Source organism: Acidovorax sp. (genome assembly GCF_027492855.1).
Lineage (GTDB): Bacteria > Pseudomonadota > Gammaproteobacteria > Burkholderiales > Burkholderiaceae_C > Acidovorax.
In genome coordinates, this window is sequence record NZ_JAPUDY010000099.1 from 279,627 (window position 1) to 334,961 (window position 55,335).

At 64.7% G+C, this 55,335-nt stretch carries 52 protein-coding genes and 1 other RNA gene (2 of these 53 running past the window's edge); 22 read left to right on the plus strand and 31 right to left on the minus strand.

What is annotated here, in order from left to right:
• Window positions 1-240, plus strand: partial view of an Eco29kI family restriction endonuclease gene (locus Q0105_RS19615; RefSeq protein WP_298214220.1) — the 3' end only. Its footprint begins 411 nt before the window's first position; 240 of the gene's 651 nt are visible here — the last part of the coding sequence; its start codon lies off the left edge, out of view; the stop codon is at window positions 238-240.
• Between the two features lie 29 nt (window positions 241-269).
• Here the strand turns inward: Q0105_RS19615 and Q0105_RS19620 are convergent, their stop codons facing one another.
• From Q0105_RS19620 to Q0105_RS19660, 9 genes are all read right to left on the minus strand, one after another.
• Complete coding sequence (locus Q0105_RS19620) at window positions 270-2,441, minus strand: 3-hydroxyacyl-CoA dehydrogenase NAD-binding domain-containing protein (protein ID WP_298214222.1); 2,172 nt, start codon at window positions 2,439-2,441, stop codon at window positions 270-272.
• A 22-nt stretch (window positions 2,442-2,463) separates the two neighbouring features.
• On the minus strand, window positions 2,464-3,669 hold the full coding sequence (locus Q0105_RS19625; RefSeq protein WP_298214224.1) for an acetyl-CoA C-acetyltransferase: 1,206 nt from the start codon (window positions 3,667-3,669) through the stop codon (window positions 2,464-2,466).
• A gap of 82 nt (window positions 3,670-3,751) precedes the next feature.
• On the minus strand, window positions 3,752-4,918 hold the full coding sequence (locus tag Q0105_RS19630) for an acyl-CoA dehydrogenase family protein (RefSeq protein ID WP_298214226.1): 1,167 nt from the start codon (window positions 4,916-4,918) through the stop codon (window positions 3,752-3,754).
• 206 nt (window positions 4,919-5,124) lie between these two features.
• On the minus strand, window positions 5,125-6,291 hold the full coding sequence (locus tag Q0105_RS19635; RefSeq protein ID WP_298214228.1) for an ABC transporter substrate-binding protein: 1,167 nt from the start codon (window positions 6,289-6,291) through the stop codon (window positions 5,125-5,127).
• A gap of 212 nt (window positions 6,292-6,503) precedes the next feature.
• Window positions 6,504-8,360 carry a long-chain fatty acid--CoA ligase gene (locus Q0105_RS19640; protein WP_298214230.1) on the minus strand — a complete coding sequence of 619 codons (1,857 nt, stop codon included), beginning with the start codon at window positions 8,358-8,360 and terminating at the stop codon, window positions 6,504-6,506.
• Between the two features lie 6 nt (window positions 8,361-8,366).
• A complete protein-coding gene (locus Q0105_RS19645; RefSeq protein WP_298214232.1) occupies window positions 8,367-9,167 on the minus strand; it encodes an ABC transporter ATP-binding protein in 801 nt (266 codons plus the stop codon).
• Complete coding sequence (locus tag Q0105_RS19650) at window positions 9,164-10,006, minus strand: ABC transporter ATP-binding protein (protein WP_298214235.1); 843 nt, start codon at window positions 10,004-10,006, stop codon at window positions 9,164-9,166. Before Q0105_RS19650 ends, Q0105_RS19645 begins: the two co-directional genes overlap by 4 nt.
• A gap of 5 nt (window positions 10,007-10,011) precedes the next feature.
• Window positions 10,012-11,088 (minus strand): branched-chain amino acid ABC transporter permease, encoded by a 1,077-nt coding sequence (locus Q0105_RS19655; RefSeq protein ID WP_298214237.1) that lies wholly within the window; start codon window positions 11,086-11,088, stop codon window positions 10,012-10,014.
• A 9-nt stretch (window positions 11,089-11,097) separates the two neighbouring features.
• On the minus strand, window positions 11,098-11,973 hold the full coding sequence (locus Q0105_RS19660; protein ID WP_298214239.1) for a branched-chain amino acid ABC transporter permease: 876 nt from the start codon (window positions 11,971-11,973) through the stop codon (window positions 11,098-11,100).
• Window positions 11,974-12,155: 182 nt separating this feature from the next.
• On the opposite strand from Q0105_RS19660, the gene Q0105_RS19665 reads away from it, so the two are divergent.
• Both Q0105_RS19665 and Q0105_RS19670 read left to right on the plus strand, forming a co-directional pair.
• Complete coding sequence (locus tag Q0105_RS19665; RefSeq protein ID WP_298214241.1) at window positions 12,156-12,953, plus strand: crotonase/enoyl-CoA hydratase family protein; 798 nt, start codon at window positions 12,156-12,158, stop codon at window positions 12,951-12,953.
• 104 nt (window positions 12,954-13,057) lie between these two features.
• Entirely contained in the window at window positions 13,058-13,543 is a 486-nt protein-coding gene (locus Q0105_RS19670; RefSeq protein ID WP_298214243.1) for a thioesterase family protein, read from the plus strand.
• Between the two features lie 12 nt (window positions 13,544-13,555).
• On the opposite strand, the gene Q0105_RS19675 is transcribed toward Q0105_RS19670, so the two are convergent.
• A complete protein-coding gene (locus tag Q0105_RS19675; protein ID WP_298214245.1) occupies window positions 13,556-14,011 on the minus strand; it encodes a PaaI family thioesterase in 456 nt (151 codons plus the stop codon).
• Window positions 14,008-14,463: a MerR family DNA-binding transcriptional regulator gene (locus Q0105_RS19680; RefSeq protein WP_298214247.1), complete on the minus strand. Its 456-nt coding sequence runs from the start codon at window positions 14,461-14,463 to the stop codon at window positions 14,008-14,010. Before Q0105_RS19680 ends, Q0105_RS19675 begins: the two co-directional genes overlap by 4 nt.
• 188 nt (window positions 14,464-14,651) lie before the next feature.
• Between Q0105_RS19680 and Q0105_RS19685 the strand changes: the two genes are divergently transcribed.
• Window positions 14,652-15,218, plus strand: coding sequence for a polymer-forming cytoskeletal protein (locus Q0105_RS19685; RefSeq protein ID WP_298214249.1), 567 nt, complete (start codon window positions 14,652-14,654; stop codon window positions 15,216-15,218).
• A gap of 8 nt (window positions 15,219-15,226) precedes the next feature.
• Here Q0105_RS19685 and Q0105_RS19690 read toward each other — a convergent pair whose 3' ends face one another.
• Complete coding sequence (locus Q0105_RS19690) at window positions 15,227-15,649, minus strand: acyl-CoA thioesterase (RefSeq protein ID WP_298214251.1); 423 nt, start codon at window positions 15,647-15,649, stop codon at window positions 15,227-15,229.
• 44 nt (window positions 15,650-15,693) lie between these two features.
• On the opposite strand from Q0105_RS19690, the gene Q0105_RS19695 reads away from it, so the two are divergent.
• The 3 genes from Q0105_RS19695 (at window position 15,694) to Q0105_RS19705 (ending at window position 19,039) form a co-directional block, all read left to right on the plus strand.
• Entirely contained in the window at window positions 15,694-17,550 is a 1,857-nt protein-coding gene (locus Q0105_RS19695) for an ABC transporter ATP-binding protein/permease (RefSeq protein WP_298214253.1), read from the plus strand.
• A gap of 145 nt (window positions 17,551-17,695) precedes the next feature.
• Window positions 17,696-18,628 (plus strand): 2-hydroxyacid dehydrogenase, encoded by a 933-nt coding sequence (locus Q0105_RS19700; protein ID WP_298214255.1) that lies wholly within the window; start codon window positions 17,696-17,698, stop codon window positions 18,626-18,628.
• An 81-nt stretch (window positions 18,629-18,709) separates the two neighbouring features.
• Window positions 18,710-19,039 (plus strand): nucleotide pyrophosphohydrolase, encoded by a 330-nt coding sequence (locus Q0105_RS19705; RefSeq protein WP_298214459.1) that lies wholly within the window; start codon window positions 18,710-18,712, stop codon window positions 19,037-19,039.
• Window positions 19,040-19,098: 59 nt separating this feature from the next.
• Here the strand turns inward: Q0105_RS19705 and Q0105_RS19710 are convergent, their stop codons facing one another.
• Genes Q0105_RS19710 through Q0105_RS19720 form a run of 3 tightly spaced genes read right to left on the minus strand, consistent with a single transcriptional unit; the run spans window position 19,099 to window position 22,039 of the window.
• Window positions 19,099-20,133 (minus strand): DctP family TRAP transporter solute-binding subunit, encoded by a 1,035-nt coding sequence (locus tag Q0105_RS19710; protein WP_298214257.1) that lies wholly within the window; start codon window positions 20,131-20,133, stop codon window positions 19,099-19,101.
• 56 nt (window positions 20,134-20,189) lie between these two features.
• Window positions 20,190-21,488 (minus strand): TRAP transporter large permease, encoded by a 1,299-nt coding sequence (locus tag Q0105_RS19715; protein WP_298214259.1) that lies wholly within the window; start codon window positions 21,486-21,488, stop codon window positions 20,190-20,192.
• Entirely contained in the window at window positions 21,485-22,039 is a 555-nt protein-coding gene (locus tag Q0105_RS19720; protein WP_298214261.1) for a TRAP transporter small permease, read from the minus strand. Before Q0105_RS19720 ends, Q0105_RS19715 begins: the two co-directional genes overlap by 4 nt.
• A 252-nt stretch (window positions 22,040-22,291) precedes the next feature.
• Here Q0105_RS19720 and Q0105_RS19725 point away from each other — a divergent pair, with 252 nt between their 5' ends.
• From Q0105_RS19725 to htpX, 9 genes are all read left to right on the plus strand, one after another.
• Complete coding sequence (locus tag Q0105_RS19725) at window positions 22,292-23,224, plus strand: LysR family transcriptional regulator (RefSeq protein ID WP_298214263.1); 933 nt, start codon at window positions 22,292-22,294, stop codon at window positions 23,222-23,224.
• A gap of 186 nt (window positions 23,225-23,410) precedes the next feature.
• Window positions 23,411-24,310 carry an amino acid ABC transporter substrate-binding protein gene (locus Q0105_RS19730; RefSeq protein WP_298214265.1) on the plus strand — a complete coding sequence of 300 codons (900 nt, stop codon included), beginning with the start codon at window positions 23,411-23,413 and terminating at the stop codon, window positions 24,308-24,310.
• Between the two features lie 118 nt (window positions 24,311-24,428).
• On the plus strand, window positions 24,429-25,328 hold the full coding sequence (locus Q0105_RS19735; RefSeq protein ID WP_298214267.1) for a transporter substrate-binding domain-containing protein: 900 nt from the start codon (window positions 24,429-24,431) through the stop codon (window positions 25,326-25,328).
• A gap of 107 nt (window positions 25,329-25,435) precedes the next feature.
• Window positions 25,436-26,194 (plus strand): amino acid ABC transporter permease, encoded by a 759-nt coding sequence (locus Q0105_RS19740; RefSeq protein ID WP_298214269.1) that lies wholly within the window; start codon window positions 25,436-25,438, stop codon window positions 26,192-26,194.
• Between the two features lies 1 nt (window position 26,195).
• Window positions 26,196-26,861, plus strand: a complete 666-nt coding sequence (locus tag Q0105_RS19745) for an amino acid ABC transporter permease (RefSeq protein WP_137746977.1) — start codon at window positions 26,196-26,198, stop codon at window positions 26,859-26,861.
• A 23-nt stretch (window positions 26,862-26,884) separates the two neighbouring features.
• Window positions 26,885-27,622, plus strand: a complete 738-nt coding sequence (locus tag Q0105_RS19750) for an amino acid ABC transporter ATP-binding protein (RefSeq protein ID WP_298214272.1) — start codon at window positions 26,885-26,887, stop codon at window positions 27,620-27,622.
• 172 nt (window positions 27,623-27,794) lie between these two features.
• Window positions 27,795-28,847 (plus strand): dihydroorotase, encoded by a 1,053-nt coding sequence (gene pyrC, locus Q0105_RS19755; protein WP_298214274.1) that lies wholly within the window; start codon window positions 27,795-27,797, stop codon window positions 28,845-28,847.
• Window positions 28,832-29,599 carry a DUF3025 domain-containing protein gene (locus Q0105_RS19760; protein WP_298214277.1) on the plus strand — a complete coding sequence of 256 codons (768 nt, stop codon included), beginning with the start codon at window positions 28,832-28,834 and terminating at the stop codon, window positions 29,597-29,599. Before pyrC ends, Q0105_RS19760 begins: the two co-directional genes overlap by 16 nt.
• 187 nt (window positions 29,600-29,786) lie before the next feature.
• Window positions 29,787-30,668 carry a protease HtpX gene (gene htpX / locus Q0105_RS19765; protein ID WP_298214279.1) on the plus strand — a complete coding sequence of 294 codons (882 nt, stop codon included), beginning with the start codon at window positions 29,787-29,789 and terminating at the stop codon, window positions 30,666-30,668.
• A gap of 110 nt (window positions 30,669-30,778) precedes the next feature.
• On the opposite strand, the gene Q0105_RS19770 is transcribed toward htpX, so the two are convergent.
• Complete coding sequence (locus tag Q0105_RS19770) at window positions 30,779-31,888, minus strand: helix-turn-helix domain-containing protein (protein ID WP_298214282.1); 1,110 nt, start codon at window positions 31,886-31,888, stop codon at window positions 30,779-30,781.
• A 101-nt stretch (window positions 31,889-31,989) separates the two neighbouring features.
• Between Q0105_RS19770 and Q0105_RS19775 the strand changes: the two genes are divergently transcribed.
• On the plus strand, window positions 31,990-33,333 hold the full coding sequence (locus Q0105_RS19775; protein WP_298214284.1) for an amidohydrolase: 1,344 nt from the start codon (window positions 31,990-31,992) through the stop codon (window positions 33,331-33,333).
• 29 nt (window positions 33,334-33,362) lie between these two features.
• On the opposite strand, the gene Q0105_RS19780 is transcribed toward Q0105_RS19775, so the two are convergent.
• From Q0105_RS19780 to Q0105_RS19815, 8 genes are all read right to left on the minus strand, one after another.
• Window positions 33,363-33,899 carry a VUT family protein gene (locus tag Q0105_RS19780; protein ID WP_298214286.1) on the minus strand — a complete coding sequence of 179 codons (537 nt, stop codon included), beginning with the start codon at window positions 33,897-33,899 and terminating at the stop codon, window positions 33,363-33,365.
• Window positions 33,896-35,614, minus strand: coding sequence for an NAD(P)/FAD-dependent oxidoreductase (locus Q0105_RS19785; protein ID WP_298214288.1), 1,719 nt, complete (start codon window positions 35,612-35,614; stop codon window positions 33,896-33,898). Before Q0105_RS19785 ends, Q0105_RS19780 begins: the two co-directional genes overlap by 4 nt.
• Before the next feature lie 198 nt (window positions 35,615-35,812).
• Complete coding sequence (gene cysK / locus Q0105_RS19790; RefSeq protein WP_298214290.1) at window positions 35,813-36,730, minus strand: cysteine synthase A; 918 nt, start codon at window positions 36,728-36,730, stop codon at window positions 35,813-35,815.
• A 216-nt stretch (window positions 36,731-36,946) separates the two neighbouring features.
• Window positions 36,947-38,002 carry an RNA 3'-terminal phosphate cyclase gene (rtcA, locus tag Q0105_RS19795; RefSeq protein ID WP_298214292.1) on the minus strand — a complete coding sequence of 352 codons (1,056 nt, stop codon included), beginning with the start codon at window positions 38,000-38,002 and terminating at the stop codon, window positions 36,947-36,949.
• Window positions 37,999-38,844 (minus strand): nucleotidyltransferase domain-containing protein, encoded by an 846-nt coding sequence (locus Q0105_RS19800; RefSeq protein WP_298214294.1) that lies wholly within the window; start codon window positions 38,842-38,844, stop codon window positions 37,999-38,001. The genes rtcA and Q0105_RS19800 overlap by 4 nt, the downstream gene beginning before the upstream one ends.
• A 170-nt stretch (window positions 38,845-39,014) precedes the next feature.
• On the minus strand, window positions 39,015-40,235 hold the full coding sequence (locus tag Q0105_RS19805) for an RtcB family protein (protein ID WP_298214296.1): 1,221 nt from the start codon (window positions 40,233-40,235) through the stop codon (window positions 39,015-39,017).
• Window positions 40,236-40,257: 22 nt separating this feature from the next.
• Complete coding sequence (locus Q0105_RS19810) at window positions 40,258-41,001, minus strand: hypothetical protein (protein ID WP_298214298.1); 744 nt, start codon at window positions 40,999-41,001, stop codon at window positions 40,258-40,260.
• A gap of 292 nt (window positions 41,002-41,293) precedes the next feature.
• Complete coding sequence (locus tag Q0105_RS19815; protein WP_298214300.1) at window positions 41,294-42,433, minus strand: slipin family protein; 1,140 nt, start codon at window positions 42,431-42,433, stop codon at window positions 41,294-41,296.
• Window positions 42,434-43,127: 694 nt separating this feature from the next.
• Here Q0105_RS19815 and rtcR point away from each other — a divergent pair.
• Entirely contained in the window at window positions 43,128-44,762 is a 1,635-nt protein-coding gene (gene rtcR, locus Q0105_RS19820) for an RNA repair transcriptional activator RtcR (protein ID WP_298214303.1), read from the plus strand.
• A gap of 10 nt (window positions 44,763-44,772) precedes the next feature.
• Window positions 44,773-45,225, plus strand: an RNA gene (gene rnpB / locus Q0105_RS19825) — RNase P RNA component class A.
• Window positions 45,226-45,276: 51 nt separating this feature from the next.
• Here rnpB and Q0105_RS19830 read toward each other — a convergent pair.
• The 6 genes from Q0105_RS19830 to Q0105_RS19855 form a co-directional block, all read right to left on the minus strand.
• Window positions 45,277-46,521 carry a M48 family metallopeptidase gene (locus Q0105_RS19830; protein ID WP_298214305.1) on the minus strand — a complete coding sequence of 415 codons (1,245 nt, stop codon included), beginning with the start codon at window positions 46,519-46,521 and terminating at the stop codon, window positions 45,277-45,279.
• Window positions 46,518-47,780 carry a YjgN family protein gene (locus tag Q0105_RS19835; RefSeq protein WP_298214307.1) on the minus strand — a complete coding sequence of 421 codons (1,263 nt, stop codon included), beginning with the start codon at window positions 47,778-47,780 and terminating at the stop codon, window positions 46,518-46,520. Before Q0105_RS19835 ends, Q0105_RS19830 begins: the two co-directional genes overlap by 4 nt.
• Before the next feature lie 149 nt (window positions 47,781-47,929).
• Entirely contained in the window at window positions 47,930-48,718 is a 789-nt protein-coding gene (locus Q0105_RS19840; protein WP_298214308.1) for an rRNA pseudouridine synthase, read from the minus strand.
• Window positions 48,719-48,889: 171 nt separating this feature from the next.
• Window positions 48,890-50,587: an MBL fold metallo-hydrolase gene (locus Q0105_RS19845; protein WP_298214310.1), complete on the minus strand. Its 1,698-nt coding sequence runs from the start codon at window positions 50,585-50,587 to the stop codon at window positions 48,890-48,892.
• 76 nt (window positions 50,588-50,663) lie between these two features.
• Window positions 50,664-51,416 carry an Asp/Glu racemase gene (locus tag Q0105_RS19850; protein WP_298214312.1) on the minus strand — a complete coding sequence of 251 codons (753 nt, stop codon included), beginning with the start codon at window positions 51,414-51,416 and terminating at the stop codon, window positions 50,664-50,666.
• A 90-nt stretch (window positions 51,417-51,506) separates the two neighbouring features.
• Window positions 51,507-52,469, minus strand: a complete 963-nt coding sequence (locus Q0105_RS19855) for a tripartite tricarboxylate transporter substrate binding protein (RefSeq protein ID WP_298214314.1) — start codon at window positions 52,467-52,469, stop codon at window positions 51,507-51,509.
• A gap of 121 nt (window positions 52,470-52,590) precedes the next feature.
• On the opposite strand from Q0105_RS19855, the gene Q0105_RS19860 reads away from it, so the two are divergent.
• On the plus strand, window positions 52,591-53,463 hold the full coding sequence (locus tag Q0105_RS19860) for a LysR substrate-binding domain-containing protein (RefSeq protein ID WP_298214316.1): 873 nt from the start codon (window positions 52,591-52,593) through the stop codon (window positions 53,461-53,463).
• Window positions 53,464-53,486: 23 nt separating this feature from the next.
• Here the strand turns inward: Q0105_RS19860 and Q0105_RS19865 are convergent, their stop codons facing one another.
• Window positions 53,487-54,191, minus strand: a complete 705-nt coding sequence (locus Q0105_RS19865; RefSeq protein WP_298214318.1) for a glutathione S-transferase N-terminal domain-containing protein — start codon at window positions 54,189-54,191, stop codon at window positions 53,487-53,489.
• A 118-nt stretch (window positions 54,192-54,309) separates the two neighbouring features.
• On the opposite strand from Q0105_RS19865, the gene dapF reads away from it, so the two are divergent.
• Both dapF and Q0105_RS19875 read left to right on the plus strand, forming a co-directional pair.
• Window positions 54,310-55,203: a diaminopimelate epimerase gene (gene dapF / locus Q0105_RS19870; RefSeq protein WP_298214320.1), complete on the plus strand. Its 894-nt coding sequence runs from the start codon at window positions 54,310-54,312 to the stop codon at window positions 55,201-55,203.
• Window positions 55,200-55,335 carry the 5' portion of a DUF484 family protein gene (locus Q0105_RS19875; RefSeq protein WP_298214322.1) on the plus strand. 554 nt of this gene lie beyond the right edge of the window, so 136 of the gene's 690 nt are visible here — the first part of the coding sequence; it begins with the start codon at window positions 55,200-55,202; its stop codon lies off the right edge, out of view. The genes dapF and Q0105_RS19875 overlap by 4 nt, the downstream gene beginning before the upstream one ends.

Consider the following 55,335-nt stretch of genomic DNA (forward strand, 5'->3'; position numbering starts at 1 on the left):
GCGAGGTTTACTCCGATTTGGAACTCCCTGATCGATGGTTTTGGAAACCACAACCCTGGCAAAGGGCGACACGCAGGCATGCGCCCGCGCTGGGACGTATTGCACCCTGGTCGTGGCTGGGCGGCCAATCTTGCAGAGCGCGCCGAAACTGCGCAACAGATCGCCCAGGATGCAGAAACGTATTTGAAAGTTCTGCCTGCGTGCCTATCGGGTCAGTTTATTGATGCAGAGGGTGAATAGGGTGTGAGGCGCTGCAGGCTGTTTCTCCGTCAGTACGCAGGTTGAAAATTCTCAACCGTTGCCCGGGCCCTCGCAGCCAGCGCAAACCCCGCTCCATACTTCGTCGCCAGTTCATCCGCCCGCTGCAAGAACGCCTCAACACCCATCCCATAAATAAACTGCATCGCCCCCCCCGTCCACGCCGGAAACCCAATCCCAAAGATCGACCCGATGTTCGCGTCATGCACGCTGGTCAGCACGCCCTCGGCCAGGCAACGCGCGGTTTCAATCGCCTGGCGGTAGAGCAAACGGTCCTGAATCTCCAGCACGCTCCATTCCACGCCGGGCTTTTCGAACAGGCCTTTCAGCTCCGGCCACAGGTGCTTCTTGGCGCCTGCGGGGTAGTCGTAAAAGCCACCCCCACCGGCGCGGCCGGGGCGCTTCAATTCTTTGACCATGCGCTCCACCAGCAGCTCGCCGGGCGTGGCGCCATAGGTCTTGCCTTCTGCGGCATAGTCCGCACGCGTTTGCTCCAGCACGTGCACGCTCAGGGTCAGCGCGGTTTCGTCCAGCACGGCCAGCGGGCCCACGGGCAGGCCGGCCTGCATGGCGGCGTTTTCAATCGCGGCGGCGGGGATGCCTTCGCCCAGCATGGCGGCGCCTTCCATGACGAAGGTGCCGAAGGTGCGACTGGTGTAGAAGCCGCGTGAGTCATTGACCACGATGGGCACCTTGCCCAGGGCCTGCACGTAGTCGAAAGCGCGGGCCACGGTTTCGTCATCGGTCTGTTTGCCGCGAATGATCTCCACCAGCTTCATCTTGTCCACGGGGCTGAAGAAGTGGATGCCGACAAACTTCTCGGGCTTGCTGCTGGCAGTAGCCAAACCGCTGATGGGCAGGGTGGATGTGTTGCTGGCAAAGAAGCCGCTGGGCGCGAGCTGCGGCTCGGCCTCTTGTGTGACTTTGGCTTTCAGCTCGCGGCTTTCGAACACGGCTTCGATGATGAGGTCGCAGCCCGCCAGGTCGGCCGCGCTGGCGGTGGGGGTGATGCGCGCGAGCAGCGCTTGCTGCGCCTCGGCCGTCATGCGGCCCTTGTCCACGCGGGCTTGTGTGAGCTTGGCGCTGTAGGCTTTGCCGACCTCGGCCTTTTCGGCGCTCACGTCTTTGAGCACAGTGGCGATGCCTCGGTTGGCCTGGGCCCAGGCGATGCCCGCGCCCATCATGCCTGCGCCCAGGATGCCGACTTTTTGCGGCTTGTAGCGTGGAGCTGTGCCGGGGCGTGACTTGCCGCTCTTGATCGCGTTCATGTCGAAGAAGAACGTGTTGATCATGTTGTGCGCCACGGGGCCGGTCATCAGGCGGGCGAGGTAGCGGCTTTCGATGCGCAGGGCGGTGTCGTAGTCCACCAGCGCGCCTTCGGCCATGGCGGCCAGCGCGGCCTCGGGGGCGGGGTAGCGGCCGCGCGTGGTCTTCTTGAGCATGGCGGGTGCCACCGTGAGGGCGCCAGCAATCTTGGGGTTGGCGGGTGTGCCGCCGGGCATTTTGTAGTTCTTGTCGTCCCACGGCTGTACTGCGTGCGGGTGGGTGGCGATGCGGGCCAGGGCGGCGGGCAGCAACTGCTCGCGGGTAGCGACCAGCTCGTGCACCAGTTGCAGCTCCAGCGCCTCGGCAGGGTTGAAGAGTTTGCCTTCCAGAATGTAGGGCTGCGCGCCCATCAGGCCCAAGAGGCGGGTCATCTTGGTCACGCCGGTGGCGCCGGGCATGAGGCCCAGCGTCACCTCGGGCAGTCCGAACTGGATCTTGGCGTCGGCCACGGCGATGCGGTAGTGGGCGACCAGGGCTACCTCCCACCCGCCGCCGAGTGCCGCACCGTTGAGGCAGGCCACCACGGGGATGCCCAAGGTTTCCAGCGTGCGAAAGTTCTTTTTCAGCCGCTCGATCTCGCCAAACACGGCGGGTGCGTCGGCGGGCGTGAGGCGCATCGTGGCCTTGAGGTCGGCGCCCGCAAAGAAGCTGGTTTTGGCGGATGCGAGCACGATGCCTTTGAGCGCAGAGCCCAGGCGTTCGCGGTCGGTGACCACCTGGGCCGTGACCTCGCTCAGGTCCTGCTGCCACTGGCCGCACATGGTGTTGACGGGGGAGCCGGCTTCGTCAAACGTGATGACGGCGACCTGGCCTTCTGTGCCCTGGGCGGGGATGAGTTCGTAGCGGATGGTTTGCATGATGTTCTTGTCTCCTGCCCGTTCAGATACGTTCAACAATCGTTGCGATGCCCATGCCGCCGCCGACGCACAGCGTGGCCAGGCCGTAGCGCTGGCCCCGGCGGTGCAGTTCGTCAATCAGGGTGCCCAGAATCATGGCGCCCGTGGCGCCCAGCGGGTGGCCCATGGCGATGGCGCCGCCGTTCACGTTGACCTTGTCGTGTGGCACGCCCAGCTCGCGCATGAAGCGCATGGGCACGGCGGCAAAGGCTTCGTTCACTTCAAACAGGTCGATCTGGTCGATGGTCATGCCTGCGCGTGCCAGCGCCTTTTTGGCGGCAGGCACGGGGCCGGTGAGCATGATGGTGGGGTCGGCGCCGCTGAGCGCCGTGGCCACGATGCGCGCGCGCGGCGTGAGGCCGTGGGCCTTGGCGGCGGCCTCGTTGCCGATCAAAACGGCGGCGGCGCCATCGACGATGCCCGAGGAGTTGCCCGCATGGTGCACGTGGTGGATGCGCTCCACCTGCGGGTAGCGCTGCAGCGCCACGGCGTCAAAGCCCATGCCGCCCAGTTGCTCGAACGAGGCCTTGAGCGCGCCCAGGCCTTCAAGCGTTGTCTTGGGCTTGATGAACTCGTCTTCCGCCAGGATGGTCTGGCCGATGAAGTCGCGCACGGGAACGACGGAGTTCTTGAAGTAGCCCGCGGCGCGCGCGGCTGTGGCGCGGCGCTGCGATTCAAGCGCGAAGGCGTCCACGTCGGCGCGGGTGTAGCCGTCCAGCGTGGCGATGAGGTCGGCGCCGATGCCCTGGGGCACGAACAGGGTTTCTGAATTGGTGGCGGGGTCTTGTGCCCAGGCGCCGCCGTCCGCGCCGATGGGCACGCGGCTCATGCTTTCCACGCCACCGGCCACCACCAAATCCTCCCAGCCGCTGCGCACCTTTTGCGCGGCCAGGTTCACGGCCTCCAGGCCCGATGCGCAGAAGCGGTTGACCTGCACACCCGCGCAGCGAAAGTCCCACCCGGCCTTGAGCGCTGCCACCTTGGGCAGAACGGAGCCCTGCTCGCCCACGGGCGAGACGATGCCCATGACCACGTCGTCCACCGCCGCCGTGTCAAAGCGGTGCCGCGCCTGCAGTTCGGTGAGCAGGCCCACGAGCAGGTCGATGGGCTTGACCTCGTGCAGGGTGCCGTCCTTCTTGCCCTTGCCGCGCGGGGTGCGCAGCGCGTCGAATACGTAGGCTTCGGTCATGGTTGTCTCTCCATCATTTGAATGAAATTGGCCTCTGGCGCTTGTTCATCAAGCACGAGCAGCTATAAATAACGTAGCATTCTCAGCGTGCGGGCAGTCCCATCCCGCGTGAGATCACCTCTTTCATGATCTCGTTCGTGCCGCCATAGATGCGCTGCACCCGCGCATCGGCATAGGCGCGGGCGATGGGGTATTCCCACATGTAGCCGTAGCCGCCGAAGAGCTGCACACATTCGTCCATCACCTTGCATTGCAGGTCGGTCGTCCAGTACTTGGCCATGCTGGCGGTCTGGGTGTCGAGCTGGTCGCGCGTGACCAGCTCGCAGCATTTGTCCACGAACACCCGGGCCACCTGCACCTCGGTCTGCAGCTCGGCCAGGCGATAGCGTGTGTTCTGGAACGAGGCCACGGGCTGGCCGAAGACCTTGCGCTCCCTGACATAGTCCACCGTCCAGTCGATGGCGGCCTGGGCGGCGGCCACGGCGGTGATGGCGATCTGCAGGCGCTCCCACGGCAGCTGCTCCATCAGACAGATAAAGCCGCGCCCTTCCATGGCGGGGCCGCCCAGCAGGTTCTCGGCGGGCACCTTCACGTCGTTGAAGAACAGCTCGGAAGTGTCTTGTGCCTTCATGCCCACCTTCTTGAGGCGCTGGCCTTTTTCAAAGCCGGGCATGCCGCGCTCCACCAGCAACAGGCTGGTGCCCTTGGCGCCAGCGGCCGGGTCGGTCTTGGCGACCACGATCACCAGGTCGGCATGCCAGCCGTTGGTGATGAAGGTTTTGCTGCCGTTCAGCACATAGTGCGAGCCATCGGCACTCTTGATGGCCGTGGTCTTGATGCCCTGCAGGTCGCTGCCCGCGGCGGGCTCGCTCATGGCGATGGCGCCCACCATCGCGCCGCTGGCCATCTGCGGCAGGTAGTGGCGCTTTTGCTCTTCGGTGCCGTAGTGCAGGATGTATGGCGCCACGATCTCGCTGTGCAGACTGAACCCAATGCCCGTGGTGCCCGCGCGTGCCAGTTCTTCCATCTGCGCCACCGAATACAGCTTGTCGGCCCCCGCGCCGCCGTATTCCTCGGGCAGGCTCATGCACAGAAAGCCGTTGGCGCCCGCTTGGCTCCATACCTCGCGCGCCACGTAGCCCTGGTCTTCCCAGTCTGCGTGGTGGGGGGTGACTTCTTTCTCGATGAAGCGGCGGAAGCTGTCGGCAAACGCCTGGTGGTCGCTTTGAAAGAGGGTGCGTTCGATCATGGTGGTCAGCGGGTTATTTTTGCGAAGTTACTGCTTGGTTAAATTAATTTTGCCACTGACTGGAAGGAAACGCACGCCCTGAAATGCAACAAGCCGCCCGAAGGCGGCTTGAGGTGGTTGCGCTCAATGATTCAACCGCCGTTCGGGCCGCGCTCGCCGAAGCCGCGTGCTGCGCTTCGACAGGCTCAGCGTGAACGGACGGGGGCTCAGGGCTTCACATAGTCCGACACCACCTTCCACTTGCCATCGGTGATCTGCGACAGGCGCGACAGGTCGCTGCCCAGGCGCTTCTTGGGGCCGAAGGTGGCTTCTGCACTACCGAACATGTCGGGCGGGATCACCATGGTGTCCATGGCCTTGATGAAACTGTCGGTGCTGAGATTGGTGCCTGCCTTTTGTGCGGCCTTGATGAAGGCATCGACCGCGTTGTAGCCATAGACCGAGAACACCGTCGGGTCTTCGTTGAACTTGGTCTTGTACTTGTTGGCCCAGAAGCGGATCGGCTGGCTGGCTTCATCCAGGTAGGGGTGCTGCACCGTCATGGTGGCGTACAGGCCGTCCATGGGTTTTCCGCCCAGCTTGTGGATGAGGTCGGTGTAGGCGGCGCTGGAGCCCAGGAAGGTGGGGCTGAAGCCCGTCTTGCGCGACTCGCCAATCGTGCCGATGGTCTCGCGGATGATGGTGCCCAGGATCACGAAGTCGCAGCCTGAGGACTTCATCTTGGCGACCTGCGAGGAGAAGTCGGTGGCCCCGCGTTTGTACGAGGTCTTCTCGGCGAACTCCATGCCTATGGACTTGAGCGCCGCTTCGCCGCCGCGCATCACTTCGAGCCCGAACTCGTCATCCTGGTAAATGGTGCAGACCTTCTTGGCGTCCTTTTCCTTGATGAGCTTGGGTGCGGCCAGGCGGATCTGGTCGTAGTAGGTGGCGGCGAACGAATACTTGAGCTTGTGGAAGGGCTCATACATTTCGCGCGCGGCCGTCACAGGAAAGAAGTTGATCACGTTCTTGCTGAACTGCACGGGCATGGCGGCCAGGTTCTGCGCCGTGCCGATGTGCGCGACCATCATGAAAATTTTGTCCTGGTTCACGAGCTTCTGCGCGGCCAGCACGGCTTTCTTGGGGTCGTAGCCCGAGTCTTCCACCTTGAGGTCGAGCTTGCGGCCATTGACGCCGCCCTGCTCGTTGGCTTCGTCCACGCGCAGCATCATCCCCAGCCGCACCTGCTTGCCAAAGCCCGCCAGTGGGCCTGACAAGTCCTGGATGGAACCCAGGGTGATGGTGTCTTTGCTCACGCCCTGGCTGGGCTGCGCCTGCGCAGCACCGCTGGCCATGGCCACGATGGCCAGCGCGGCAATGTGATGAAGTTTCATGGGACGTCTCCTTTGGTTGGATAGAAACACGATGGCTCGTTATAGAACGATGCCCAGGGTGGGGCACCAGCACTTTCCCTATCTCGGTCGGGCGCTGGGCTGGCGGAGCGCCCAGGCTTCGACAAGCTCAGCCCGAACGGTTGTTGGGGTGCGTGGAACCAATCGGCGCCCATTCCCCGCCCGTTCAGCCTGAGCCTGTCGAAGGCCCATCCCTACCGGTACATCGCCTCAATCTGGCTCGCGTACTTTTGCTGCACCAGCTTGCGCTTCAGCTTCATGGTGGGAGTCAACTCTTCATCTTCGGCCGTGAGCTGGGTGTCGAGCAAAAAGAACTTCTTGATCTGCTCCACGCGCGCGAACTTGGCGTTCACGCGGTCGATCTCGGCCTGGATCAGGTCCTGCACTTCGCGGGCGCGCGTCAGGCTGGCGTAGTTGCTGAAGGGAACGTCGCTGTCCTGCGCAAACTTCTCCACGTTCTCCTGGTCGATCATGATGATCACCGTGAGGTAGGGCAGTTTGTCGCCGATCACCACGGCGTCCGTCACGTAGGGGCTGAACTTGAGTTCGTTCTCCAGCTCGCTGGGCGTGATGTTCTTGCCGCCCGCCGTGATGATGATGTCCTTCATGCGGTCCGTGATGCGCAGGTAACCGTCAGCGTCGATGCTGCCCACGTCGCCCGTGTGCAGCCAGCCGTCGGCGTCGATGGTCTCGGCCGTCTTCTCGGGCTGGTTGAGGTAGCCCTTGAACACGTTGGGGCCGCGCACCAGGATCTCGGCCGTGGTGGGGTCGATGCGCACCTCGTTGTAGCCGGCGGCCGGGCCGATGGAGCCTGGCTTGATGCGGCTGGCGGGCACGCCGGTGGAGACGCCGCAGGTCTCTGTCATGCCCCACACTTCCAGCATGGGCACGCCCAGGGCCAGGTACCACTTCACCAGTTCGGGCGAAATGGGTGCGGCACCGGTGACGAGAAAACGCGCGCGGTGAATGCCGATGAGTTTGCGCACGTTGTTGAGCGCCAGAAGGCGCGCCAGCATGAACTGCGCTTTCAGCACACCGCCTACGGGCTGACCCGCCAGCACCAAATCGGCAATGCGCGTGCCCACGCCGATGGACCAGGCATAGGCCGCTTGCTGCAGGCGCGTGGATTCTTTGAGTGCGATCATCACGCCGGAGTAGAACTTCTCCCACACCCGTGGCACGGCGGTGAACACCGTGGGCGCGATCTCGCGCACGTTCTCTGGCACGGTGTCGGGGTTTTCCACAAAGTTCAGGCGCGCGCCTGTGTAGAGCGAAAAGTATTCGCCGCCCATGCGCTCGGCAATGTGGCACAGCGGCAGAAAACACATGGTCTCGTCCGCCTCGCTGCGCGAGACCAGTGTGTTGTAGCCGCGCACGGAATAGGTGAGTGCGGCATGCGTTTGCATGGCGCCCTTGGGCTTGCCCGTGGTGCCAGATGTATAGACGAGGATGGCCACGTCTTCGGGCTTGCATGCCTGAACGCGGCGGTTGACTTCATCAGGATGTTGCGGGTTCCAGGCGCGGCCCAGCTCCCGCAGGGCCTGCAGGCTCAACACATCGGGGTCTTCGAGGCCGCGCAGGCCTTCCATGTCGAACACGACGATCTTGCGCAGCAACGGCAACTGCGCACGCACCTCCAGCGCCTTGTCGAGCTGCTCGTCGTCCTCCACAAACAGCACGGTGGTGTGTGAGTCCTCGCTCAGGTAGTGCACCTGGGCTGCGGCGTCTGTGGGGTAGATGCCGTTGGCGACCCCGCCGCAGCTCAGCACGGCCAGGTCGGCCAGCACCCATTCAATGTTGGTGTTCGACAGGATGGAGGCGCACTCGCCCGGCGCAAAGCCCATCGACATCAGGCCGCCCGCAATCTCGCGCACGGCCTCGGCGGTCTGGTCCCAGGTCCAGCTCTTCCAGATGCCCAGCTCCTTCTGGCGCATCCATACGCGTGGGCCGCGCTCGGCCACCGCATTCCAGAACATGGCGGCGATGGTGTCGCCCGCCAGCACGTCGGTGTTTACGGGCTGAATGTGTGAGAGATCCCAGAGGTTGGACATCGCGTGTTATCTCCAGGTCTTTTTCTTTTTCCAGCGCCGCTCGCCGCGCACGCCCTCATCCTTCATGCCGAGGTAGAACTCCTTGATGTCGTCCTTCTCGCGCAGGCGCTCGCAGCTGTCTTCCATCACGATGCGGCCGTTCTCCAGCACGTAGCCGTAGTCCGACGCATTGAGCGCCATGTTGGCGTTCTGCTCTACCAGCAAGATGGTGGTGCCGCGCTCGCGGTTGATGCGCACCACGATCTCGAAGATCTCCTTGGTGAGCTTGGGCGAGAGGCCCAGGCTGGGCTCGTCCAGCAGGATCAGCTCGGGGTTGGCCATGAGCGCGCGCGAGATGGCCAGCATCTGCTGTTGGCCGCCCGAAAGCAAACCGGCGTCTTGCGCGGCGCGCTCCTTCAGGATGGGGAAGTAGCCATACACGGTCTCGATGTCGCGCGCCACCGCGTCACCATCGTTGCGGGTGTAGGCGCCCATGAGCAAGTTGTCGCGCACCGACAGCAGCGCAAACACCTCGCGCCCCTCGGGCACATGCATCAGGCCTCGGCGCACGATCGCCGCCGGGTCGTTGGCGGTGATGTCGGTGCCCTGAAATTCGATGGAGCCCTTGCGTGGGTCGATGATGCCGCTGATGGTTTTGAGAATGGTCGTTTTGCCCGCGCCGTTGCTGCCCAGCACGGCGGCGATTTCGCCGCGCCGCACCTGCAGGCTCACGCCCCGGATGGCCTTGATGGGGCCGTAGGCGCTCTCCACGTTCTGCAGGCGCAGCAGGGGTTGGTCGTCGGTGGTGGGGGCCAATACCGCGCTCATGTTCGTATCCCCACGCTGCGGTTGCCTGCCGGGCGGCGCAGATTGCTCACGTCGTCGATGGTGCCCAGGTACGCCTCAATGACGCCAGGGTGCGTCTGCACCTCGCGCGGCGTGCCCATGGCCACCACCTCGCCCTGGTTCATGGCGAGCACGCGGTCGGACACCTTGGAGACCAGCGACATGTCGTGCTCCACCATCAGCACCGTGATGCCCAGCTCGTGCTGGATGTCCTGGATCCAGAAGGCCATGTCGTCGGTCTCCTCCACGTTCAGGCCCGACGAGGGCTCGTCGAGCAGCAGCAACTGGGGCTTGGTGCACAGCGCGCGCGCCAGCTCCACCACCTTGCGCACGCCATAGGGCAGGCCTGCCACCAGCGTGTCGCGGTAGTGCTGCAGGTCGAGAAACTCGATGATCTGCTCGGCCGTCTCGCGCGCACGGATCTCGGCGTCGCGCACCTTGCGGGTGAAGAACATCTCGGCCCACAGACCTGTTTCGCGCTGCGTGTGGTGGCCGATCAGCAGGTTGTGCAGCACGCTGGCATGTTCGAACAGCTCGATGTTTTGGAAGGTGCGCGCAATGCCCAGGCCCGCCACCTTGTGCGGCGGCTGGTCGGTCAGCGGCAGCATCGCACCGCCGGGGCCTGCGTAGGCAATCGTGCCGGTGGTGGGCGTGTAGATGCGGCTGATGAGGTTGAACACCGTGGTCTTGCCCGCACCGTTGGGGCCGATGAGGGTGAACACCTCGCCGCGCCGCACGTCGAAACTCACGTTGTTGACCGCCAGCACGCCGCCAAAGCGCACGCTGAGGTTCTGGGCCGAAAGCAGCACGTCATGGGTCATGGCGGTCATCTCAGTCGATCCGATTTCTGGAACGATTTCTGCCGCTTGAACATGCCCTTGCGGTAGAACGGGAACATCTGCAGCCAGGTGCGCACCTTGAGCCAGCGGCCGTACAACCCCATGGGTTCGAACAGCACGAAAGCGATCAGCACCGCGCCATACACCACGGCCTGCAGGCCCGGCGCCTGGCCAATGGCATCAGGCAGCCAGTCTTTGCTGAGTGAGATGAGCTGCGGCATCGAAATGAGGAAGATGGCGCCCAGAAAGGCGCCGTGCACCGAGCCCAGGCCGCCGATCACGATCATGAGCAAGAGGTCGATGGACTGCAGGATATTGAACTGGTCGGGCGAGATGAACTGCAGCTTGTGCGCATACAGCGCGCCGCCCACGCCCGCCAGAGCGGCCGAGAGCGAGAACGACAGCGTCTTGTAGCGCGCCAGGTGGATGCCCATGCTTTGCGCCGAAATTTCCGAGTCGCGGATGGCCACAAAGGCGCGGCCGGTGGGTGAGCGCAGCAGGTTCAGGATGGCCAGCGTGCAGACCAAGGCGATCACAAGGCACAAAAAGTAGAACGATTCGGTGGACTCGAACGAGTAGCCAAAGATTTGCGGCGGCACCAGGTGTTTGCCGGAGTTGCCGCCCGTCACCGATTCCCAGCGCGCGAACACCTCTTCGACGATGAAGCCGAACGACAGCGTGGCCATGCCCAGGTAGATGCCCTTCACGCGCAGCGCGGGCAGGCCCACCACCACGCCCACGGCGGCAGACAGCCCCGCCGCGCAGGCCAGCGACAGCGCAAACGGCCAGCCCATGCCCGTGAGCACGGCCTGTGTGTAGGCACCCACGCCCAAAAAGGCCGCATGCCCCAGCGAGAACTGCCCTGTGAAGCCCGCCAGCAGCATCAGCCCCAGGCCCACGATGGAGTAGATGAGCACAAAGGTGAGCTGGGCCAGCCAATATTCGGGCGCCACCCAGGGCGCGGCCAGCAGCGCCAGGCCGAGCAGGCTGTACCAGAACACCTGGCCGCCATGTTTGGCCAGGCGGATGTCCTGCGCATAGCTGGTCTTGAAGATGAAACGCATATTCGTCTTTCAGACCTTTTTACGGAGCTTCTCGCCGAAGAGGCCGTTGGGTTTCACCATGAGCATGACCAGCACCACGATGTAGGCTGCCGTGTCCTTGAACCCGTCGGGCAGGTAAAAGCCCGAGAGCGATTCGACGATGCCGATGATGAGGCCACCGACGATGGCGCCCGGCAGGCTGCCAAAGCCGCCCACCACGGCGGCCGGAAATGCCTTGAGCCCGATGAACCCCATATTGGCGTGCACGAAGGTAATGGGCGCGAGCAGCAGGCCTGCCACGGCGGCCACGGCGGCGGCCAGGCCCCAAGCCAGGCCATTGAGCCGCTGCACGGGGATGCCCATGTAGTAGGCCGCCAACTGGTTTTGCGACGAAGCCTGCATCGCGATGCCCAGCTTGCTGTAGCGGAACATGGCAAACAGCAGCAGGCACAACACGGCGGTGGCGCCGATCACCACCAGTTGCTCGGCGCTGAGCACCAGTGCGCCGAGGCGAAACGACAGGTCCTTGTAGGGCACGGGCAGCGTGTGTGTGTCGGTGCCGATGTTGGGGATCATGGTGACCAGGCCACGCAGCACGTAGCCGATGCCGATGGTGAGCATGACGATGGAGAACGCGGGCTGGCCGAGGATGGGACGGATGACGGTGCGCTCGAGCACCGTGCCGAAGACGCCCATGGCGGCAATGCTGGCGAGCACCGCAACCCAGAAGGGAAAGCCCAGCACCGTCATGAGCGCCAGGCCGCAGAACGCGCCCAGCATCATCAGCTCGCCCTGGGCAAAGCTCACGGTTTCGGTGGCCTTGTAGATGAGCACGAAGCCCAGCGCGATCAGGCCGTAGATGCACCCCTGGGAGATACCGCTGATCAACAGTTGCACGAATTGCACACTGGCTCTCCAGAATATTTTTACAAAGCGAATGCTTTGCATAAATAATGGTGCACGCGCCAGACGCATCCCGCACTCGGTGCTAACCCTGATCGTCACGGCGCATCTTGGCTTAGTGCGCAGCGGGGCGCAATAAGGGTTGCGTCCTATCCCCTTTGCTTTTGGCTCGCCCGGAGAACCCCATGCCCGTACAGGTACAGACCCAGGATCGTGTCACGCTGGTGACACTGCATCGCCCCGACGTGCGCAACGCGGTGGATGCCGCGACCGCGCAGGCATTGCATGCCGCGTTTGTGGCGTTCGAGCACGACGATGCGGCCGACGTGGCTGTGTTCCACGGTGCGGGCGGGCATTTTTGTGCGGGCTGGGACTTGCAGTCGGGCGCGCGCCTGCAGGCTGAGGGCGTGTCGCCCGAGGCACTGGCCGCGTCGCTCGACTTCACGGCCGATGCGGCCCACCCGCCGGGGCCCATGGGCCCGAGTCGGCTGCATTTGTCCAAGCCGGTGATCGCAGCCATCGAAGGCGTAGCCGTGGCCGGTGGCATGGAGCTTGCGCTGTGGTGCGACCTGCGCGTGATGGCGGAGGACGCCTACATGGGTGTGTTCTGCCGCCGCTTTGGCGTGCCGTTGATTGATGGTGGCACGGTGCGTTTGCCGCGGCTCATTGGCCTGTCGCACGCGCTGGACCTCATCCTCACGGGCCGCAAGGTCGATGCGGCCGAGGCCTTGCGCATGGGGCTGTGCAACCGCGTGGTACCTGCGGGGCAATCACTGCAAGCCGCCCTGGCACTGGCACAGCAACTGGCCGCTTTCCCCCAGGCCACGCTGCGCGCTGACCGCGCCAGCGCGCTCGCCGGGGACGGCATGCCGTTGCCGCAGGCGCTGCTGCAGGAGTGGACGGGTGGGCGCGCGTGCCTGGCCGATGCGCTGCGCGGCGCCACCCGTTTCAGTGGCGGGCAGGGGCGCCACGGAGAATTTTGATTCAAAATGGCTGCCAGCGCTTTTCTATCAAGCGCTGGCAGCTATTAAAAAAGGAGCTAATGGCGCGGTGGGCATCTCGCCCGCTGCGCTGCACCAGGAACACCATGAGCAAATCCATTACGCCACCGCCGCAAGCGTTCGAGCCCGCCTTCATCGCCGGGCTCAAGACCATCTTCGAAGAGAAAATTGTGTTCAACCAGGTGCTGGGCCTCAAGATCACGGCGTTGGCGCCCGATGGCGTGGTGGGCCGCATCGACATGAAGCCGGACCTGGTGGGCCACTATGCCTACAACCGCATCCACGGCGGCGTGATCAGCGCGGGGCTTGACGCCATGGGCGGCCTGGCCGTGATGGCCGCGATCGGCGCCAAACACATGGACGAGGCGCCCGAGCAGCGCCTGCACCGCTTTGCCAAGTTAGGCACCATCGACTTGCGCATCGACTACCTGCGCCCCGGCATCGGCAGCCACTTCGAGCTGCGCGCCCAGGTGCTGCGCCTGGGCTCGCGCGTGGCCACCACGCGCATGGAGTTTCTGGGGCCGGATGGGCAGATCATGTCGGCGGGGGCGGCGGCCTACATCGTTTCCTGACCCTGCTCGGGCTCAAGGGGCTGGCCGGGGCTCCAGGTTGCGTGCCGTGCCCAGCCAGGTGGCGCACAGGGTTTCGCTGCCTGATGCGTCCACGGCCCACACATCGGCGGCGCAGATGCTCAGCACCCGGCCTGCGTCCACCACACGGCCACGGGCACGCAGGCAGGCGCCGCGCGCAGGGGCAAACAGCTTGACCGTACCGTCCACCGTAGCGTTGATCCAGCCGGTTGGCAGCAGGCTGGCAGCGGCCGCCACGGCAGCGAAGTCGCCCAGCGCATACACAGCGGTGGCCTGCAACTGGCCAGGGCGAAAGCAGAAGGACTCCAGGATAGGCATCTCCAGGGTCATGGTGCCCGGCGCGGCGTGTACAAAACGCAGGCCCAGGGTGCGCGCCATGGGCATGGCCAGCACGGCGGTCTGCAGGCGCTGTACGGTGGTGGGGGAGTCGATGGGAAGGTCGGGGGTCATGGGCGGTCTCCTTGTGACGGGGTGGGCGGCGCGCGGCGCACACGGGGCCAGGGTGCACGCGACGGGGATCCGTTGGCCGCCGGGCGCTGGCGTTTGTCCTGCTCGGCCTGGCGGGCACGCAGCCATTGCACGTGGTCCAGTGCCTGCTGGTGCTGGGCCTGCAGCGCCGCGATCTGCGCCTGGATGTCGTCGGCACGTGCTTGCACCACATCGGCCAGGCCGCCGGGGCCAATGTGGCCACGCCGCCAGGCGAGCAAGAGGCTGCGGATCTGCGGCACGCCAAACCCCAGTGCACGCGACATGGCGATGAACACCACCTCGCGCCGCGCCGCAGGGGCATAGTTGCGGTAGCCATTGGGCAAGCGTTCAGGGTGCAGCAGCCCGGCGCGCTCGTAGTGCCGCAGTGCATGCACGGTGACACCGGTGAGGCGGGCGAGTTCGGATATCTGCATATGCGGCAGACTAGCAAGCTTCGCCCTGCGCGAGGCTTGCGCTGGTGACAGCGGGTGGCGCCCTGTATGGTCTTGCAAGCCCTGCAAGCGCATGCAACGACCGAACCGTTTCGTTACCGTTCTTGCGTAACGTAGGCATCTTTCGCAGGGGCTCAAACCTACGATGGTCTTCTTTTCAAGGAGATCTGATGGCCGTGCAAAACCCCTTCTTCGGCAAGCGTGAACCCGAGTCGTTCCAACCCCGCAGCAGTTCCCATGCGTCGTCTGTGCTGGGCGGCGCAACAGCCCCTGGCGCGGCCTCGGCGCAGCCTGCTGCCAGCCCTGCGGTGCCCAAGTCGGTGGCGGGGGACTCCAGCGGCAGCAAACTCACCGTGGGCCCCAACATCAAGCTCAAGGGTGTGGAGATTACCGATTGCGACACCCTGGTGGTCGAAGGTACGGTCGAGGCGACCATGGACTCGCGTGTGATCCAGATCTCGGAAAACGGCGCATTCAAGGGCTCGGCCGAGATCGACATCGCCGAGATCCATGGCGAGTTCAACGGCTCGCTCACCGTGCGCCAGAAGCTGGTGATCTACAGCACCGGCAAGGTCAACGGCAAGATCCGCTACGGCAAGCTGGTGGTGGAAGAGGGCGGGCAACTGGCGGGCGAGATCGAGGCGGGGTTCTCTGCGGCTTCGTCGTCTTCATCATCCAGCAGCCCGCAGCGCACGGCAGCGCCTCTGCGTGCCGAACCTGCTGCGCTGGCGGCATAGGCTTTTTTCTAGTTGGGCGCGGTGCGCTTGGGCACCGGGCGCGGCCTGCCCTGGTTGTCGATGGCCACGTAGGTCAGGCGCGCCTCGGTCACCTTCACGTAGCTCCCCTGGGATACAAAGCGCTCGGCATACACCTCCACCTCTACGGTGACCGAGGTGTTGCCCACGCGCGTGATTGAGGCAAAAAACGACAGGATGTCGCCCACGCGCACGGGCTGCTTGAAGATGAATTCATTGACGGCCACGGTGGCCATGCGCCCCTGTATGTAGCGCGCGGGCAGCACCGAGCCTGCCAAATCCACCTGTGCCATCACCCAGCCGCCAAAGATGTCGCCATTGCCGTTGGTGTCGGCGGGCATGGGGATGACCTTGAGCACCAGCTCCTTGTCTGTGGGCAATGCGGCGGGTGGCGGGCTGAAGATGGCAGACATGGGCAAAATCCCGGATAGATATAAAACAACCGGAATTGTCCCTTATGCGCCGAACCGGCGAAGCCCTCCCTCCCTTACCCGTCATCACGGGCGCCGCCGTTGCGGCCCCCACTCAGTCCGACTGGTCCACGCTCTCCCGCCTGTTCCCCTACCTCTGGCAGTACAAGTGGCGCGTGCTCGCGGCCCTGCTGTTCATGGTGGGGGCCAAGCTGGCCAATGTGAGCGTGCCGCTGTTGCTCAAGAACCTGGTCGATGCGATGAGCATCAAGCCTGGTGACCCCACGGCGGTGCTTGTGGTGCCGGCGGGGCTGCTGGTGGCGTATGGGCTGCTGCGCCTGTCCACCTCGCTGTTCACCGAGCTGCGCGAACTGGTGTTCTCGCGCGCCACGCAGGGCGCCACGCGCAGCATTGCGCTGGCCACCTTCGAACACCTGCATGCATTGAGCCTGCGCTTTCACCTGGAGCGGCAGACCGGTGGCATGACGCGCGACATCGAGCGTGGAGTGAAGGGCATCGAGTCGCTGATCTCGTATTCGCTCTACAGCATCGTGCCCACGCTGATCGAGGTGGTTCTGGTGCTCTCCATCCTTGCCGTGAAGTTCGACGCCTGGTTCGCGTGGATCACGATCGGTGCGCTGGCCCTGTACATCCTTTTCACCGTGACGGTGACCGAGTGGCGCACCAAGTACCGGCGCGAGGCCAACGAGCTGGATTCGGCCGCGCACACCAAGGCGGTGGATTCGCTGCTGAACTACGAGACGGTCAAGTATTTCAACAACGAGGGCTTCGAGGCGCGGCGTTACGACGAGAGCCTGGACCGCTATCGCCGATCGCGCATCAAAGCCCAGTTCACGCTGTCGCTGCTCAACACGGGCCAGCAGCTCATCATCGCGGTGGGCCTGGTTGCCATGCTGTGGCGCGCCACGCAGGGTGTGGTGGCAGGCACCATGACGCTGGGCGACCTTGTTATGGTCAATGCCTACATGATCCAGCTCTACATCCCGCTCAACTTCCTGGGCGTGATCTACCGCGAGATCAAGCAGAACCTGACCGATCTGGACAAGATGTTCACGCTGATGGACAAGGAGCGCGAGGTGGCCGATGCGCCCGGCGCGCAGCCGCTGACGGGGCTTAGCCAGCCCACGGTGCGCTTCGAGGACGTGGTGTTTGCCTACGACCCCCAGGGCGGGCGCACCATCCTGCAGGGCATCAGCTTCGAGATCCCGGCGGGCAAGACGGTGGCGGTGGTGGGGCCGTCGGGCTCGGGCAAAAGCACGCTGGCGCGGCTGCTGTTTCGCTTCTACGACATCCAGCAAGGCCGCATCACCATTGCCGGGCAAGAGATCCGCAGCGTGACGCAGGCCAGCGTGCGCCAAGCCATTGGCATCGTGCCGCAGGACACCGTGCTTTTCAACGACACCGTGGCCTACAACATTGCTTACGGCCGCCCCGGCGCCAGCCAGGACGAGATCGAGGCGGCCGCCCGTGCCGCGCGCATTCACGGCTTTATCGCCAGTGCGCCCAAGGGCTACGGCACCATGGTGGGCGAGCGCGGGCTCAAGCTGTCGGGTGGCGAAAAACAGCGCGTGGCCATTGCGCGCACGCTGCTCAAAAACCCGCCGATCCTGATCTTCGACGAAGCCACCTCGGCGCTCGATTCGGCCAACGAGCGCGCCATCCAGGCCGAACTGCAGAGCGTGGCCCAGAACAAGACCGCGCTGGTGATTGCGCACCGCTTGTCCACCGTGGTCGATGCGCACGAGATCCTGGTCATGGACGCGGGCCACATCATCGAGCGTGGCACCCATGCGCAATTGCTGGCCCGGCGTGGGCGCTACGCCGACATGTGGGCGTTACAACAGGAGAGCCCCCCTGAGTCGCCTGCGGCGCCTTCCCCCTGAGGGGCGACGCCCTCGCTGCGGGGCGGCCCTTGCTTGGCGTCTTCCGCCTGGGCCGCGCCGGTTTTGTGCGCTCTGCGTGAAAGGAGGCGATGGCAACAGGATCGCTCCTTTTCTCACAGTTTTTTCTTTGATATTGCATTGACCCATGAAGCCCGTTTTGCTTGCCCTCATGTTCCTGTCCGAAGACCACCGCGCCCAGATGGCGCAGTCGTTCGAACTGATTTACGCACCCGACGCGGCGCAGGCTGCGGCCGCCATCGCGGCGCACCATGACCGCATCACCGTGGTGCTGACCATCGGCGCCACGGGCCTGAGCCCGGCGCAGATCGATGCGCTGCCCCAGCTGTCGCTCATCTGCGCGCTGGGCGCGGGCTACGAGAACATTGCGGTGGCACACGCCAAGGCGCGCGGCATCGTGGTGGCCAATGGCGCGGGCACCAATGACGACTGCGTGGCCGACCACGCCTTCGGTTTGCTGATCGCCGCCGTGCGTGGCATTCCCAAGCTCGACGGCCTTACGCGCCAGGGCGTGTGGCGCACGGCCCTGCCGCTGCCGCCCAATGTGTCGCACAAGCGCCTTGGCATCATCGGGCTGGGCACTATCGGCAAGAAGATCGCGCAGCGTGCGCTGGGCTTCGAGATGGAGGTGGGCTACCACAACCGCAGCGCGCGCAGCGATGTGGCGCACCGCTACTTTGCCGACGTGATGGCGCTGGCCGATTGGGCGGACTTTCTGGTCATCGCCACGCCCGGTGGCGCGGGCACGCAGCACCTGGTGAACGCCGCCGTGCTGAACGCGCTTGGCCCGCGTGGGGTGGTCGTCAACATTGCCCGGGGCAGCGTGATCGACACGGCCGCCCTGGCGGCGGCATTGCGCGAAGGCCGCATCGCCGCTGCGGGCCTGGACGTGTACGAGAGCGAGCCCGCACCGCCTGCCGAGCTGCTGGGGCTCAGCACCGTGGTGCTCACGCCCCACGTGGCGGGCTGGTCGCCCGAGGCGGTGCAGGCCTCTGTGGACCGGTTTTTGGAGAATACGCGCCGCCACCTGGCAGGCGAGGCGCCGGTGTCGCCCCTTTGACGGGTTTTGAATGAAACTGTGCTCTAGCGCTTGATGAATAAGCGCAAGCAGCTATCAAATCAGGAGTATTCGATGCCACCCATCGACCTAAACGCCCTGCAGGTGCGGCTGCGCGCCTTTGCGGCGGAGCGCCACTGGCAACCCTTCCACACGCCCAAGAACCTGTCGATGGCGCTGATGGTGGAGGCGGCCGAGCTGGCCGAAATCTTTCAGTGGATGACGCCCGAGCAGTCGCTGGCGGCGCGGGACGATCCGGCATTGAAGGAGCCTATCGCCGACGAGGTGGCCGACGTGCTGCTCTACCTGTTGCAGATCGCCGACCACGCGGGCGTGGACCTACAGGCGGCGGTGGAGCGCAAGCTGGTGAAGAACGCGGCCAAGTACCCGCCGCCGCAAGTTTTACACGAATAAAAAAAGCTGCCAGCGCTTGATGTACAAGCGCTGGCAGCTCCTGTTTTGGTTGCGACAGCTTACTTGCGCGCTGCGATCGCCTTCTCGGCGGCGGTCACCAGGTCGGCGCCGATCTGGTTCTTCCACTTGTCATACACGGGGCGGGTGGCCTTCACGAAGGCGTCGCGCTCGGCGGCGGAGAGCTGCGTCACGGTCACGCCATTGGCAGCGATGTCCTTGAGCAGGGGCTTGTCGGCCTCGATCATGCCCTTGCGGGCGATGGCGATTTCTTCCTTGCCCGCGTCGATGGCGGCTTGTTTGACGATCTCGCGGTCGGCGGGCGTCCACGAGGCCCAGATGTCCTTGTTCACCACGAAGATCAGCGGGTCGTTCACGTAGCCCCACATCGTCACATGCTTTTGCGCCACGGTGTGCAGCTTGGCGGCCTGGTACACGGCGATGGGGTTCTCTTGCCCATCGACAGCGCCGCTGGCGAAGGCGGGCTGTGCATCGGCCCAGCTCATCTGCGTGGGGTTGGCTCCCAGCGCGGTGAAGGTGTCCAGGAACAGCGGCGAGCCCACCACGCGGATCTTCAGGCCCTTGAGGTCGGCGGGGCTCTTGATGGCCTGCTTGGAGTTGCTGATCTCGCGGTAGCCGTTCTCGCCCCAGGCGAGCGGCACCACACCGGCCTTGTCCAGCGTGGCGAAGATGCTTTTGCCCACGTCGCCCTGCGTCACGGCGTCCACGGCGGCGTAGTCGGGGAACAGGAAGGGCAGCGAGAACAGGTTGAGCTGCTTGACCTGGGGCGACCAGTTGATGGTGGAGCCCACGGCCATGTCGATCACGCCCTGGCGCAGCGCGCTGAACTCGCGCGTCTGGTCGCCCTGGATCAGCGAGACGCCGGGGTACAGCTTGATGTTGATGCGGCCGTTGGTGCGCTCGCGCACCTTGTTGGCCCACAGCTCGCCGCCCTTGCCCCAGGGGAAGGCGGTGCCCAGCACCAGCGACATGCGGTACTCGCTCTTGTAGGCGGTCTGCGCAATGGCGGCGGGGGCGGTGAAGGCCAGGGCGGCAGCGGCAGCCACGGCAGAGGTGAGGAAGGTACGCAGTTTCATCTTTTCAGTCTCCTGGTTAGAAATCAATCAATTAATCAATTCAATTCGGCACCGGGTCAGTAACCCAGCTTGGCGGGCAGCCACAGCGCCAGTTGCGGGAAGGCGATCACCAGCACCATCACGAGGAACATCGCAAACAGCATCCAGCCCACCCAGCGCACGGTGGATTCCATGCGCACCCCCGCGATGCGGCACGACACCATCAGGTTCACCGCCAGCGGCGGGGTGAACTGGCCCAGGGCCACCTTGAGGGTCAGGATCACGCCGAACCAGACCGGGTCCCATTGGTAGTGCTGCATGATGGGCATCAGCAGCGGCACGAAGATCAAAAAGATCGAAATGCCGTCGAGGAACATGCCCACGGTGATCAGCAGCACGATGAGCAGCGCCAGCACGCCATATTCGCCCAGGCCCGAGTTCACGATGGCCTTGGCCACGGGGTCGATCACGCCCAGGGTGGACAGCGAGAAGGCAAAGATGCCCGCGAGCGAGACCACGATGAGGATCACCGCCGACAGCTCGCCCGATTCGCGCAGGATGGGGAACAGGTCGCGCACCGTGATCGTGCGGTGGATCACCATGCCCACGAACAGGCCGTAGAACACTGCGACCACGGCGGCCTCGGTGGGCGTGAACCAGCCCGCGCGCATGCCGCCCAAAATCAGCACCGGCGCGGCCAGGCCCCAGGTGGCCTCGCGCAGGCTCTTCCAGAACGGGGGGCGGGGCATTTCGGCCTCCAGCGCGCCCATCTTGTGTTTGCGCGCCATCCACACGGCGGGCACGATCAGCGCCACACCGGCCAGGATGCCGGGGATCATGCCGGCCGCGAACAGCGCGGGTACCGAGGCGCCGGGCACCAGCACCGAGTAGATGATGAAGGCGACCGACGGCGGAATCAGGATGTCGGTGGCGGCCGCGGCACCCACCACGCTGGCCGAGAACGAGGGCGGGTAGCCCGCGCGCGACATGGCCGCAATCATCACGCCGCCCACGGCCGCTGCATTGGCCGGGCCCGAGCCCGAAATGCCGCCCAGGAACATGGCCACGGCAATCGCCACCAGCGGCAGCATGCCGGGGCCGCGCCCCACGATGGCCACGGCAAAGTTGACGAGGCGCAGCGCCACGCCCGAGCGGTCGAAGATCGAACCGACCAGCACGAACATGGGGATGGCCAGCAGCGGGTATTTGCCCAGGCCCGCGTAGAAGTTTTGCGGCACGGCCAAGAGGCCGAACCACTGGCTGTCGGCATTGGCCAGCGCAATGGCGGCGGCGCCCGCCAGGCCCAGCGCGGCGCCGATGGGCACGCCGACGAACATCAGGCCCAGGAAGGCCACGAACAGCAAGGTGGCGATCATGGCTGGGCGTCCTTGACTGCCTCGGGATTGATGCGGCTGCGGCGGATGAACAGGCCCACGGCGCGCGCCGTGATCAGGGCCGAGAACACGGGCAGCCAGATCGAATACCACCACTGCGGCACGCCGATGCCGGGCGAGGTCTCGCCAAAGCGGTAGTCGTCCCACACCACACGCACGCTCAGCACGGCAATCAGGCCGAACAGCACGGCTACGGTGATGGCGCCGAGCTGCGCCAAGCGCTTGCTGCGCAGGGCAGAGCCGCCCTCGGCGAAGTATTCGATGCGGATGTGCTGGTCGCGCGCCACGGCGGCCGAGCCCGCGATGAGCGCCAGCGCGATCATCAGGAACACCGAGATTTCTTCCGTCCAGGCGAACGAGGAGTTGGTGAAGTAGCGCACCAGCACATTGGCAAAGGTGATGAGCGCCAGCGCCGCCATCACGATGACGGTGAGCCAGTCTTCAAGGCGCAGCGAGCGGGGCTCGGCCTGCGGGGCTGCAGCGCTTGGTGGCGCACCGGTGGCGGGTTCTTGGGGGGGCGAGGAGGGCGACATGGGGCGGTGAAAGAAGAAAACAAACAGGTGCAGGCAGGTCGCCCTGCCCGGCAGTGTTGTGCACCGGGGGCCTCGACGCAGAGCGCGGTAGGCGCTGCTTTGTATTATGCGATGGTTGCTATGCATGCACACCATTGGTGCAGTGCAAGGGGCGCAAGGCGGCTTTGCCGCACGCCTGCGCACTGCGTAAACCCTCGTATCTCCGCATATCCCCGCACTGCACAGGGCGTGCCCCGCGCCGATAATATGGCGATGGAAACCAAGTGGCTTGAGGATTTTGTCAGTCTTGCGGAAACCCGCAGCTTCAGCCGGTCCGCACAATTGCGGCACGTCACGCAGCCCGCGTTTTCGCGGCGCATCCAGGCCCTGGAGGCCTGGGCTGGCACCGATCTGGTGGACCGCAGCTCCTACCCTACCCGCCTCACGCCTGCAGGCAAGACGCTGTACGACCAGGCGCTGGAAATGCTGCAAGCGCTGCAGAACACGCGCGCCATGCTGCGCGCGCACACCAGCGCGGGCAAGGACATGATCGAGTTCGCCGTGCCCCACACGCTGGCGTTCACGTTTTTCCCGGCCTGGGTGTCGAGCCTGCACGACAAGTTCGGCCCCTTCAAAAGCCGGTTGATTGCGCTCAACGTGCACGACGCTGTGATGCGTTTGGTAGAGGGCGGTTGTGACTTGTTGATTGCCTACCACCATCCATCCCAGCCTTTTCAGCTCGACGCCGACCGCTACGAGATGGTGAACCTGGGGCAAGAGGTGATCTCGCCTTACAGCAAGGCCGACGCCGACGGCCAGCCCCTGCACCGCCTGCCGGGGCGCGCGGGCCAGCCGCTGCCCTACCTGGGTTATGCACCCGGCGCCTACCTGGGGCGGGTGACGGAGCTCATTCTCAAACAGTCGAACACGCCCATTCACCTGGAGCGTGTGTACGAGACCGACATGGCCGAAGGCCTCAAGGCCATGGCGCTCGAAGGCCATGGCGTGGCCTTTCTGCCGCACAGCGCGGTGAAGAAGGAGCTGCGCTCACGTCGCCTGGTCAGTGCCGTGCCCTCGGACGCCGAAGGCCTGCAGATGACGATGGATGTGCGGGCCTACCGCGAAAAGCCGGGCGGCAAGGAGGCCCCCAAGGGCACGGCCCAGGCGCTCTGGACCTACCTCCAGGCCCAGGCCGGGTCATGCTAAGGGTAAATACGGATATAAACACTTTGCATAGTTGCGCCCGCAAACGGCATTGGAGTTTCATCGTAACGACACGTACAGTTCGCGCCATCTTGGGGTTGGCGGGCGTCGTGCGTGTCATCAAGTTAGATAACAGCTTTTATGGCACGAACATTGCAAATCGATTCCTTTCATTCACCGGGGCACCGCATGACAACTCAGCACTGGAGATTTGCCAAGGGCCTGGTCGCCCTGGGTTGCCTGCTGGCGGCGTCCGTGCAGGCCACGACGGTGCTGGAGCGCGTCAGCGCCGGTGGCAAGCTGGTGATTGCCCACCGGGAATCGTCGGTACCCTTCTCGTACATTGATTCCAAGTCGGGCAAGCCCGTGGGTTATGCACTGGACCTGTGCCTGCGCATGGCCGAGGTGGTGCGCAAGGCAACCGGCAAGGCGAACATGGAAGTGGAGTTCCTGCTGGTCACGCCTGCCAACCGCATCACGATGATCGAGCAGGGCAAGGCAGACATGGAGTGCGGCTCCACCACCAACAACGCAGAGCGGCGCCAGAAGGTGGCGTTCACCATTCCCCACTTCATCACGGGCGCGCGCCTGCTGGTCAAGGCCGACAGCCCCATCGACCGTGTGGAAGACCTGAACGGCAAGACGCTGGTGTCCACCAAGGGAACCACGCCGCTCAAAGCGGCCGACCAGGCCAACCGCGAGCGCCTGATGGGCATCACCATCGTGGAGGCGCCCGACCACGCCAAGGCCGTGGAGATGGTGGAAAAAGGCGAAGCCGATGCCTTTGTGATGGATGATGTGCTGCTGTATGGCCTGGCTGCGGGCCGGCCGAACCCCAAGGCGCTCAAGGTGGTGGGCCGGTTCATGACCACCGAGCCGCTGGCCATCATGCTGTCCAAGAACGACCCCGAGTTCAAGAAACTGGTGGACGAAGAGATGCGCCGCCTGATCACCAGCCGCGATATTTACCCCATCTACAACAAGTGGTTCAACAAACCCATCCCACCCAGCAACACGGTGCTGAACCTGCCGGTCAGCTATCTCTTACGCGACTTCTGGAAATACCCTACCGATAAGGTTCCATTCTGACTAGTATGCTTAGGTACGTTGTTCCCATTTCCGGAGCGTTGGGGTTTTCGGCCGTGTGGGCAGCTGCTAGTCTCTAGAATCCCCCCCTTTTTTCTGTTTTCAACACAAGGAGATACCTATGAAGAAGCATTTGCTCGCGATTGCAGTAACCGCCCTGGCTGTTGGCAGCGCGTTTGCCCAAGCCAACGACACCCTGGCCAAGATCAAGGGCTCGGGCGTCGTCACGCTGGGTGTGCGCGAGTCTTCGGGTCTTTCCTACACGCTGGGCAACGGCAAGTACGTGGGCTTCCACACTGAAATGGCCGAAGTCATCCTGGCCGACATCCAGAAGCAACTGGGCCTGGCCAAGCTGGAAACCAAGTACCAGCCCGTGACCTCGCAAAACCGCATCCCCCTGGTGACCAACGGCACCGTGGACCTGGAGTGCGGCTCCACCACCAACAACGCTGCCCGCCAGAAGGACGTGGCATTTGCCGTGACCACCTACGTGGAAGAAGTGCGCATTGCCACCAAGGCCAACTCGGGCATCGCTTCGATCAAGGACCTGAAGGGCAAGACCGTGGCCACCACCACGGGCACCACCTCGGTGCAGACCCTGCGCAAGCACGAGCGCGCTGGCGGCATCGACTTCAAGGAAGTCTTCGGCAAAGACCATGCAGACAGCTTCCTGATGCTGGAAACCGGCCGTGCCGATGCCTTCGTGATGGACGGCTCCATCCTGGCCGCCAACATCTCCAAGTCCAAGGCCCCCGCCGATTACAAGATCGTTGGTGAAGTCCTGAACGTGGAGCCCATCGCCTGCATGCTGCGCAAGGACGACCCCGCCTTCAAGAAGGCCGTGGACGACTCCATCAAGCGCCAGATCGCCGATGGCTCGCTGGCCAAGCTGTACGACAAGTGGTTCATGCAGCCCGTGCCTCCCACCAACACCAAGATCGGCCTGCCATTGTCTGATGCCACCAAGGCTGCTTGGGCAGCGCCCAATGACAAGCCTATGGAAGACTACGCAAAGAAGTAATCATCTAGAACGCTTGTGCCCCTTCGGCCAACTGGTTTGAAGGGGCTTTTTTGTTGGCCTGAACGGCGTTGAGTCCAACGCAGTACAAAAATTAAAGGGGTGCTCCTATGAGTTGGGATTGGCAGGTGTTCTGCCAGGACACCATGGACCGGGAAGTCGTGCAAGGCTGCTTTGGCAAGGGCGGCGACATCACTTACCTGGACTGGATGCTGTCGGCCTGGGGCTGGACGGTGTCCGTTTCGTTGCTGGCCTTGGTGCTGGCGCTTGTGCTCGGCTCCCTCATCGGAACACTCCGTACCCTGGAGGGGCGGCCCATGATCGTGCGGCTGGGCAATGCCTGGGTTGAGCTGTTCCGCAATATTCCGTTGCTGGTCCAGATCTTCCTTTGGTACCACGTCCTGCCGAGCCTGTTTCCGGTGCTCAAGGGCGTTCCGGGCTTTGCCCTTGTGGTGCTGGCGTTGGGCTTTTTTACCTCGGCGCGTATTGCCGAGCAGGTGCGTTCGGGCATTCAGGCCCTGCCGCGCGGCCAACGTTATGCAGGCATGGCCATGGGGTTCACCACCTTCCAGACCTACCGCTATGTGCTGCTGCCCATGGCGTTTCGCATCATCATTCCGCCGCTGACCAGCGAGACGATGAACATCTTCAAGAACTCGTCGGTGGCGTTTGCCGTGTCGGTGGCCGAACTCACGATGTTCGCCATGCAGGCGCAGGAAGAAACCTCGCGCGGCATCGAGGTGTACCTCGCCGTGACCACGCTCTACATCATCTCGGCATTCGCCATCAACCGCATCATGGCGTTCATCGAGAAGCGTGCGCGCATCCCTGGCATGGTCGTCGCGAGTCCGGCAGGGGGGGGGCATTGATATGAATCTCGACTTTTCCTTCTACAACTGGGACCTGATCTCCAACTTCGTGCTCAAGGGGCTGTACTTCAGCCTGATGCTCACGGTGATCGCCACCATTGGCGGCGTGTTCTTCGGAACCCTGCTGGCGCTGATGCGCCTGTCGGGCAAGAAGTGGCTGGATGTGCCCGCCACCATCTACGTCAACGGCATGCGTTCCATTCCGCTGGTGATGGTGATTTTGTGGTTCTTCCTGCTCGTGCCCGCCATCATCGGCCGCCCCATCGGCGCCGAAGTGTCCGCGGTCATTACCTTCATTGCGTTCGAAGCTGCGTACTTCAGCGAGATCATGCGCGCCGGTATCCAGTCCATCCCGCGCGGCCAGGTGTATGCCGGCCAAGCGCTTGGGATGACCTACGGCCAGAACATGAAGCTCGTGGTGTTGCCGCAGGCGTTCCGCAACATGCTGCCGGTGCTGCTCACGCAGACCATCATCTTGTTCCAGGACACCTCGCTGGTTTATGCCATTGGCGCCTACGACATGCTCAAGGGCTTTGAAGTGGCGGGCAAGAACTTCGGCCGCCCCATCGAGGCCTACCTGGCTGCCGCCGTTCTGTACTTCGTGATGTGCTATGCGCTTTCCTGGGCGGTCAAGCGCCTGCACCAAAAGATTGCCATCATCCGGTGATCCGAGAGATTGAGGAATAAACAATGATCGAACTCAAAAACGTATCCAAGTGGTATGGCCCCGTGCAGGTGCTCAACGAGTGCTCGGCCACCATCAACAAGGGTGAAGTGGTGGTGGTGTGTGGCCCTTCGGGCTCTGGCAAATCCACGCTGATCAAAACCATCAACGCGCTGGAGCCCTTCCAGAAGGGCGAGATCACGGTGGACGACGTGAAGCTGCACGACCCCAGCACCGACCTGCCCAAGCTGCGCAGCCGCGTGGGCATGGTGTTCCAGCACTTCGAGCTGTTCCCCCACCTGTCAGTGACGGACAACCTGACCATCGCGCAGATCAAGGTGCTGGGCCGCAGCGCAGACGACGCCATGAAGCGCGGCCTGAAAATGCTGGAGCGCGTGGGCCTGACCGCCCACAAGGACAAGTTCCCCGGCCAGCTCTCGGGCGGCCAGCAGCAGCGCGTTGCCATTGCGCGCGCGCTGAGCATGGACCCCATCGTGATGCTGTTCGACGAACCCACGTCGGCGCTGGACCCCGAAATGGTCGGCGAAGTGCTGGACGTGATGGTGGGCTTGGCCAACGAAGGCATGACCATGATGTGCGTGACCCACGAAATGGGCTTCGCCCGCAAGGTGAGCAACCGCGTCATCTTCATGGACGTGGGTGGCAAGATCCTGGAAGACTGCTCCAAGGACGAGTTCTTCAACAACCCCGACGCACGCCAGCCCCGCACCAAGGATTTCCTCAACAAGATCCTGGCGCATTGACGCAGGCAGCTCCCACCCTCTGGTGGGTGGCCCCATCCAAAGCGCCTTCGGGCGCTTTTTTCATGGGGCATGTTCTTTGTGATTTGAAGCCTTTTAGGTGCCTGGCGCTGATGTAATAAGCGCAAGTAGCTATCAAAAATGTAGTGAACAAGCCAGTGGGACAATGCTGCCCATGACAGCCGCACCCCACACCCCCATCGACACCCTCACCATCACCCGCCCCGACGACTGGCACTTGCACGTGCGCGACGGCGAGCCTTTGCACACCGTAGTGCCGCACACGGCCGCCCAGTTTGGCCGCGCCATCATCATGCCCAACCTGCGCCCGCCGGTAACCACGGCCGAGCAGGCATTGGCCTACAAGCAGCGCATCTTGGCGGCAGTGCCCGCAGGCATGAACTTCGAGCCGCTGATGACGCTGTATCTCACCGACAACCTGCCGCCCGAGGAAATCGTGCGCGCCAAGGCGGCGGGCGTGGTGGCCTGCAAGCTCTACCCCGCAGGCGCCACCACCAACAGCGACGCGGGCGTGACCGATCTGCGCAAGATCTACAAGACGCTGGAGGCCATGCAGAAGGCGGGTTTGCTGCTCTTGGTGCACGGCGAAGTGACCAGCAGCGACATCGACCTGTTCGACCGCGAGGCCGTGTTCATCGAACAGCAGCTCATCCCGCTGCGCCGCGACTTCCCCGAGTTGAAAATCGTTTTTGAGCACATCACCACCAAGGACGCGGCCGACTACGTGGCAGGCGCCGACCGCTTCACCGCCGCCACCATCACCGCGCACCACCTGCTGTACAACCGCAACGCCATCTTTATCGGCGGCGTGCGCCCGCACTACTACTGCCTGCCCGTGCTCAAGCGCGAAACGCACCGCGTGGCCCTGGTGCAGGCCGCCACCAGCGGCAGCAGCAAGTTCTTTTTGGGCACCGACAGCGCGCCGCACCCCGCGCACCTCAAGGAGCATGCCAGCGGCTGCGCGGGCTGCTACACCGCCCACGCGGCCATCGAGATGTATGCCGAGGCGTTCGACAACGCGGGCGCGCTCGACCAGCTTGAAGGTTTTGCCAGCTTCCACGGCCCCGACTTCTACAGTCTGCCGCGCAACACCACCACCGTCACCCTGCGCCGCGAATCCTGGACCCCGCCCGACAGCTTCGCGTTTGGCGAAGCCGAACTCAAACCCTTGCGCGCGGGCGAAGCGCTGCCGTGGCGCCTGGTGTAACCGAGCCCTTCGGCTGCATTGACTGGAGCACCCCCTGGCTGAGCCTCTGGCGCGGCCTGGGCCAGCCCGTGGCGCAGCAGGTTCATCAGGGTGGTGGGCAGGCCGTGCATCTGGCGCTGCAAGCCGCCGCGCCGCTGGAAGCGCCCGTGGGTTTTGCGCCCCAGTCCGAACTGCCCGAGGGCATGGCCTACGAGCAGTACATCTGGGACACCCGCCGCGTGCCTACGCGCGACAACCTGCACGATTTTTTCAACGGCCTGGTGTGGTTGCAGTTTCCGCACACCAAGCGCCGCCTGAACCAGCTTCAGGCCCAGGCCATCGCCGCCGACGGCGTGCAGGCCGTGCGCGGGCCGCTGCGCGATGCGCTCACGGTGTTCGACGAAAACGGCGCACTGCTGCAGGCGCCGCAGGCCCTGTGGGACGCGCTGCGGGCGCGCGACTGGCAGGCCCTGTTTGTCGACCAGCGCCCGCTGTGGCGCGAGGCCCGGCTGGTGCTGTTCGGCCACGCGCTGCTTGAAAAACTCGTTGCACCACGAAAACCCATGGTGGCGCACGTCTATCAAGCGCCAATAGCTATTAAATCAATAGCAAACCTCGATGCCTGGCTCGCGCAAGACCTGCAGCCGCATCGGTGGGCCGCCAAGCCCTTCGCACCGCTGCCGGTGCTGGGTGTGCCCGGCTGGTGGCCTGCCAACGAGGCACCGGGCTTCTATGCCGATGCCCAGGTGTTCCGGCCGCCGCGTGGCGCCTGATAATTCCCGCCAAGGCTTGTGTGATAGGGCGTGTGGACGGGTTTGCCCCTACCATAGCGCGATGAAATCGCGGCCATAGGGAGGGGCTCGCCGAGGTGGCCGCTTGAAGCGCGGGCCCCGGCCCCCATCTGAGCCAGCAAACACCTACTTACTGTTGTTGTCGTTTACCCCACGGAGAATTCAATCCATGAAACGGATCCTGTTATTTGTGATGACCAACCTGGCCGTCGTTGTCGTGCTGGGGGTGGTGGCCAGCCTGCTGGGCGTGAACCGCTACCTCACGGCCAACGGCCTGAACCTGGGCGCGCTGCTCGGTTTCGCGCTCGTGATGGGCTTTGGCGGCGCCATCATCTCGCTGCTCATCAGCAAGCCCATGGCCAAGTGGACCTCGGGCGTGCGCGTGATCGACGGCTCCGGCTCGGCCGATGAGCGCTGGATCGTCGAGACCGTGCGGAAGTTCGCTGACCAGGCCCAGATCGGCATGCCCGAAGTCGGCATCTTCGAGGGTGACCCCAATGCGTTCGCCACGGGCGCGTTCAAGAACTCGGCGTTGGTGGCGGTGTCCACCGGCCTGCTGCAGGGTATGACGCGCGAAGAGGTCGAGGCCGTGATCGGCCACGAGGTGGCCCACATCGCCAATGGCGACATGGTCACCATGACGCTGATCCAGGGCGTGATGAACACCTTTGTGGTGTTCCTGTCGCGCGTGATCGGCTACGCGGTCGACAGCTTCCTGAACAAGAACAACGAAAACCGCTCCGGCCCCGGCATTGGGTACTACGTCACCACCATCGTGCTCGACATCGTGCTGGGCTTTGCGGCCGCCATCATCGTGGCCTGGTTCTCGCGCCAGCGCGAGTTCCGTGCCGACGCGGGCGCCGCCCAACTGATGGGCCGCCGCCAGCCCATGATCAACGCACTGGCCCGCCTGGGTGGCATGCACCCCGGCGAATTGCCCAAGAGCGTGGCCGCCATGGGCATTGCCGGTGGTATCGGCAAGCTGTTTTCCACCCACCCGCCCATCGAAGAGCGCATCGCCGCGCTGCAGAACGCGCAGCAGCAGGGCTAAGAGTCCAGGGGCAGGCAGGCCTTGCCCCCCGCGCACTCCAAACCGCCGCAGGGTTTAAACCCCTGCGGCTTTTTCTTTGTGGGTGCGTGTTGTTGGACCCAGTCCTGCGCCTATTTCACATCCACCCGCCAGCGCCGCCGGGGCGCGCGCAGCGCGTGGCGCTTGCGGTACTCGATGGGCGCCAGGCCGGTGTAGCGCGCAAAAATGCGCCGAAAGGCCGCGGGGTCCGCATAGCCGCAGGCCACGGCGATGCTGGGCACGCTCTCCAGGGTTATCTCCAGCATCACCCGCGCGCGGGCGCAGCGCAGGCTGTGCAGGTGGTCGAGTGGTGATTGCGACATTTCTTGCTGAAAGTGCCGCAGCAATGTGCGCGTGCTCACCGAGGCCGCCTTGGCCAGTTGGGCCAGCGAGTAGGGCTGGTCGAGGTGTTCTTCCATCCAGGCGATGGCGCGTGCCAGGGTGCTGTCGCGCGTGTGGGGGATGTGCTGCTGCGCATTGGCTTGCAGTGCCGTGCTGGCGCGCTGGTGGCCGGGTGTGACGGCGGTTTCATAGACCAAGGCCAATTCCTCGCCCAGCGCTTGGCGCACCACGGCGATGGCCAGCAGGTGGACGCTTTGTGACAGAGCGCAACTGAGCCAGGGCCCGTCGTCGGACAGGTCCTGCCCTATGCTGTGGCCGATGTCCGGAAAGTCCCGCTGGAAGCCCGCAATGTAGAACCAGGGCAGGCTGGCCTTGCGCCCGCTCAGCCGCCCGCATTGCGCGGCCAGCCAGGCGCCATTGCCCACGGTGATCAGCTTCTGCCCGGCATCGAGCGCAATGCCCAGCCGCCGTGACAGGGGGCGGTACCGGTCCGCCGCCGCGCGGATGGCTTGAATGTCGGACGTGTGTAGCGGGGGGATGAACACCGCGTGGGCAGGGGCAATGCCCGCCGATGCCACGCCTTCGGGCGGTGTGTAGGCAGCCAGTGGTCCGGGCAGGGAAGGCACGGGTCTGCATTCGGCATCCAGCAGCCGCCAGGCCAGGCGCGGTGCCTGGGCACCCAGGCGCAGGCCTGCCAGAAGATTGGCATCGCGCAGAAGGTCGATGAACTGCAAGGCGCTCCCAACGGCCGACTCGGGCAGCAGTGGAATGTCCACGCAAAACACCGGGGGCTTGGTGTGGTCCGAAGACAAAAACAAAGGGGGCTGCAACATGGCGGTATTGGCTTGCTGGATGGCCATTTTCGCTTGTCATGAATGGATGTGCAGCTTTTAGCATGAACGTGCTTTTTGCTCCTTGTCCCCAGGCCCTTGAGGCGCCACCCACCCTACGGATCTGCCCCATGAACAAACCTCTTTCCGCCATCGCGTTCGCTGCCGGTCTTGCCGCCGCCGGACTGAGCGCAGTCTCTTCGGCCCACGCCCAGGCGCTGGATGCCGCGGGCCTCCAGGCCATCGACTCCGCTGTGAACGCCGTGGCCTCCAAGATGGTCCATTGGCGCCGCGACATCCATGCCCACCCGGAACTTTCGGGCCAGGAGGTACGCACCGCCAACCTGGTGGCCGAGCACCTGAAGAAACTCGGGATGGATGTGCAGACCAACGTGGGCGGCACCGGTGTGGTGGGGACGCTGCGCGGCGGCCTGTCGGGCAAGGTGGTGGCCCTGCGCGCCGACATGGACGCACTGCCCGTGCCCGAGAACACCGGCCTGCCATTCGCATCCAAGGTGAAAGCCAACTACCTGGGCAAAGAGGTGCCGGTGATGCACGCCTGTGGGCACGACGCGCACGTGGCCATGCTCATGGGCGCGGCCGAGGCCCTGGCGGGTATGAAGGCCCAATTGCCCGGCACCATCAAGTTCATCTTCCAGCCCGCCGAAGAAGGCGCGCCGGTGGAGCCGGATGTCAACGGCAAAGTGCCCAGCTTTGGCGCCAAGGCCATGGTGGAAGAGGGCGCCTTGAAGGACGTGCAGGCCATCTACGGCTTGCACATCACGGCCAACCTGCCTTCGGGTGTGGTGGGCTATCGCAGCGGGCCGTTCATGGCAGGCTCCGACAGCCTGAAGATTCTGATCGAAGGCCGTGGCGGCCACGGCTCATCCCCCTGGAACGCGGTGGACCCCGTGGTGGCCGCGAGCCAGGTGGTGCTGGGTCTGCAGACGGTGGTCAGCCGCCAGCTCAACATCAGCAAGGAGCCAGCCGTCATCACCATCGGCTCCATCCAGGGTGGCACACGCTACAACATCATCCCCGACAACGTCGAGATGAGGGGCACCCTGCGCACCTTTGACGAGGACATGCGCCAGGAAGCCCTGAAGCGCATCACCACCACTGCCGAATCCATTGCCGTATCGAGCGGTGCCAAGGCCAAGGTAGTGTTTGGCCCCGTGGCCTACCCGGTCACCACCAACCCCGCCGAGCTGACAGCGGCATCGCTGCCAGCGCTCAAGCTCGCCGTGGGTGGCAAGGCGATGATCATCCCCAAGGTGAGTGGTTCGGAGGATTTCTCCGAATTCCAGAAGGTGGCGCCGGGCTTTTTCTACTTCCTGGGCGCGCCGCCCAAGGGGGCGGACTTCAACAAGGCACCGTCCAACCATTCCCCGCTGTTTGACATCGACGAAGACCAACTGCCCGTGGGTGCACGCACGTTGGCCGCGTTGGCCGTGGACTTTTTGCAGCGCAAGTAGGCGATCGATGGCGGGGTTGGCCGCGCTGCTCAGGCCGCGCGGTGTGCCGCCTGGCGGCCGATCAGCAAGCGAAACGGCAACAGCAAGGCCACGCCCAACGCCAACTTCACTCCCAGGTCACCCAGCGCCCAGGTAACCCATGGGCCTTCGGTGCCCGCGAAGGCGATGCTCCAGAAAATCGCCGTGTCTAGCACGGCCGCCAGCAGCGTCGCAACAAGCGGCGCACGCCACCAAGCGCCGTGGCGCAGTCGGTCGAACACGGCGATGTCCAGCCACTGCGACAGCAGAAAGGCCGTGCCCGACGCAATGGCGATGCGCGCCGGTGCCAGCACCAGCGAAGCCGCCACGGCCACCGCAAACCCCACCCAGGCCACGCGCCGGGCATGCTCTGGGCCGTGGGCGCGGTTGACCAGTTCGCTCACGAGGAAGGCCACCGGGTAGGTGATGGCGCCCCAGGTCAGCCAGTCGTTGAGGGGGAACTGCACCAGGATGTTGGAGGCCAGCACCACGGCGGCCATGGCCAGTGCGGCCGCAGCGAATCGCGGCAGGGTGGGCGTCTGCATCATGCGGCGGTGCCCAGCAGGTTGCGCGCAACGGCCTCGCCCACCTTGATGCCATCCACCCCGGCCGACAGAATGCCGCCCGCATAGCTGGCCCCTTCGCCCGCCGGGTACAGGCCCGGTGTGTTCAGGCTTTGCAGGTTCTCATCGCGCCCGATCTTGAGCGGTGACGAGGTGCGTGTCTCCACACCGGTCAGTACCGCGTCATGCATGTCAAAGCCCTTGATCTTGCGGCCGAAGGCAGGCAGCGCCTCGCGCAGTGCCTGGATGGCGTAGGCGGGCAGGGCGGCATGCAGGTCGCCCAAGGCCACGCCGGGCTTGTATGAGGGCTCCACGTCGCCGAGTTGTGTGGAGGGTTTGCCCTTGATGAAGTCACCCACCAGTTGCCCCGGCGCGCTGTAGTCGCGCCCGCCCAGCACGAAGGCGTTGGATTCGAGCTGGCGCTGCAGCACGATGCCCGCGAGGGGGTGGAAATTGCCGCGCGGCAGCTCTTCGATGCCGTGGGTACGGCCCAGGTGGGTTTCAAAAGCAGCGGCATCCGTGGGGTAGTCGCTTGGGTCGATGCCCACCACCATGCCTGCGTTGGCATTGCGCTCGTTGCGCGAATACTGGCTCATGCCGTTGGTGACCACGCGGTTCGGCTCGCTGGTGGCAGCCACCACGGTGCCGCCGGGGCACATACAAAAGCTGTAGACCGCGCGGCCGTTTTGCGCGTGGTGCACCAGCTTGTAGTCGGCCGCGCCCAGCAAGGGGTGGCCCGCATGGCGGCCCCAGCGTGCGCGGTCGATGATGCCTTGTGGGTGTTCGATGCGAAAGCCGATCGAAAACGGCTTGCCCTCCATGGCTACGCCACGGTCGTAGAGCATCGCAAACGTATCGCGCGAGCTGTGGCCCAGGGCCATCACCACGTGGTCGGCCCGCAGCTCGGTGGTCTCGCCCGTGGCCTGGTTCAGCACTTTGAGGCCGCGCAGGTGGCGTGCCTCGCCCGTGCCTTCGATGACCACGTCCGTCACGCGCTGCTCGAAGCGGATCTCGCCGCCCAGGGCAATGATCTGCTCGCGCAGGTTCTCCACCACCTTCACCAGCTTGAAGGTGCCGATGTGCGGGTGCGCCACGTACAAAATTTCTTCGGGTGCCCCGGCCTTGACGAACTCGTTCATCACCTTGCGGCCCAGGTGGCGCGGGTCCTTGATCTGGCTGTAGAGCTTGCCGTCGCTGAACGTGCCCGCGCCGCCTTCGCCAAACTGCACATTGCTCTCGGCATGCAACTCGCGCTTGCGCCACAGGCCCCAGGTGTCTTTGGTGCGCTCGCGCACCGGCTTGCCGCGCTCCAGCACGATGGGCTTGAAGCCCATCTGCGCCAGCACCAGCGCGGCAAAGATGCCGCAGGGGCCAAAGCCCACCACTACGGGGCGCAGGGGCAGGTCAGCCGGTGCCTGGCCTACGGGGTGCCAGGCCATGTCGGGCGTGGGCTGGATGTGCGGGTTGCCTGCGAACTGGGCGAGGAGTGCGGCTTCTCGCGCAGGCTCGGTCAGGGTGATGTCGACGATGTACACCGCCAGCAGGGCCACCTTGCGCGCATCGAAGCTGCGCTTGAACACATGCAGGTGGGCAATGTCTGCCGGGGCCAGGCCCAGCAGTTGGGCCGCAGCGGTGCGCAGCGGCGCGTCAGGGTTTTCGGCGGCCGTGAAGGGCAGCCGGATTTCGGAGAGGCGAATCATGGTCTTGCGGGCCCGTGTCGATCGGGCGGCGTGCAACGTGGTGGGGGCACGATTTTACCGATGCGGCGCCGGTGGACACGCTCCGCAAAAAAGGCCCGCCATGTGGCGGGCCTGGGAGGCTGTTTTGTAGCTATCAATAATATAGCTGCTAGCGCTCGCCGTGATTGCGCTAGCAGTTGTTTTTGCTCAAAACCCTTCTCAAGCAGGCAGGAAACCTTCCACCGACAGGTAGCGCTCGCCCGTGTCGTAGTTAAAGCCCAGCACCTTGGCGCCTGCGGGCAGTTCGGGCAGCTTTTGGGCAATGGCCGCCAGCGTGGCGCCCGAGGAAATACCCACCAGAAGACCCTCTTCGCGCGCGCTGCGGCGGGCGTATTCGCGGGCTGGTTCCGCATCGACCTGGATCACGCCGTCGAGCACGCTGGTATCGAGGTTCTTGGGTACAAAGCCCGCACCGATGCCCTGGATGGGGTGGGGCGCGGGCGCGCCGCCCGAGATCACGGGCGAGGCCGTGGGCTCGACCGCGAACACCTTGAGTTGGGGGAACTTGGCCTTGAGAACGCGGGCCACACCCGTCAAGTGGCCGCCCGTGCCCACGCCGGTGATGATGGCGTCCAGCCCGTCGGGAAAATCCGCCAGGATCTCCTGCGCCGTGGTGCGCACATGCACGTCGATGTTGGCCGGGTTCTCGAACTGCTGCGGAATCCAGGCGCCGGGCGTCTGCGCCTGCAGCTCCTGCGCGCGGGCAATCGCGCCTTTCATTCCCTTTTCGCGCGGGGTCAGGTCAAACTGCGCGCCATAGGCCAACATCAGGCGGCGGCGCTCGATGCTCATGCTGTCGGGCATTACCAAAATCAGCTTGTAGCCCTTGACGGCCGCTACCAGCGCCAGGCCAATGCCGGTGTTGCCCGAGGTGGGCTCGATGATGGTGCCACCGGGCTTGAGCGCACCCGACTTCTCGGCATCCTCCACCATGGCCAGCGCAATGCGGTCCTTGATGGAGCCGCCGGGGTTGCTGCGCTCTGACTTCACCCACACGTTGGCCGTGGGGCCGAACAAGCGGTTGATGCGCACGTGGGGCGTGTTGCCGATGGTTTGCAGAATGTTGTCAACTTTCATGGCGTCTCCTGTGAGGTGCAAAGAAGGGGCGACCCAATGCCAGCCAGTGGATAGAACCCCGTTCGGGTTGAGCCTGTCGAAACCAGGGCACGATGGGCAAGCCCTTTGGCAAGCTCGGGGTGAACGGGAGGCCACGGACGGAAATTGCGGTATGACGCGCATTCTGAACCAGTTGCTCTGCAGCTTGGGCTATATGGATATAGCCAAGGTATCGAACTACGGCAGCGGGCTGATTTCCACCTGCATCGCCCGCTCGACCGGCGTGATCTGCACCTGCACCGGCAGGCCCAGCGCAATCGTCTCTGCATTGGTGGCCGTGTGCTGCGTGACCTCGGTGCAGGTGTAGCGTGCGGCCTGCCCGCTGCGCCACACCGCCAGGGCCAGCGGCAGCATCCATTGGTCGGCCAGGTGCGGGCCCAGGGCGCCGCTGCTGCGCTGGTAGGTTCGCACCTCGTCCGTTAGCCGTTTGGCGACCTGTTCGGACGACAGGCCACGCTCGCCCAACTGGCAGAACACCTCGGTGATATGGGCATATTCGAGCGTGGCGATGAGCGCATTGCCCGGCCCCTCGTTCTGGCGTGTGGGGGGCTGGCGCAACTGGCCTGCCTCAAACGTCCAGCCCATGCGCTGGCCCAGCACCTCCAGCTCGCGCGTGGCGATGTGGCGCGCCAGGCCAGGCGCCAGCGCCTCGCCCCAAGCGTTTTGCAGCGGGCCGCGCTCCAGCACATCCACCGGCGCCAGGGGCTGCGTGGAGGGCGTGATGTGCGCCACCAGCTCGCCGCCCCCGGCGGGGTAGAAGCCGCGCCGCTGCAATTGCAGCTCCAGCCCTGCACCCAGCCGCCGCACCAGCGGCGCAAAGGCCCGCTCCAGAAAGTCAAACGGCGGCGCCATCGGGTTGTGCGTTCCGCCCGACAGCTGCACGCGGCTCGCACCATCGGCCAGCATCAATGCGGGCAGAACGGTCTGCAGCACCAGCAGGCAACTGCCCGCCGTGGCGATCTGAAAGTGATAGTCGCCTGCACGCACCGCGCCGGGTGTGAACTGCAGTGTTTGTGAGCCCAGCTCGGCGCCGTCTGCCTGCCCGCCGCTCACGGCCATTGCGGCTTGTACACAGGCCAGGTGCTGGCGCATCAGGCCAGGCTTGGGTCGCCCTGCACGAATGCGTGTGATGTGCAATGGGCGACCGGTGACCATGGCGAGGGCCAGTCCTGTGCGCAGGATCTGGCCGCCGCCTTCGCCGGTGGAGCCGTCGAGGGTGAGGGGCGTGGTCATGGCGCAGCCTTCGCGGCGCCGTAGGCCAGCACCGTGTCATGCAGCAACGCATCCAGCGCTGCATGCCCCGGCACGGGCAGCGGCTGCACAGGCTCGGCCGCGTTGCGCGCCAGTTCGGCTTCGATGAACGCATGGATGCCGGGCCAGCGCGGGCTTGTGGCGGCCTCGCCTGCGCGCATCTTCACTTCCAGAAGGGCGTTGATCTCTTCAACCAGCGCTGCATCGTGCACCGGGTGCAGTGTGTGCTGGGCCAGCTCGGCAAAGCGCATGGGCGGCACGCCGGGTTGCGTTCGTATCCAGCGCGCGGCCAGCAGCGGGCGCAGCACGTAGAGGTACTTCTTGTAGCGCACCTCGTCGGCCTGCAGGTGCTCGCGAAAGTTTTTCTTGGCCATCGAGGCGTAGTGGTGCCAACCCTTGGCGTTGGAGAACACCTGCGCCGCCAGCGTGCGAAAGCGGGCCATGGTTTCAGGCGCTTCGCGGTACACGATGGGCGAGCGCAGCCATTCGAGCAGGGTGGGGTTGGATTCGCGCAGCAGGCCCAAGGCCTTGCGCAGGTCCCAGCCATTCACATCCAGGTCGCCGCTGATGGGCAGCTCAATCACGTCGCGCCCCGGTGCCACCGTGAGGTACCACGGAAGCCGGTGTACATAGATGAAGCGCACGTCGTAGTCGCTGTCGGGCGAGGCAAAGCCCCAGCCCCGGCTGCCGGATTCGCAGGCGAACAACACGGTCACGTCGTGCGTGGCCTCGATGCGCTGCAGGGCCTCCAGTGCCTGGGCGCGCATGTGGGGCTCCACCGGGTGGGCGGAGCGCAGCATTTCTTGTTTCTCTTTTGTATGCATAAAAGTGAGCTGTAGCGCTTATTGGGTAGGCGCTATAAGCTATCAAAATAGTAGTATCCAAATATCCGTTCGGGCTGAGCCTGTCGAAGCCTTGCGCAGCGCTTCGACAAGCTCAGCGTGAACGGCGCTGGTGGTGCGGCGCTGAATCTGCCATTCACGGTGTGATGCGGTCACCCCTTCACACACACCACCTGCTTGAGCGTGTACACCACCTCCACCAGGTCCTGCTGTGCCGCCATCACCGCGTCGATGTCCTTGTAAGCCATCGGAATCTCGTCGATCACGTCGGCGTCTTTGCGGCATTCCACGCCTTGCGTCGCAGCGATCTGGTCGGCAATCGTGTACATCTTCTTGGCCTTGGTGCGGCTCATGGTGCGGCCTGCGCCGTGGCTGCAGCTGTTGAAGCTCTCGGGGTTGCCCTTTCCGCGCACGATGAAGCTTTTGGCGCCCATGCTCCCAGGGATGATCCCCAGCTTGCCTTGCTCGGCGCTCACCGCGCCCTTGCGGGTCACGAACACGTCTTGCCCGAAGTGCGTTTCGCGCTGCACGTAGTTGTGGTGGCAGTTCACGGCTTCTACGTGCGTTTCGAACGGTTTGGTGATCACCTTGCGCAGCGCGGCAATCACGCGGCCCATCATCACCTCGCGGTTGGCAGCGGCAAACCTTTGCGCCCAGCCCACGGCCTTCACGTAGTCGCCAAAGTACTGCGCGCCTTCTTCGAAGTACGCCAGGTCTTTATCAGGCAGGTTGCGCTGGTTCATCTCGGCGTCCTTCTTGGCCAGCTCGATGAAGTGGGTGCCGATGGCGTTCCCCACCCCGCGCGAGCCGGAGTGCAGCATCACCCACACGGACTGGTGCTCGTCCAGGCAGATCTCGATGAAGTGGTTGCCGGTGCCCAGTGTTCCCAGGTGCTTGTAGTTGTTGGTGTTCTTGATGCGCGGGTGCGCTTCGCAAATCTCCTCGAACTCGTCCACCAGCCCCGCCCAGGCGCGATCGGTTTCAGCGGGCGGCGTATCCCAGCTTCCTTTGTCGCGGCCAAAGCGCTTGGGTGTCATCCCCACCGGCACGGCGCGCTCGATGGCGGCGCGCACGCCGGACAGATTGTCGGGCAGGTCGCTGGCGGTCAGCGTGGTCTTGCACGCCATCATTCCGCACCCCAGGTCCACCCCCACCGCGGCAGGGATGATGGCCTTGAGTGTGGGCACCACCGAGCCGATGGTGGCGCCAATCCCCAGGTGCACATCGGGCATCACCGCCACGTGCTTGAAAACGATGGGCAGGCGCGCAATGTTGCGCAGCTGGTTCCTGGCTTCTTCTTCGACGGGTACGCCGTTGGTCCACATCTTCACGGGCACGCCGTTCGGGACTTCGTATTGTTCGTAGTTGTTCATCTTGTTCTTTCGTTTTTGTCGTTCATTGCACCATGCCGCGGGCGGCGGCTTGGGCGTAGGTTTTCAGTTCGTCGTCGTTCTTCACACTGCGGATGAAGGCCTCCATGTGCGTCTGCAGTTCTTTGGGGCGGTTCAAGCGCGGCCCTTCATGCCCGATGCCGTGCAATGCCGACATCTGCGCGTCCCGAAAGGGCATTGCCAGCATTTCGCAAAACACTCGCCACATGGCGTCTTGCCATTCGGGGATGTGCCGGGCGTTCCAGAACGTGGGCCATACGTCAAACCACATGTAGCTCACAAAGTGCAACCGGCCATTGTGTTTGTCGCTCTCTTCGCCCGTCACTTCCAATCTGGGTCCCAGGCATTCAAGCCACAGCGCAGGCAGTGCCTGCACCATGCGCATGGCGTCGGCCAGCGGGACCGAAGGGTCGTTGACCATGTGCGGGATGTCCCCTGCGTTGTTGCTCATCACATGGTTCAGCCCCATTCCGACCTGATCGTCGCTGTAAGGCGCCAGGTCCGCTCCCGCATTGGCAAACAGCACGGTCTGGATGTGTGTCCACTGCAGCGGCGTGGCTTCAAACTCTGGCTCGTCACTGTCCCAATACCACTCTTGCCCGCCTTTGGCAGGCACAGGGCGGTCGAACAGGTAGCGCAGGGCCGCGCCGTAGACCGTTGGGTCCAGGCCCACGGCTTCGCAAGTGAAGGGCGCTTTGTGTTGGCCTTGGCGCCTCTCGCGTGCATTTGTTTTTTTCTTCTTCGTCATCATGGCAGTTCTCTCTTCTGCTTATTCGCTTATTCACAATGGTGGACGCGACGGGATTCGAACCCGCATCAATACAGCGACCAGGGTGCTTTACTCCACTGGCCCAGTGAACAGTTGGAAACGCGCGCCAGTGGCAGACCCGTCATCGGAGCCAGCACCTGCATCCTCAACCTTGCCCGTTCACCGACTCTCCCGCTGTACTCGGTGTTACCCGAGCTGCCGGCAATATCAACATTTTTGGCAGTGGCGCTCCCTTCTGTGCCAGCGCGCCCGTATCCTCTTCATCCCTTGCTCAGCGCATCTTCACCAGGCCGTTCAGCACCTGGTCCAGGCCGCCAAACACCGAGATCTTGTCGATGCGCTCGGCCACGCGCTCCAGCGTCTCCAGCTCCTTCATGCGCAGGGCGACGGGGTTGTCCTCCATCACCTTCGCCGTGTTGAGCAGCGAGCGCGTGGCAGCGGTTTCCTCGCGGCGGCGGATCACGTTGGCCTCTGCCTGCTTTTGTGCCTGCACCACCTGGGTCAGGATGGTTTTCATCTCGCCGGGCAACACGATGTCTTTCACGCCCACGCTGTCCAGTTGCATGCCAAAGGGCGTGAGCTTGGCGGCCATGTGTGCGGTCACCACCTCGTCGATCACCGTCTTGTTCTCCAGCAGCTCGTCGAGCGTGCGGGTGCCCACGGCGGCGCGCAGCGCAAACTGCAGTTCGCGGTACAGGTAGTCGGCGGGTTTTTGCAACTGGGCAAAAGCGCGCAGCACATCGGTGTAGCGGAACGTGGCGCACAGGTTCAGGCGCAGACTCACCTTGTCGCGGGTCATGATGTCCTGGCCTGATACCTCCACGGCCTGCAGGCGCAGGTCCACCAGCTCCACGGCAATGGTGCGGCCGTACTTCCAGAACGCGTAGGCGCCTGCAGGCAGCAGTCGATCCACCTTGCCGTCGATGGTGAGCAGCGCGCACTGGCCATCGGGCACTTGCACCTGCAGCACGCCGGTCAGGCCGGTCACGCTGCGCTGGCGCAGTTGTGTGTGCGTGAGGCGGGCCACCAGGGCGGCGGGCAGTTCGGGGCCTGCCTCCAGGTCGATCACCTGCACGCTCACCTCTACCAGGCCTTTCCAATAGAGGCGGCGGGCGCCAGGGGGCAGGATCTCGACCAGCAAACCGTTTTCGCTGCGCAGGCCCACTTGCTGCTCCGACAGGTTCACCTGCACGAATTCAGCTGCCACCACGGCGGGCTCTTGCGCCATCAGGTAGTCGGCCAGGCCGTGGGTGAAGGCGGGTTGCTCCAAAGCAAAGGTTTCCACGCGCAACTGGTCCATGCCCGCAAACAGCCAGTGCGTGCCGCTGCGCAGCACGCGCTCAAAGCTGCCATTGCGCAGCAGCAGGGCGCGTTCGTTCTTCTTGATGGTGATGCGTTTGATTTTCAGCATTTCTTCTTCTCCTTGTTCCAAACAATAGGTGCCGTTACAGCGATGGCAGGGCCCCAGGGGGCGCAGCCCGGGCCGTGCAGTGCGCCGTGTGGTTGCTGTCCCGCAAGCGGGGCGGCAGCATGGCTGGCTGCGGGCGCGGGCTGTGCCGGGTGCTGGCACAACCGCCACCGGCTGACGGGGCCTTGCCTTGTGATTGCGTCAGAAGACGCAACCCTGGGGGCAACTCCCCGCGTTCGGCGGGTGGTCTTTCGACCGTTTCAAAGCTCCAGCCTTTCGGCCGGAGGAATGGGCAGGAGTCGAACCTGCTACAGACCTCTTTCGAGGTTGCTCTACCAATGAGCTACCAATGGCGGCAAGCTGGGAGTCGAACCCAGCACGTCCTCTTGCGAGGCGTCACCACGACCGTGCCGTTCTCCAGCGTTCGCGATGTGCGGCATGCAGGGAGTCGACAAAAGTCCTGAGACTCCGGACTCCCTGCACCGGCGGGGCGAACGTTTGTTCTAACCTCAGCCTGTGAGCGGTCACCGCTTGCACTGGATGCCTTATCTATTGCCAGATGCGTGCCAGCTTGTGTTTTTGGGTTTGAATTTCTTCAAGTTATTGATTTGTATGGGTAAATTTCTTTTGTTGTTTCGCTGTATTTTTGTACGCGCTGAAATAACTAGAATGAAAGCTAGTTAAATATAAAAATGGAATGCGCAAAAACAAGGTCGTGATCGGTTTCCTGGGCACCCAGCTCGACTCCGGCAGAGGTGCTGGGCGGTGGGCGAAGTGGCGCCCCACGGTGTCGCTGGTGCAGCATGAGGACGTGGTGATCGAGCGGCTGGAGCTGCTCTACACCCCGGCGCACAAAGACCTGGCGCAGTTGGTGCGGGCCGACATGGCCGTGGCGTCCCCCGAGACCACGGTGAACCTGGTGCCCATGCCCATTGCAGACCCCTGGGACTTTGGCGAGGTGTATGCCGCGCTGTTTGACTGGACCCAGGCCTACCGCTTCGACACCGAGCGTGAGGAATACTGGACCCACATCACCACCGGCACCCACGTGGCGCAGATCTGCCTGTTCTTGCTGGTGGAGTCGCGCCGCATTCCGGGTGTGCTGGCGCAGACCTCGCCGCCCAAGCGCCAGCAAATAGGCGATGCGGGCAGTTATGTGCTGATCGACCTGGACCTGTCGCGCTACGACGTGATCGCCCAGCGCTTTGGCGCCGAGCAGCGTGATGCGGTGGATTTCCTCAAGAGCGGCATTGCCACGCGCAATGCGCGCTTCAACGCACTGATCGACGAGGTGGAGCGCGTGGCGGTGCGATCACGCGCGCCCATCCTGTTCACCGGGCCCACGGGTGCGGGCAAGTCGCACCTGGCGCGCCGCATGTTCGAGCTGAAAAAAGCCCGCTATCAGGTGGAGGGCGAATTTGTGGAAGTGAACTGCGCCACGCTGCATGGCGACGGTGCAGCGTCCACACTGTTCGGCCACAAAAAGGGCGCCTTTACCGGCGCGGCGGCCGACCGGGCGGGCCTGCTGCGCACGGCGCACAAGGGTGTGCTGTTTCTTGACGAGATCGGTGAGTTGGGCCTGGATGAGCAGGCCATGCTGCTCAAGGCGGTGGAGGAAAAGCGCTTTTACCCCATGGGCAGCGACCGCGAGGTGAGCAGCGATTTCGAGCTGATTGCTGGCACCAACCGCGACCTGCGCACCGAGGTGGCCGCTGGGCGCTTTCGCGAAGACCTGTATGCGCGCATCAATCTTTGGAGCTATGTGCTGCCGGGCCTGGCGCAGCGGCCCGAGGACATCGAGCCCAATGTGGACCACCAACTGGCCCGCGCGGGCGCCGAGCTGGGCCGCAGCGTGCGCTTTTCCAACGAGGCGCGGGCGGCTTACCTGCGCTACGCCCAGTCACCCGAGGCGCTGTGGACCGGCAACTTCCGCGACCTGTCGGCCAGTGTGACGCGCCTGGCCACGCTGGCCGACAGCGGCCGCATCGGCCTGCCCTTGGTCGAGGCCGAAATGGCCCGCCTGCGCTGGCTGTGGCAGCCCGCCAGCGATGCGCGCAATGGTTTGGCGGCCACGCACGGCGCGTTGGGCCGTGAAGATCTGGCGGCCCTGCTGGGCGAAGAAGCGGTGGAAACCATGGACCTGTTCGACCAACTGCAACTGGCTGCCGTGCTGCAGGTGTGCCGCCAGGCCCGCACCTTGTCTGACGCCGGGCGCCAGCTGTTCCAGGCCTCGCGCGCGCAGCGCACGGTGGTCAACGATGCAGACCGGCTGCGCAAGTACCTGGCCCGGTTCGGCCTGGATTGGGAGCGCGTGCGCGAATCGGGGAGATAATTCACCTCGTGAAGCACGCCAGACCGCCGCTGGTGCAATCTGGGAAACCAGGCACTGGAGGAACGTCCGGACTGCACAGGACAGCGTAGCAGCTAACGGCTGCCCACCGTGAGGTGAGGATTAGAGCAACAGAGACGAGTCGGAGCAGGCTGCACGCCACCGAAGGTGTTCTATCGGTCGCCCGCGAAAGCGGGCACGGCTGGCGCAAGCCAGACGGTTTGCGGCGCAAGCCGCAAAGACCATAGCCACCCGAAGCGGGCGGCGCCCGCTTCGGGTGAAACGGGCAATCTCTACGCGCAGCAATACCAAGTAGGCCAACGTTGATGTGGTTCCGCAGAGTTGGCGGGTAGGTAGCACCGAGCCGTGGTGGCGACACCCGGCCCAGATTAATGGCGGTCACGCTGCGGGAGCCCGCAAGGGTTTCGGCAGCGCACAGAATCCGGCTTATCGGCGTGCTTCACACTTTATTTTTGTTCCCCCGCGCCCACGCCATGCCATGGCGCGGCGCAGCGGCTCAACTTTTGGCGCAGTGGGGAGCATGCCCCCGTTCCAGCTCTGCGGCCCGCTCCACGGTGTCGGGGTGGCTGCTCAGCAGCGACCACACCGGGTGCGACTCGGCTTTTTTGCGAGCCTCGCGGGCCTTGCGCTTGCGCTCGGTGTCGGGCGTGCTGGCCCCGGAGGCGGGTGAGGCCGTGCCGATGGCGGCCGTGTCTTTGCCCCCGTCCTTTTTCTTGTCCTCTTCTTCATCGTCCTCATCGCGCGCAATGGCCAGCAGCAGCTTGCCCATCGGCGCCGTGGGCAGCGCCTTGTGCTGCATGAGGGCGATGGCATAACAATCGGCCTCGCGCTCGTGGTTGCGGCTGTAGGCCAAACCCGTCATCAGCGATGCGCCGGTGGAGACGATGCCGGACACGTCGCCCAGCGCCAGCCCCAAGCCCATGTTGAGCACGCCTTGCTGCACCACCATGCGCGTGGTGTGGCGGTGCACCACATGGCCGATTTCGTGGGCCAGCACGCCCACCAGGGCATCGTCGGGCAGGCCTTGCTTGGCGGCGGCCTTGACGATGCCGTCGGTCATCACGATCTTGCCGCCGGGCAGCGCGAAGGCGTTGGCGCCCATGCCGGAGCGGAACTCCAGCGACAGCGGGGGGCGGTAGCCGGGGTAGCGCAGCAGTTGGGGCGGGGTTTGCTGCACCAGGGCATCAAAGCGGGCCTTGAGCTGATCCTGCCGTTCTTTGGGCAGCTTGCTGGGTTTGAGCGTGCCGTCGTCCATCTCGCTGAGCACGTTTTCGGCCACGCTGATCTCCCAGCCCAGGGGCACGAAGCGTGTGAGCTGTGTGGCCGCCCAGGGCGTGCCGTAGCGGTAGAACAGCGTGAGGCCGACGATGGCCGCGGTAGTCACGCCCAGCAGCACGGGCCAGCGGGTTTGCATGCGCTGGGTCAGGCCAGGGCGCTCGCCAGCGGCTGCAAGGGCTGCGCGCCAGTCGGCCACGGCGTCGATCTCGACACTGCCGTGGTCGCGCAGGTCCACCACCACCAGGGGCTGGGGTTTGCGTTCGTTCCAGGCCTCGGGCCAGCCCACGTCCTTGCAGGCGAACACGGCAGGCGCGGCACCCGGCTGCGAGAGCGGGTGCAGCACCAGCGACGGGCCCTGCGGCGTGGGCCGCAGGCTCACCATCACGGGCCGGGCCTTGCTGCTTTGGCCGTCGAACCAGCGGCCCGGGACCAGGGCAGCGTTCTGGGGGGCGCGCGTGTTCACCCGATGAGGTCCAGGCCTGCGGCATCTGCCATCGCGTCACCCAGGCCGCCTTGTTGCTGGCGCACCATGGTGCCCGCCACCTGCTCCACGCCGCCTTTGACGTGCAGGGTGACGGATTCGAGCTTCATGCGGTATTCGCTGACCCGCGCGAACGGGCGGTACAGCCCCAGCGTGACCAGGGTGAGCAGCATGTTCTTGATGCGCAGCCACACGTAGCTGCGACTCCTCAGGCGGCACTTGAAGCGCGCCACATGGCTTACGCCGATGTTGCTCCACATGAGCTGGAACATGCGGGCCTCGCGGTAGGCGCGGGCGGGGGCCGATGCCATGAGCAGCAGGAAGAAGCCCGCGATGATGGCCACCAGGGCCACCACAAACATCCACATGCCCATGCGATTGCCCTGACCGGCGATCAGAGCGACGGAGCCGCCTGCGAGCACGCTGATGAGTATGGCGAGGCCCAACACACACAGGATGAACACCGCCACAGTGGCCAGCCAGATCTTGACGAAGTCCAGGTACACCGGCTTCCAGCGGCCGTGCTCGGCACCCACCTGGGCCTTGAGCACCAAGAGGCTTTTGTAGTTGAACTCCAGGCGGATGAAACACAGCAGCGTTAGCACCAGGCCCAGCAACAGCAAGCCGCCCATGGCGGGTGTGAAGGGCGGGAAGGAGGGTTTGCGGACCTCGTCTTCGGCAGCCTGGAAGGCTTCGGCCAGCCCAGGCGACAGCATTTGCATGCCGAAGAACACGCCAAACCACACCAGCGCCAGCGCAAACACCGGCCAGCTTGCGATGTACACCTCTTTCCAGCTGGCGGTGAACTGCAGCCGCAGGCCGCGCCAGCGCGTGGCGTTCAGCCGAAACCGCATGGCGCTGCCCCAGATGAGGGGCGCCAGCAGCGCGCCCGCCAGCAAAAACAGGCCTACGGCCGTGTCCTGCCCGGTGTTGGCGGCGATGTTGTAGGCGATGGAGATCAGCACCAGCATCAAAAAGCCCTTCACCATCTTGCTCTGGTGCGCCGTGAATTCGAGCGGGCTGCCAGCCACCAGGGTGTGGCTGTAGAAGTATTGGGCCGTGCGGCGACGTGCCCAGGGCGTGTAGATGCCCAGCGTGACGATGCTGAGCAGCACATTGACGATCCACACCCGGAAATATTCGCCACCGCCGCCGGTGAATTCGAGCGGGTGCGCTTCGATGTTTTGCGACATGAAGGTGGACGCCGGCCCCGCCGCGCCGCCAGTTTTTTGTTGGTTCATGAGCTCCCTCCTGAGTGCCGAGCAGTGTAGCAGCGGCATGGGGCAAAGGGAATACAAACAAAAAGGCTGCTAGCGCTTTGCCATCAAGCGCTAGCAGCTATGTTTTCAGGAGCGTATTCGCCCCGAAGAGGCCGTGCCTGTGGGGCGCCTCAGAACCGCTCCCACGGCTGCAGGTAGCGCCACTGCCCCTCGGGCACCTTGGCCAGCGGCACGCGGCCGATGCGGATGCGTTTGATGGCCACCACCGTGAGGCCCACGGCCTCGCACATGGCGGGGATCTGGCCGGGGCGGATGCCCTTGAGTGCAAAACGCAGCTTGGTCTCGCTCTGCCAGCTCACCTTGATGGGCGGCAGCGGGCGGCCGTTGAAGCTGAGGCCATGGCACAGGCGCTGCAGGCCGTTCGTTGCGATGTCGCCCTTCACCTCGACGATGCACTCCTGCTCCAGCGACTCGATGTCTTCGGCCAGCTTGCGGGCGATGCGTTTGTCCTGCGTGTAAACCACCAGGCCGCTGGCTTCGGTGGGCAGCGGCGTGAAACATTCAAGTTGCTTGAAGTGACGCTGCAGCACGCGGATGCCCGAGGCGTCTTCGGGCAGGTGCGAGGTGGCGCTCAGCAGCGTGGTGGCCTGTGTTGCGCCCTGGCTGCGGCTTGCGTGGGCCGCTTTGTCTGCGGACAGGCCACCCAGGCCCGCCTCGAAACCGGCGGGCTTGTGCAGCAGCAGCGTCACGGGCGTCAGCGCAAGCAGGCTGGCGTCTTGCGCCACCGTCACGGCCTGGTCGGGGCGCACGCGGGCGCCGGGGGCTTCGACCACCTGGCCGCCCACGCTCACAAAGCCGCCCTCGATGAATTGCTCGGCCGTGCTGCGCGAGCAGTTCAGTTGTTCGGCCACGCGTTTGGCCAGGCGGATGTGGCTGGGGTCAGGGTTCTTGTCGGTCATTGAAGGGGGGATTCGGGTAAGGGGAACCCATCTCCAGGATGGGTTCCATCAGCAAATTCAGCAAATCCGTTCGTGCTGAGCTTGTCGAAGCATTGCGCGGCGCTTCGACAGGCTCAGCGTGAGCGGTTCTTTTTTCTTTTCTTTTTCTGTTGGAACGAAACCGTTTTCGTATCAGTTGTTGCCGGGTTGCAGCGCGCGGATGCGTTCGACATGGGCCAGCAGCGAGCGTTGGGCCACGGGCCACATGCGCGGGGGCACGTCGTCGTAGGCCAGGCGCACCCAGTCGTCCATGCTGCCCTGCGGCAGCGCCTGCATGGCGGCCAGCACCTTGGCCTCGCGTGCCAGGCGGTGGGCCTTGAGCTTGGCGATGGCGCTGCGGGCGCCCAGAATCGGGCCGCCCAGCACGTAGCCGTGCGCGGGCAGGATGAACTCCACGCCGTGCTCGGCGCACATGGCGTCCAACCGGTCGAGCGAGTCGAGGTAGTCGGCCATGTTGCCGTCTGGCGGGTCCACCACCGTGGTGCTGCCGTTGAGGACATGGTCGCCGCTGAACAGCAGGGCGTCTTCCAGCAGCAGCAGGCACAGGTGGTTGGCCGCGTGGCCGGGGGTGTGGATGACCTGCAGGGTATGGGTGATTTTGCCCTCTGGCGCTTGCCCATCAAGCACTAGCAGCTCATTATTTTGTAGCGAACGATCAGGCGTGAAGGCGCTGGCGGCGCGGGCCGTGGGGGCTGATGGCAGGCCCAGAATGGGTGGTTTTGCCTTGCCCGCCTGCACGCACAGCGCTTGCAGCGGCGCGGCGCCGGGCGAATGGTCGGGGTGCGAGTGGGTGCACACGATCATGCGGATGTCGCCGCCCGCCGCGCGCCAGAGCTTGTCCAGGTGTTCGGCATCGGCCGGGCCGGGGTCGATGGCGATGAAGCCCGTGGCCGGGTTGCCCACCAGGTAGCTGTTGGTGCCGGGGCCGGTCATCACGCCGGGGTTGGGCGCGGTCAGGCGCTGCACGTTGCGCAGCAGGGGCACGGGCCGCTCGGTCTGCCAATCGAGCGGGTGCACGATCTGCCCGTCGGGGCACACCAGGGCCAGCTCGCCAAAGGGCATTTCGTCTTCCATGTAGCGCGATTCCTTGCCCGCCAAGAGGCCCGCGCGCGGGCAGCTCACCCACAGCGGCTGCTCGTGCGCTACGGCATCGAGCGCGGCCTGGGTGTTGGCAAAACTGGCCAGGCGCCGCAGCGTGCGGATGGTGGGGAAGATCATGAAAAACTGCCCCGCCTCATGCCGCGCCAGCGCGTCGGCGGGGCGCACCCACACCGGCTCGAACTGCTCGGACTCGTCGGCCACGGGCTCCTGGCCCTCGGGCATGCGGGCCACCAAAAAGGGCACCTCAAAGCGGCGCGCCAGGTCGCGGTCGGCCGTCCAGTGGGCCAGCAGGTACACGCTGTCGGCCGCCAGGCGCAGGCCACGGGCCTGGCATTGCGCCACAAAGGGCTGGTGGCGGTCGATGGCGGCGATGTCTTCGTCGTTGGCCATGGCGCCCTGGCGGGGGCCGTCGGCATGGCGGGCCAACAAAATGCCCAGCTCTTCAAAACTTTCGCGGATGGCGGCGATGGCCTGGGTGAGGTGCAAGGCGCTCTGGGTGGGGCGGCGGTCGGCGGCGGCATGTGTCTCGGGCGCGGCATCGAGCGCATCGATACCCCCGCCAGGAAACACATAGGCGCCGGGCGCAAAACTGGCCTTGTCCGAGCGCCGGGTCATCAGAACTTCGAGCCCGCCGTCGTTCGGCGCATCGCGCAGCAGCAGCACGGTGGCGGCCGGACGGGTGGCTACGGGTTCGCGGTGGGGGAGCAGTTGTTGGGTGATGCGGGGCATCGATCCATTATCGGGTTTTGCCCCGCAGCCTGCCTGCTCCCCTGTCGGACGGGTGATTGCTGCGGTGCTGCGCCTTTCAATACCTGCCGGAGAGCAGGGCACCCGCATTCGGCACCCGGGTCTCCAGCCCCAGGCGCTTGAGCATGGCCCAGGTGGTGCAAGCGGCAGCGGACACCACGGGGATGCCCAGCCGGTCCTGTGCCACCTGCACCGAGGCCAGCGAGGGCATCTGCACGCAGGCCGAGATCACCACCACGTCCACCCCGCGCGTGTCCAGGCGCTGCACGATCTGCGCGGGCGCGGCAGGGTCCTGTGCGCCCACCTCCAGGTTGTCGGCGATCTCCAGCGACAGGCTGTCGTGTACGGCGATGCCCTCGTGCTCGATGTAGTCCACCACCAGCTGGGTCAGCGGCTTCATGTAAGGGGTCAGCACCGAGACTTTTTTCGCACCCATGGCCTTCAGGCCTTCGATCAGTGCGCCTGCGCTCGACACCACGGGTGCGGGCTTGCCGTTGGCCACCGTCACCTCGTGCAGCCGCTGCTCAGACGCGCGGTGGTAGCCCAGGCCCATGCTCATGATGGCCACAAGGCATGCATAGCCCATCACGTCCATCTTCCCATCCGACAGTTCCAGCGCGCAGCGGTCGGAGCCGTGGTCCATGGCGGCCAGCTCTTCCTTGGTGACCTTCTGCATGCGCATGCGACTGGCATGGAAGCTGAAGCGCTCGGGCAAGATCTGCTCACGGGCGTGCAGCATGGCGGGGATCTCGGTCTCCATGGTGGTGTTGGAGCTGGGCACGATCTGCCCGATGCGGTAAGTGCGTTGCATGGCGGTCTTTCGGAAAAAACAGGCAAAGCGCTGCTCCGCCCGGCGCATGGGGCGCCGGGATGGGATTGCGCAGGGGAGGGAGCTGGCGGGTCAGTCGGCCTTGATGCCGGCGCCTTTGATGGTTTTGGCCCAGTAGGCGGTTTCGGTCTTCACCAACTCGCTGAGCGCCTGGGGTGGCAGGTAGCGCAGCTCAACGCCGGCCGCGTCGGCGCGCTGGCGCGTCTCGGGCATCTCCAGGGCCTTCTTCACGTCGGCCGTGAGCTTGGTGATTACGGCGGGGGACGTGGCCGCAGGGGCGAACAGGCCCACCCAGGCTTCGAGCTTGAAGTCGGGCATGCCGGCCTCGGCCACCGTCGGCACATTGGGCAGGCTGGGGTGGCGCTTGGGGCCGGTCACGGCAAAGGCCTTGAGCTTGCCGCTGATCACATGCTGCATGACCGACGGCGGTGTGGTGATGAACACCTGCACCTGGCCGGCCAGCACGTCTGCCACCGCCGGGCCGGAGCCGCGGTAGGGGATGTGGGTCATGAAGGTGCCGCTCTGCTGCTTGAATATCTCGGTGCCGATGTGTGAGAGTGAGCCGTTGCCCTGCGACGCGTAGTTGACCTTGCCGGGGTTGGCCTTGAGGTAAGCGATGAACTCCTTGAGAGTGTTGCCTGGCACCGAGGGGTGGGCCGCGATCACGTTGGTGGCCACGGTGAGCAGGGCAACGGGGGCGAAATCCTTGGTCTCCCAGGGCAGGCTGGGCGAGAGCGCCGGGTTGCCCACGTGGTAGGCCGAGTACGAGATCAGCAGGTTGTAGCCGTCTGGCTTGGCGCGGGCCACGGCGCCATAGGCCACGTTGCCGCTGCCGCCGGCCTTGTTGTCGATCACCACGGGCTGGCCCAGCACGCGCGCCAGGGGCTCGTTGAGCAACCGAGCCGAGGTGTCCACCACGCCGCCGGGCGGGTTGGGCACGGTGAGCGTGATGGCCTTGCTGGGGTAGCTGTCTTGCGCCATGGCGAGGCCTGAAAGAGCGAGCGTGGCAGCCAGCAGGCCGTGTGGGTTCTTCATGTTTGTCTCCGCCAGGTTGTTGTGTTCAGGGCGTATTGTCGAAACGCGAGACACTGCAGTCCAATATATTGTTAATCTTGATCTAGACTTTTGAAGTATTGGTGAATTGAAAGGTTCGTCCATGGAACTGCGGCATTTGCGTTACTTCATCGCGCTGGCCGAAGAGCTGAGCTTTACCCGTGCTGCGCAGCGCCTGCATGTCTCGCAGCCGCCGCTGAGCCTGCAGATCGCACAACTGGAGCAAGAGCTGGGCGCCCAGCTGTTCGTACGCACCAGCCGGCGTGTGGAGCTCACGCTGGCAGGCAAGGCTTATCTTGTGGATGCGCGTGCGGTGCTGGAGCGGCTGGATGCGGCGCGCCAGCGTGTGGCGGCCATCGGCCAGGGGCAGGCGGGGCGTATCGAGGTGGGACTGTCGGGATCGCATTTTCTGGGGCCATTCCCGGCGGTGCTGGCGCGCTACCGGCAAAGCCATCCAGGTGTGGATGTGGTGCTGCACGAAATGCAGCCCTCGTTGCAGCAGGCTGCGCTGCGCGACAAGCGCATCGATGTGGGCATCTCGCGCACGGCGGTCAATGACGACCAGCTTGCGAGCACCTTGGTCTGGCCCGACCCCGTGGTGGCCGCGTTGTCGCCGGGCCATCCGCTGGCGAGGCGCAAGGCGCTGGCCTTGAAGGACTTGCGCAGCGAGCCCTTCGTGATGCTGCGCCGCGATTCGTCGGCCCATGCCGAGTACATGGTGCAGTGCTGTGTGCAAGCCGGCTTTGCGCCCAGGGTGGCACAGACGACCGTGGAGCTGGCGGCCGTGCTGAGCTTGGTGGCTGCAGGGCTGGGGGTGGCCCTGGTTCCTTCTTCGTTGAGCACGCTGTTTGCCCAGCGCGTGGTGTTCAAGCCCCTGGGGGCCAAGGCACCGCGCGCCGATGTGCATGCTTTGCAGCGGCGCGACGATGTCGTCGGCGTGGTGCCGACATTCGTTCAGATGGTGTCAGGAGGCTGAGGCCGGCGCATTCTTCTGAAGAATCAAGTGCGGGCCGGAATCGCCAGCCCCTTGTCCACGGCTGGGCGCAGCACAAAGGCATCGAGCACGCGCTGCACTTCGGTGAACTGGGAAAACTCCACCAAGTCACCGGCACCATAAAAGCCGATCAGATTGCGCACCCAGGGCAGGATGGCGATGTCGGCAATGGTGTACTGGTCGCCCATCACCCACTGGCGGCCTGCCAGGCGCTGGTTGAGCACGCCCAGCAGGCGTTTGGACTCGGCCACGTAGCGGTCGCGTGGGCGCTTGTCTTCAAATTCCTTGCCCGCGAACTTGTGGAAGAAGCCAAGCTGGCCGAACATGGGGCCCAGGCCGCCCATCTGCCACATCACCCATTGGATGGTTTCGTAGCGCGCGGCCGCGTCCTGGGGCAGCAACTGGCCGGTTTTGTCCGCCAGGTACAGCAGGATGGCGCCGGACTCGAACAGCGCAAGTGACTTTCCGCCAGGGCCGTTCGGGTCGAGGATGGCGGGGATCTTGTTGTTGGGGTTGAGCGAGAGGAACTCGGGCGACATCTGGTCGTTGGTCTCGAAGCTCACCAGGTGGGGCTCGTAGGGCAGGCCCACTTCCTCCAGCGCGATCGACACCTTCACGCCATTGGGCGTGGGCAGCGAATACAGCTGGATGCGGTCGGGGTGCTGGGCGGGCCATTTGTGGGTGATGGGGAAGCTGGTGAGATCGGGCATGAAGGGATCCTCGCTGGTGGTGGCGACGAAGACGGCGCCAAAAGATGACAAGCCTAATCCGGCTGTGAAATCGGCGCTGCCTGGGGTGATTGGCGGCCCACCGACGATAATCCGGCAGATGCAGATTCGCTTTACCAAAATGCAGGGCGCGGGCAACGATTTCGTGGTGCTCGACGAGACCCAGGGCCGCCTGGGGCTGTCTGCCGCCCAGTACCGTTTTCTGGCCGACCGCCATTTTGGCGTGGGCGCCGACCAGATCCTTACCGTGCGGCCCCCAACACCCGATGCGGCTGCAGCGGGCATCGACTTCGAATACGTGATCCACAACGCCGATGGCGGCGAGGTGGAGCAATGCGGCAATGGCGCCCGCTGCTTTGCGCGTTTTGTGCACGACCGGGGCCTCACGGGCAAGGACACGATCCGCGTGCAAACCAAAGGCGGCGTGATCGCCCCCCGCCTCACGGCCGATGGCCGCGTCACCGTGGACATGGGCCGCCCGGAGTTCGAGCCCGCCAAGGTGCCGTTCGACCCCGCAGGCCTCACCCCTGTAGCCCAGGGTCTAGGGCAAAAATGGCCACTGGCGCTTGATGGTAAAGCGCTAACAGCTACTGTTTTTGTAGCGGTTGCCTCCATGGGCAACCCACATGCCGTGCAACTGGTGGACGATGTGGACACCGCGCCCGTGCCAGAGGCGGGCCCGCTGGTCGAGAGCCACGTGCGGTTCCCCCAGCGGGTGAACGCGGGTTTCCTGCAGATCGTGGACCGCAGCCACGTGCGGCTGCGCGTGTTTGAGCGTGGCGTGGGCGAAACCCTGGCCTGCGGCTCGGGCGCCTGCGCGGCGGTGGCGTTGGGCATCCGCCTGGGGCTGCTGGACGCTGAAGTAGAGGTCCAGACGCGTGGCGGGCGCCTGACCATTGCCTGGAGCGGTGTGGACACCGATTCCGTTTTCATGACCGGCCCCGCCACCACGGTGTTCGAAGGCCAGATCGACATTCCTGACACCCTCCTATGACCTCCCACATCCCACCGATCACCGAAGACGACATCGCCCACTTTCTGACCAACACCCCGGGCTTCTTCGAGCGCCATGCCGAGGTGCTGGCCAGCGTGCAGATCACCAGCCCCCACGGCGCGCGCGCCGTGA

Excerpts from the sequence above, each read along its gene's own strand:
- Q0105_RS19665 (WP_298214241.1), top strand. The coding sequence starts at position 12,156 with ATGCCCGTACAGGTACAGACCCAGGATCGTGTCACGCTGGTGACACTG.
- Q0105_RS19835 (WP_298214307.1), bottom strand. The coding sequence starts at position 47,780 with ATGAACCAACAAAAAACTGGCGGCGCGGCGGGGCCGGCGTCCACCTTC.
- Q0105_RS19685 (WP_298214249.1), top strand. The coding sequence starts at position 14,652 with ATGGCCGTGCAAAACCCCTTCTTCGGCAAGCGTGAACCCGAGTCGTTC.
- Q0105_RS19775 (WP_298214284.1), top strand. The coding sequence starts at position 31,990 with ATGAACAAACCTCTTTCCGCCATCGCGTTCGCTGCCGGTCTTGCCGCC.
- Q0105_RS19815 (WP_298214300.1), bottom strand. The coding sequence starts at position 42,433 with ATGCTGAAAATCAAACGCATCACCATCAAGAAGAACGAACGCGCCCTG.
- Q0105_RS19695 (WP_298214253.1), top strand. The coding sequence starts at position 15,694 with ATGCGCCGAACCGGCGAAGCCCTCCCTCCCTTACCCGTCATCACGGGC.
- Q0105_RS19865 (WP_298214318.1), bottom strand. The coding sequence starts at position 54,191 with ATGCCCGATCTCACCAGCTTCCCCATCACCCACAAATGGCCCGCCCAG.
- Q0105_RS19840 (WP_298214308.1), bottom strand. The coding sequence starts at position 48,718 with ATGACCGACAAGAACCCTGACCCCAGCCACATCCGCCTGGCCAAACGC.
- Q0105_RS19805 (WP_298214296.1), bottom strand. The coding sequence starts at position 40,235 with ATGAACAACTACGAACAATACGAAGTCCCGAACGGCGTGCCCGTGAAG.
- Q0105_RS19735 (WP_298214267.1), top strand. The coding sequence starts at position 24,429 with ATGAAGAAGCATTTGCTCGCGATTGCAGTAACCGCCCTGGCTGTTGGC.
- Q0105_RS19845 (WP_298214310.1), bottom strand. The coding sequence starts at position 50,587 with ATGCCCCGCATCACCCAACAACTGCTCCCCCACCGCGAACCCGTAGCC.
- Q0105_RS19640 (WP_298214230.1), bottom strand. The coding sequence starts at position 8,360 with ATGTCCAACCTCTGGGATCTCTCACACATTCAGCCCGTAAACACCGAC.
- dapF (WP_298214320.1), top strand. The coding sequence starts at position 54,310 with ATGCAGATTCGCTTTACCAAAATGCAGGGCGCGGGCAACGATTTCGTG.
- Q0105_RS19650 (WP_298214235.1), bottom strand. The coding sequence starts at position 10,006 with ATGACCCATGACGTGCTGCTTTCGGCCCAGAACCTCAGCGTGCGCTTT.
- Q0105_RS19675 (WP_298214245.1), bottom strand. The coding sequence starts at position 14,011 with ATGACCCCCGACCTTCCCATCGACTCCCCCACCACCGTACAGCGCCTG.
- Q0105_RS19750 (WP_298214272.1), top strand. The coding sequence starts at position 26,885 with ATGATCGAACTCAAAAACGTATCCAAGTGGTATGGCCCCGTGCAGGTG.
- Q0105_RS19655 (WP_298214237.1), bottom strand. The coding sequence starts at position 11,088 with ATGCGTTTCATCTTCAAGACCAGCTATGCGCAGGACATCCGCCTGGCC.
- Q0105_RS19860 (WP_298214316.1), top strand. The coding sequence starts at position 52,591 with ATGGAACTGCGGCATTTGCGTTACTTCATCGCGCTGGCCGAAGAGCTG.
- Q0105_RS19855 (WP_298214314.1), bottom strand. The coding sequence starts at position 52,469 with ATGAAGAACCCACACGGCCTGCTGGCTGCCACGCTCGCTCTTTCAGGC.
- Q0105_RS19810 (WP_298214298.1), bottom strand. The coding sequence starts at position 41,001 with ATGACGAAGAAGAAAAAAACAAATGCACGCGAGAGGCGCCAAGGCCAA.
- rtcA (WP_298214292.1), bottom strand. The coding sequence starts at position 38,002 with ATGACCACGCCCCTCACCCTCGACGGCTCCACCGGCGAAGGCGGCGGC.
- Q0105_RS19780 (WP_298214286.1), bottom strand. The coding sequence starts at position 33,899 with ATGATGCAGACGCCCACCCTGCCGCGATTCGCTGCGGCCGCACTGGCC.
- Q0105_RS19715 (WP_298214259.1), bottom strand. The coding sequence starts at position 21,488 with ATGATCGCCACCTTGCTGTTCGTGGCCTTCCTGGGCCTGATGTTCGTC.
- Q0105_RS19690 (WP_298214251.1), bottom strand. The coding sequence starts at position 15,649 with ATGTCTGCCATCTTCAGCCCGCCACCCGCCGCATTGCCCACAGACAAG.
- Q0105_RS19725 (WP_298214263.1), top strand. The coding sequence starts at position 22,292 with ATGGAAACCAAGTGGCTTGAGGATTTTGTCAGTCTTGCGGAAACCCGC.
- Q0105_RS19800 (WP_298214294.1), bottom strand. The coding sequence starts at position 38,844 with ATGCATACAAAAGAGAAACAAGAAATGCTGCGCTCCGCCCACCCGGTG.
- Q0105_RS19710 (WP_298214257.1), bottom strand. The coding sequence starts at position 20,133 with ATGAAACTGCGTACCTTCCTCACCTCTGCCGTGGCTGCCGCTGCCGCC.
- Q0105_RS19670 (WP_298214243.1), top strand. The coding sequence starts at position 13,058 with ATGAGCAAATCCATTACGCCACCGCCGCAAGCGTTCGAGCCCGCCTTC.
- Q0105_RS19730 (WP_298214265.1), top strand. The coding sequence starts at position 23,411 with ATGACAACTCAGCACTGGAGATTTGCCAAGGGCCTGGTCGCCCTGGGT.
- Q0105_RS19625 (WP_298214224.1), bottom strand. The coding sequence starts at position 3,669 with ATGACCGAAGCCTACGTATTCGACGCGCTGCGCACCCCGCGCGGCAAG.
- Q0105_RS19630 (WP_298214226.1), bottom strand. The coding sequence starts at position 4,918 with ATGATCGAACGCACCCTCTTTCAAAGCGACCACCAGGCGTTTGCCGAC.
- Q0105_RS19785 (WP_298214288.1), bottom strand. The coding sequence starts at position 35,614 with ATGATTCGCCTCTCCGAAATCCGGCTGCCCTTCACGGCCGCCGAAAAC.
- Q0105_RS19645 (WP_298214232.1), bottom strand. The coding sequence starts at position 9,167 with ATGAGCGCGGTATTGGCCCCCACCACCGACGACCAACCCCTGCTGCGC.
- Q0105_RS19850 (WP_298214312.1), bottom strand. The coding sequence starts at position 51,416 with ATGCAACGCACTTACCGCATCGGGCAGATCGTGCCCAGCTCCAACACC.
- Q0105_RS19770 (WP_298214282.1), bottom strand. The coding sequence starts at position 31,888 with ATGGCCATCCAGCAAGCCAATACCGCCATGTTGCAGCCCCCTTTGTTT.
- Q0105_RS19680 (WP_298214247.1), bottom strand. The coding sequence starts at position 14,463 with ATGCAGATATCCGAACTCGCCCGCCTCACCGGTGTCACCGTGCATGCA.
- Q0105_RS19700 (WP_298214255.1), top strand. The coding sequence starts at position 17,696 with ATGAAGCCCGTTTTGCTTGCCCTCATGTTCCTGTCCGAAGACCACCGC.
- Q0105_RS19745 (WP_137746977.1), top strand. The coding sequence starts at position 26,196 with ATGAATCTCGACTTTTCCTTCTACAACTGGGACCTGATCTCCAACTTC.
- cysK (WP_298214290.1), bottom strand. The coding sequence starts at position 36,730 with ATGAAAGTTGACAACATTCTGCAAACCATCGGCAACACGCCCCACGTG.
- htpX (WP_298214279.1), top strand. The coding sequence starts at position 29,787 with ATGAAACGGATCCTGTTATTTGTGATGACCAACCTGGCCGTCGTTGTC.
- rtcR (WP_298214303.1), top strand. The coding sequence starts at position 43,128 with ATGCGCAAAAACAAGGTCGTGATCGGTTTCCTGGGCACCCAGCTCGAC.
- Q0105_RS19620 (WP_298214222.1), bottom strand. The coding sequence starts at position 2,441 with ATGCAAACCATCCGCTACGAACTCATCCCCGCCCAGGGCACAGAAGGC.
- Q0105_RS19635 (WP_298214228.1), bottom strand. The coding sequence starts at position 6,291 with ATGAAACTTCATCACATTGCCGCGCTGGCCATCGTGGCCATGGCCAGC.
- pyrC (WP_298214274.1), top strand. The coding sequence starts at position 27,795 with ATGACAGCCGCACCCCACACCCCCATCGACACCCTCACCATCACCCGC.
- Q0105_RS19720 (WP_298214261.1), bottom strand. The coding sequence starts at position 22,039 with ATGTCGCCCTCCTCGCCCCCCCAAGAACCCGCCACCGGTGCGCCACCA.
- Q0105_RS19740 (WP_298214269.1), top strand. The coding sequence starts at position 25,436 with ATGAGTTGGGATTGGCAGGTGTTCTGCCAGGACACCATGGACCGGGAA.